General features: G+C 33.9%; 54 protein-coding genes and 1 other annotated feature (2 of these 55 running past the window's edge). Of the genes, 42 read left to right on the plus strand and 12 right to left on the minus strand.

Translation table 11 applies throughout. The features are described from left to right. The 14 genes from aspA to rpmA form a co-directional block, all read left to right on the plus strand. A protein-coding gene (aspA, locus tag BKP45_RS18135; protein ID WP_071389985.1) for an aspartate ammonia-lyase crosses the window boundary here: on the plus strand, positions 1 to 51 show its final stretch. 1365 nt of this gene lie to the left of the window's left edge; the window shows 51 of its 1416 coding nt (coding positions 1366-1416); its start codon lies off the left edge, out of view; it ends in the stop codon at positions 49 to 51. Between the two features lie 276 nt (positions 52 to 327). Then, the gene (locus tag BKP45_RS18140) at positions 328 to 885 is read left to right on the plus strand and encodes a Maf family protein (protein WP_071389986.1); all 558 of its coding nucleotides are present in this window, start codon (positions 328 to 330) and stop codon (positions 883 to 885) included. A 72-nt stretch (positions 886 to 957) separates the two neighbouring features. Next, the gene (radC, locus tag BKP45_RS18145; protein WP_071389987.1) at positions 958 to 1647 is read left to right on the plus strand and encodes a RadC family protein; all 690 of its coding nucleotides are present in this window, start codon (positions 958 to 960) and stop codon (positions 1645 to 1647) included. A 290-nt stretch (positions 1648 to 1937) separates the two neighbouring features. Then, entirely contained in the window at positions 1938 to 2975 is a 1038-nt protein-coding gene (locus BKP45_RS18150) for a rod shape-determining protein (RefSeq protein WP_071389988.1), read from the plus strand. Between the two features lie 13 nt (positions 2976 to 2988). Then, positions 2989 to 3867, plus strand: a complete 879-nt coding sequence (gene mreC, locus BKP45_RS18155; protein ID WP_071389989.1) for a rod shape-determining protein MreC — start codon at positions 2989 to 2991, stop codon at positions 3865 to 3867. A 1-nt stretch (position 3868) separates the two neighbouring features. Beyond that, on the plus strand, positions 3869 to 4429 hold the full coding sequence (gene mreD, locus BKP45_RS18160) for a rod shape-determining protein MreD (RefSeq protein ID WP_071389990.1): 561 nt from the start codon (positions 3869 to 3871) through the stop codon (positions 4427 to 4429). Between the two features lie 30 nt (positions 4430 to 4459). After that, positions 4460 to 5125 (plus strand): septum site-determining protein MinC, encoded by a 666-nt coding sequence (gene minC, locus BKP45_RS18165; RefSeq protein ID WP_071389991.1) that lies wholly within the window; start codon positions 4460 to 4462, stop codon positions 5123 to 5125. 115 nt (positions 5126 to 5240) lie between these two features. Further along, positions 5241 to 6038 (plus strand): septum site-determining protein MinD, encoded by a 798-nt coding sequence (minD, locus tag BKP45_RS18170; RefSeq protein WP_071389992.1) that lies wholly within the window; start codon positions 5241 to 5243, stop codon positions 6036 to 6038. 436 nt (positions 6039 to 6474) lie between these two features. Continuing rightward, positions 6475 to 7263 (plus strand): M23 family metallopeptidase, encoded by a 789-nt coding sequence (locus BKP45_RS18175; protein WP_071389993.1) that lies wholly within the window; start codon positions 6475 to 6477, stop codon positions 7261 to 7263. 1 nt (position 7264) lies between these two features. After that, on the plus strand, positions 7265 to 8122 hold the full coding sequence (locus tag BKP45_RS18180) for a M50 family metallopeptidase (protein WP_071390161.1): 858 nt from the start codon (positions 7265 to 7267) through the stop codon (positions 8120 to 8122). A gap of 98 nt (positions 8123 to 8220) precedes the next feature. Then, a complete protein-coding gene (locus BKP45_RS18185; RefSeq protein ID WP_071389994.1) occupies positions 8221 to 9705 on the plus strand; it encodes an Rne/Rng family ribonuclease in 1485 nt (494 codons plus the stop codon). A gap of 114 nt (positions 9706 to 9819) precedes the next feature. After that, positions 9820 to 9900 (plus strand) — a sequence feature (ribosomal protein L21 leader region). A 15-nt stretch (positions 9901 to 9915) separates the two neighbouring features. Next, complete coding sequence (gene rplU, locus BKP45_RS18190; protein WP_071311128.1) at positions 9916 to 10224, plus strand: 50S ribosomal protein L21; 309 nt, start codon at positions 9916 to 9918, stop codon at positions 10222 to 10224. A 9-nt stretch (positions 10225 to 10233) separates the two neighbouring features. Continuing rightward, positions 10234 to 10566, plus strand: coding sequence for a ribosomal-processing cysteine protease Prp (locus tag BKP45_RS18195; RefSeq protein WP_071311127.1), 333 nt, complete (start codon positions 10234 to 10236; stop codon positions 10564 to 10566). Positions 10567 to 10579: 13 nt separating this feature from the next. Then, positions 10580 to 10870, plus strand: a complete 291-nt coding sequence (gene rpmA, locus BKP45_RS18200; protein WP_071311126.1) for a 50S ribosomal protein L27 — start codon at positions 10580 to 10582, stop codon at positions 10868 to 10870. A gap of 273 nt (positions 10871 to 11143) precedes the next feature. On the opposite strand, the gene BKP45_RS18205 is transcribed toward rpmA, so the two are convergent. Genes BKP45_RS18205 through BKP45_RS18215 form a run of 3 tightly spaced genes read right to left on the minus strand, consistent with a single transcriptional unit; the run spans position 11144 to position 14083 of the window. After that, positions 11144 to 12031: a glycine betaine ABC transporter substrate-binding protein gene (locus BKP45_RS18205; protein ID WP_071389995.1), complete on the minus strand. Its 888-nt coding sequence runs from the start codon at positions 12029 to 12031 to the stop codon at positions 11144 to 11146. 22 nt (positions 12032 to 12053) lie between these two features. Continuing rightward, on the minus strand, positions 12054 to 12887 hold the full coding sequence (locus BKP45_RS18210) for an ABC transporter permease (RefSeq protein WP_071389996.1): 834 nt from the start codon (positions 12885 to 12887) through the stop codon (positions 12054 to 12056). Next, positions 12887 to 14083, minus strand: coding sequence for a quaternary amine ABC transporter ATP-binding protein (locus BKP45_RS18215; protein WP_071389997.1), 1197 nt, complete (start codon positions 14081 to 14083; stop codon positions 12887 to 12889). The genes BKP45_RS18210 and BKP45_RS18215 overlap by 1 nt, the downstream gene beginning before the upstream one ends. 139 nt (positions 14084 to 14222) lie before the next feature. Between BKP45_RS18215 and BKP45_RS18220 the strand changes: the two genes are divergently transcribed. The 11 genes from BKP45_RS18220 (at position 14223) to BKP45_RS18270 (ending at position 24914) form a co-directional block, all read left to right on the plus strand. Next, entirely contained in the window at positions 14223 to 14432 is a 210-nt protein-coding gene (locus BKP45_RS18220; RefSeq protein ID WP_071389998.1) for a hypothetical protein, read from the plus strand. A 145-nt stretch (positions 14433 to 14577) separates the two neighbouring features. Further along, positions 14578 to 15312 carry an MBL fold metallo-hydrolase gene (locus tag BKP45_RS18225; RefSeq protein WP_071389999.1) on the plus strand — a complete coding sequence of 245 codons (735 nt, stop codon included), beginning with the start codon at positions 14578 to 14580 and terminating at the stop codon, positions 15310 to 15312. A gap of 410 nt (positions 15313 to 15722) precedes the next feature. Then, positions 15723 to 16745 (plus strand): PstS family phosphate ABC transporter substrate-binding protein, encoded by a 1023-nt coding sequence (locus BKP45_RS18230; protein WP_245747460.1) that lies wholly within the window; start codon positions 15723 to 15725, stop codon positions 16743 to 16745. A 116-nt stretch (positions 16746 to 16861) separates the two neighbouring features. Continuing rightward, on the plus strand, positions 16862 to 17797 hold the full coding sequence (gene pstC / locus BKP45_RS18235) for a phosphate ABC transporter permease subunit PstC (RefSeq protein WP_071390001.1): 936 nt from the start codon (positions 16862 to 16864) through the stop codon (positions 17795 to 17797). A gap of 2 nt (positions 17798 to 17799) precedes the next feature. Further along, positions 17800 to 18684 (plus strand): phosphate ABC transporter permease PstA, encoded by an 885-nt coding sequence (gene pstA / locus BKP45_RS18240; RefSeq protein ID WP_071390002.1) that lies wholly within the window; start codon positions 17800 to 17802, stop codon positions 18682 to 18684. Positions 18685 to 18732: 48 nt separating this feature from the next. Beyond that, positions 18733 to 19551, plus strand: a complete 819-nt coding sequence (gene pstB, locus BKP45_RS18245) for a phosphate ABC transporter ATP-binding protein PstB (protein ID WP_071390162.1) — start codon at positions 18733 to 18735, stop codon at positions 19549 to 19551. Positions 19552 to 19567: 16 nt separating this feature from the next. Next, a complete protein-coding gene (gene phoU / locus BKP45_RS18250; protein ID WP_071390003.1) occupies positions 19568 to 20224 on the plus strand; it encodes a phosphate signaling complex protein PhoU in 657 nt (218 codons plus the stop codon). A 68-nt stretch (positions 20225 to 20292) separates the two neighbouring features. Further along, entirely contained in the window at positions 20293 to 21099 is an 807-nt protein-coding gene (locus BKP45_RS18255; RefSeq protein ID WP_071390004.1) for a response regulator transcription factor, read from the plus strand. 224 nt (positions 21100 to 21323) lie between these two features. Then, positions 21324 to 23063 (plus strand): methyl-accepting chemotaxis protein, encoded by a 1740-nt coding sequence (locus BKP45_RS18260; RefSeq protein ID WP_084787884.1) that lies wholly within the window; start codon positions 21324 to 21326, stop codon positions 23061 to 23063. Positions 23064 to 23129: 66 nt separating this feature from the next. Continuing rightward, positions 23130 to 23987 (plus strand): EAL domain-containing protein, encoded by an 858-nt coding sequence (locus BKP45_RS18265; RefSeq protein ID WP_071390005.1) that lies wholly within the window; start codon positions 23130 to 23132, stop codon positions 23985 to 23987. A gap of 105 nt (positions 23988 to 24092) precedes the next feature. Next, a complete protein-coding gene (locus tag BKP45_RS18270; protein ID WP_071390006.1) occupies positions 24093 to 24914 on the plus strand; it encodes an alpha/beta fold hydrolase in 822 nt (273 codons plus the stop codon). A gap of 22 nt (positions 24915 to 24936) precedes the next feature. On the opposite strand, the gene BKP45_RS18275 is transcribed toward BKP45_RS18270, so the two are convergent. Then, positions 24937 to 25482, minus strand: coding sequence for a phosphatase PAP2 family protein (locus tag BKP45_RS18275; protein WP_071390007.1), 546 nt, complete (start codon positions 25480 to 25482; stop codon positions 24937 to 24939). A gap of 202 nt (positions 25483 to 25684) precedes the next feature. Here BKP45_RS18275 and BKP45_RS18280 point away from each other — a divergent pair, with 202 nt between their 5' ends. The 5 genes from BKP45_RS18280 (at position 25685) to BKP45_RS18300 (ending at position 36392) form a co-directional block, all read left to right on the plus strand. Beyond that, complete coding sequence (locus tag BKP45_RS18280) at positions 25685 to 26845, plus strand: glycosyltransferase family 4 protein (protein WP_071390008.1); 1161 nt, start codon at positions 25685 to 25687, stop codon at positions 26843 to 26845. A gap of 758 nt (positions 26846 to 27603) precedes the next feature. Further along, on the plus strand, positions 27604 to 28398 hold the full coding sequence (locus BKP45_RS18285; RefSeq protein WP_071390009.1) for a Cof-type HAD-IIB family hydrolase: 795 nt from the start codon (positions 27604 to 27606) through the stop codon (positions 28396 to 28398). 70 nt (positions 28399 to 28468) lie between these two features. Beyond that, entirely contained in the window at positions 28469 to 29722 is a 1254-nt protein-coding gene (locus BKP45_RS18290; RefSeq protein ID WP_071390010.1) for an MFS transporter, read from the plus strand. A 272-nt stretch (positions 29723 to 29994) separates the two neighbouring features. Next, entirely contained in the window at positions 29995 to 32943 is a 2949-nt protein-coding gene (locus BKP45_RS18295; protein ID WP_071390011.1) for a PD-(D/E)XK nuclease family protein, read from the plus strand. Further along, positions 32940 to 36392, plus strand: a complete 3453-nt coding sequence (locus BKP45_RS18300; RefSeq protein ID WP_071390012.1) for a UvrD-helicase domain-containing protein — start codon at positions 32940 to 32942, stop codon at positions 36390 to 36392. The genes BKP45_RS18295 and BKP45_RS18300 overlap by 4 nt, the downstream gene beginning before the upstream one ends. 156 nt (positions 36393 to 36548) lie before the next feature. Here BKP45_RS18300 and ald read toward each other — a convergent pair whose 3' ends face one another. Together ald and BKP45_RS18310 are read right to left on the minus strand one after the other, a co-directional pair. After that, positions 36549 to 37673, minus strand: coding sequence for an alanine dehydrogenase (gene ald, locus BKP45_RS18305; RefSeq protein ID WP_071390013.1), 1125 nt, complete (start codon positions 37671 to 37673; stop codon positions 36549 to 36551). Positions 37674 to 37930: 257 nt separating this feature from the next. Then, positions 37931 to 38143, minus strand: a complete 213-nt coding sequence (locus BKP45_RS18310) for a KTSC domain-containing protein (RefSeq protein ID WP_071311107.1) — start codon at positions 38141 to 38143, stop codon at positions 37931 to 37933. Positions 38144 to 38440: 297 nt separating this feature from the next. Between BKP45_RS18310 and BKP45_RS18315 the strand changes: the two genes are divergently transcribed. From BKP45_RS18315 to BKP45_RS18345, 7 genes are all read left to right on the plus strand, one after another. Beyond that, positions 38441 to 40201 carry a globin-coupled sensor protein gene (locus tag BKP45_RS18315; RefSeq protein ID WP_071390014.1) on the plus strand — a complete coding sequence of 587 codons (1761 nt, stop codon included), beginning with the start codon at positions 38441 to 38443 and terminating at the stop codon, positions 40199 to 40201. 22 nt (positions 40202 to 40223) lie between these two features. Then, complete coding sequence (locus BKP45_RS18320; protein ID WP_071390015.1) at positions 40224 to 41996, plus strand: EAL domain-containing protein; 1773 nt, start codon at positions 40224 to 40226, stop codon at positions 41994 to 41996. Between the two features lie 120 nt (positions 41997 to 42116). Further along, the gene (locus BKP45_RS18325; RefSeq protein ID WP_071390016.1) at positions 42117 to 42404 is read left to right on the plus strand and encodes a hypothetical protein; all 288 of its coding nucleotides are present in this window, start codon (positions 42117 to 42119) and stop codon (positions 42402 to 42404) included. A 373-nt stretch (positions 42405 to 42777) separates the two neighbouring features. Continuing rightward, complete coding sequence (yidC, locus tag BKP45_RS18330; RefSeq protein WP_071390017.1) at positions 42778 to 43572, plus strand: membrane protein insertase YidC; 795 nt, start codon at positions 42778 to 42780, stop codon at positions 43570 to 43572. Positions 43573 to 43830: 258 nt separating this feature from the next. Then, positions 43831 to 44529, plus strand: coding sequence for a hypothetical protein (locus BKP45_RS18335; protein WP_071390018.1), 699 nt, complete (start codon positions 43831 to 43833; stop codon positions 44527 to 44529). A 301-nt stretch (positions 44530 to 44830) separates the two neighbouring features. Further along, positions 44831 to 45832 (plus strand): methyl-accepting chemotaxis protein, encoded by a 1002-nt coding sequence (locus BKP45_RS18340; RefSeq protein WP_071390019.1) that lies wholly within the window; start codon positions 44831 to 44833, stop codon positions 45830 to 45832. 198 nt (positions 45833 to 46030) lie between these two features. After that, positions 46031 to 46363 (plus strand): rhodanese-like domain-containing protein, encoded by a 333-nt coding sequence (locus BKP45_RS18345; protein ID WP_084787890.1) that lies wholly within the window; start codon positions 46031 to 46033, stop codon positions 46361 to 46363. 289 nt (positions 46364 to 46652) lie between these two features. On the opposite strand, the gene BKP45_RS18350 is transcribed toward BKP45_RS18345, so the two are convergent. After that, positions 46653 to 47357, minus strand: a complete 705-nt coding sequence (locus BKP45_RS18350; RefSeq protein ID WP_071390020.1) for a Crp/Fnr family transcriptional regulator — start codon at positions 47355 to 47357, stop codon at positions 46653 to 46655. Between the two features lie 323 nt (positions 47358 to 47680). On the opposite strand from BKP45_RS18350, the gene BKP45_RS18355 reads away from it, so the two are divergent. Continuing rightward, the gene (locus BKP45_RS18355; protein WP_071390021.1) at positions 47681 to 47986 is read left to right on the plus strand and encodes an IDEAL domain-containing protein; all 306 of its coding nucleotides are present in this window, start codon (positions 47681 to 47683) and stop codon (positions 47984 to 47986) included. Between the two features lie 401 nt (positions 47987 to 48387). On the opposite strand, the gene arsA is transcribed toward BKP45_RS18355, so the two are convergent. Together arsA and arsD are read right to left on the minus strand one after the other, a co-directional pair. Next, positions 48388 to 50154, minus strand: coding sequence for an arsenical pump-driving ATPase (gene arsA, locus BKP45_RS18360; RefSeq protein WP_407639599.1), 1767 nt, complete (start codon positions 50152 to 50154; stop codon positions 48388 to 48390). Between the two features lie 111 nt (positions 50155 to 50265). Continuing rightward, entirely contained in the window at positions 50266 to 50628 is a 363-nt protein-coding gene (gene arsD, locus BKP45_RS18365) for an arsenite efflux transporter metallochaperone ArsD (RefSeq protein WP_071390023.1), read from the minus strand. Positions 50629 to 50819: 191 nt separating this feature from the next. Here arsD and BKP45_RS18370 point away from each other — a divergent pair, with 191 nt between their 5' ends. The 3 genes from BKP45_RS18370 to arsC all read left to right on the plus strand — a co-directional run bounded on the left by BKP45_RS18370 (position 50820) and on the right by arsC (position 52843). Continuing rightward, positions 50820 to 51158: an ArsR/SmtB family transcription factor gene (locus BKP45_RS18370; protein ID WP_071390024.1), complete on the plus strand. Its 339-nt coding sequence runs from the start codon at positions 50820 to 50822 to the stop codon at positions 51156 to 51158. A gap of 25 nt (positions 51159 to 51183) precedes the next feature. Further along, positions 51184 to 52248: an ACR3 family arsenite efflux transporter gene (arsB, locus tag BKP45_RS18375; protein WP_071390025.1), complete on the plus strand. Its 1065-nt coding sequence runs from the start codon at positions 51184 to 51186 to the stop codon at positions 52246 to 52248. Between the two features lie 175 nt (positions 52249 to 52423). Further along, positions 52424 to 52843 (plus strand): arsenate reductase (thioredoxin), encoded by a 420-nt coding sequence (arsC, locus tag BKP45_RS18380; protein ID WP_071390026.1) that lies wholly within the window; start codon positions 52424 to 52426, stop codon positions 52841 to 52843. Between the two features lie 64 nt (positions 52844 to 52907). Here arsC and BKP45_RS23140 read toward each other — a convergent pair whose 3' ends face one another. Next, a complete protein-coding gene (locus BKP45_RS23140) occupies positions 52908 to 53363 on the minus strand; it encodes a PCYCGC motif-containing (lipo)protein (protein WP_281243163.1) in 456 nt (151 codons plus the stop codon). A gap of 658 nt (positions 53364 to 54021) precedes the next feature. Here BKP45_RS23140 and BKP45_RS18390 point away from each other — a divergent pair. Further along, the gene (locus BKP45_RS18390; RefSeq protein WP_071390028.1) at positions 54022 to 55278 is read left to right on the plus strand and encodes a M48 family metallopeptidase; all 1257 of its coding nucleotides are present in this window, start codon (positions 54022 to 54024) and stop codon (positions 55276 to 55278) included. A gap of 59 nt (positions 55279 to 55337) precedes the next feature. On the opposite strand, the gene BKP45_RS18395 is transcribed toward BKP45_RS18390, so the two are convergent. Together BKP45_RS18395 and BKP45_RS18400 are read right to left on the minus strand one after the other, a co-directional pair. Next, entirely contained in the window at positions 55338 to 56255 is a 918-nt protein-coding gene (locus tag BKP45_RS18395; protein ID WP_071390029.1) for a DMT family transporter, read from the minus strand. Positions 56256 to 56423: 168 nt separating this feature from the next. Continuing rightward, on the minus strand, positions 56424 to 57671 hold the 3' portion of the coding sequence (locus BKP45_RS18400; RefSeq protein WP_071390030.1) for a B12-binding domain-containing radical SAM protein. Its footprint extends 513 nt past the window's final position; the window shows 1248 of its 1761 coding nt (coding positions 514-1761); its start codon lies beyond the right edge, outside the window — the gene reads right to left on this strand; it ends in the stop codon at positions 56424 to 56426.

Consider the following 57671-nt stretch of genomic DNA (forward strand, 5'->3'; position numbering starts at 1 on the left):
AATGAAATGACTGTACCTGGAATTGCTGGGGCAGATCTACTTTTTGAATAAGTAAATGTCTTAGTTTACCAAAACCAACCGACATAAAACTATAGCTAGTTGGAGTGGTTCAACGATATAGTATCTTGGTGGAGAAAATAATTTAAAAATAAAAAAAATAATTGAAAATTTTGTACAATTTGGTATCCTAAGTATATCCTTTGTACAAAATTTTCTTTTTACATGAAGTTCAAAAAATAGGCACATATTTTGCTGCCCTACCTTTTGGTCCTCAAGGTAACGTTTTGAACAGCTATGAGAAAAATAATTAGACAAAGGAGAATCTTCGTGAAAAAACTCATATTAGCCTCTGGCTCACCTCGCCGAAAACAGCTTCTTGAACAAGGGAAGCTTGAATTTTCTATTTCCACAAGCACAGTTGATGAAAACGTAGATGAAACGACCCCAAATGAAGTAGTAGAAGAGCTTGCGATGAGAAAGGCAAAAGATGTCTTATTACGTCATGATGATAGTATTATTATCGGAGCTGATACAATTGTTTCTATAAATGGGCAAATTTTAGGAAAGCCTAATAATGAAACTGAAGCAACAGAAATGCTCCAACTCCTTTCAGGAAACGATCATGATGTATACACTGGTGTAGCAATACTCTCAAAAGAGAAAACTGTACTCTTTCACGAAAAAACAGTTGTATCTTTTTGGGAGCTAACAAACGAAGAAATTTTTCAATATATTGCAAGTGGTGAACCTTTTGATAAGGCTGGATCCTATGGTATACAAGGGTTAGGTGCTTTATTTGTCAAAAAAATTCACGGTGACTATTTTACTGTTGTCGGACTACCACTAGCGAGGACCATAAGAGAGTTAAAAACTTTCGAAGTTTAATCGGGAGTCGCTTAAGTTTTCGATACCATGTCTTGCATCAAAAGCTGCTCCCACGAAAAAGGAGGAGAATTTATGCAAGCAAAACCACTAATGATTCGTGATGTACCAAGTGGAGAAAGACCAAGGGAACGTCTGTTAAAAGAGGGGGCTCAAGCTCTATCTAACCACGAACTCATTGCAACAATTTTAGGTTCCGGGACAAGGCAGGAATCTGTCATTCAGTTATCTCAACGAATTTTACATCATTTTAACGGATTACGTCTTTTAAAAGAAGCAACGGTTGAGGAATTGAAAAGCATAAAAGGTATTGGTGATACAAAAGCAGTACAAATTCTTGCGGCGATAGAATTGGGGAGTAGAATTCATAAACTGCAGGCAGAAGATCGCTTTATTATTCGCTCACCAGAAGATGTTTCTCGCTATGTGATGGAAGACATGCGTTTTTTAACACAAGAACATTTTGTATGTTTATATCTCAACACAAAAAATCATGTTATTTTCAAAAAAACAATTTTTATTGGAAGTCTTAATGCTAGTATTGTACACCCAAGGGAGATATACAAAGAGGCATTTCGACATTCAGCTGCATCAATTATTTGTCTTCATAACCACCCCAGTGGGGACCCGGCCCCAAGTAGAGAAGATATTGAAGTCACTAAGCGTCTTGTTGAAAGTGGAAAAGTAATTGGAATCGAAGTTTTGGATCACATTATTATTGGTGAGAAGAAATTTGTAAGTTTGAAGGAGAAGGGGTATGTTTAAATTGGAAAAAAGTTCGTGAAAAAGAGGAATATTGAAAGTAGGCGCTTTGAAGCGCTTACTTTCAAATTTGTTTTTTTTAGCTTCGATATTCTCCATGAAATCACTATCCTTTTTTATTTTTTTTATATATAATCAAATTTATGGATTTATTTATGCATTAAAAAAGTGTAAGCTTATTGGTGGTAATAAAAAACAATTCTAAATAATTTGTTGATAAGCGCCAAGGAACCATATACAACTAGAATAACATTTTTAGCGGTAACGCTTTTCGATTGAAGGGAGATACATACATGTTTGGTGGTTTTTCAAAAGATTTAGGAATAGATTTAGGTACAGCTAATACCCTAGTTTACGTGAAGGGTAAAGGTGTTATCGTTCGTGAACCTTCTGTTGTTGCGATTAGAACAGATACAGGTACTATTGAAGCAGTTGGTAATGATGCAAAGAACATGATCGGTAGAACACCAGGAAATATTGTAGCAGTTAGACCAATGAAAGACGGTGTAATTGCAGACTTTGATACAACTGCAACTATGATGAAATATTTTATTAGGCAAGCACAAAAAAGTAGATCGATTTTCACCCGTAAACCAAATGTGATGGTGTGTGTACCATCAGGAATTACCGCAGTAGAAAAACGTGCGGTTGAAGATGCTACAAAACAGGCGGGAGCGCGTGAAGCTTATACGATTGAAGAGCCTTTTGCAGCAGCAATTGGTGCAGATCTTCCAGTTTGGGAGCCTACTGGTAGTATGGTTGTCGATATCGGTGGTGGTACGACTGAAGTTGCGATTATTTCATTAGGTGGTATTGTTACGAGCCAGTCAATTCGTGTAGCAGGCGATGAAATGGATGATGCAATTATCCAATATATTAAGAAAGCTTATAACTTAATGATTGGTGAGCGTACAGCTGAAGCTGTTAAGTTTGAAATAGGCTCTGCAGGTGTCCCAGAAGGTATTGATGATATGGATATCCGCGGTCGTGACCTTGTTACTGGTTTACCAAAAACAATCTCGATTACTGCAGTGGAAATAGCAGAGGCGCTTGCAGATACAGTTAACACTATTATTGAATCAGTGAAAAACACATTAGAAAAGTCTCCACCAGAATTGGCAGCAGATATTATGGATCGTGGTATTGTTCTAACTGGTGGTGGTGGTTTATTACGTAATTTAGATAGAGTATTAAGTGATGAGACACATATGCCAGTATTGGTGGCTGAAAATCCGTTAGATTGTGTTGCGCTTGGAACAGGGAGAGCTTTAGAAAATCTTCATTTGTTCCGCTCGAAGGCAGGTATTACAGTTCGTTCAAATCGTAAGTAAGTAGGTGTGTTAAATGCCCCAATTTTTTTCAAATAAAAGACTAATAGTGCTTCTCGTTAGTATTATTCTATTGGTGGCATTAGTAGGCTACTCCATGAATGATCGACGAAGCTTAACATGGCCCGAGCAGTTTGTCAAAGATTCAGTCGGTTGGGTCCAGACCGTTTTCCAACAACCCGCTCTTTATGTAGCGGGTTTCTTTGAGAACGTAAATAATATGAAAAATTTATATGAAGAAAACCAGATATTAAAAGCGCACCTAGATCATTATGCCGAAACTGCAGTAGAGGTTAATGTATTAAGAAGGCAAAATAAAAATTTAAAAGAAGCGTTAGACATTACAGAAAGCCTATTTGATCATAAGGTTAGGCCAGCCCTAGTTATTCATCGTTCTCCAGATCGTTGGAATGAATATATCGGTATAAATAAAGGTGAACAGCATGGTGTCAAGACAGATATGGCCGTTATTACATCAAAGGGCTTGGTTGGTAAGGTTAAACATGTTTCACAATTTACTTCTACTATTCAACTACTAACAGATCACGATCGTACGAATCGTATTTCTGCAATGGTGGATGCCGAAGATAAAGAAGTATTTGGTTTTATTGAGGGATATGATGAGATATCTGGAGCATTGATGCTCCGTAAAATAGAGGCAGATGCCGAAATCGAAGAAGGTCAAAAAGTCATTACTTCTGGATTAGGTGGAGTTTTCCCTCAAGGATTGTTAATTGGAGAAATAATTCGTGTTGAGGCAGATGAATATGGACTGACAAAAAATGCATACGTCCAACCATCAGCGAGCTTTCATAATCTAGATTATGTATTAATTATCGAACGTACTAGCCCGCAACTTGATGATGAGATAATTTCAAAACAGGAGGGAGGATAATATGGTTCGCTTTTTCCTTCCTTTTCTTATTTTCCTCCTTTTTATTATTGAGGGAACGATTATGCAAACTTTTTCTCCAGAACGGTTCGGATCTGAGTACTTTATCATTCCACGATTTGCTTTTCTTGTTGTTCTCGTTTTAAGTATTTTTTTTGGAAGAGCATTAGGTACTGTTTATGGTCTGATTTTAGGTTTGTTCCAAGATGTTGTTTATACTCATATTTTAGGTATATATATTTTTAGTATGGGTTTAATCGCTTATTTTTTAGGGTTTTCATATAAGATATTTCAAAAAAATCTGTTTTTATTAATTATTACAGCGGTTTTTGGTACGGTATTATTAGACTATCTAGTTTTCGGTTTACATACAATGATTGGAATAACTGAACTTGTCCATGAGCGCTTTTTTCGAGAAAGACTTTTGCCGAGTATCATTATCAATAGTGTATTCATGATCTTGTTTGCATATCCTTTAAGAAAATTTTTAGTTTTTTTACAAAAAAGTGATGATATTGAAGAAAAAATAAACAAAAGAAAAAAGGATTTTAGATGGCAACGTTGAATAAATGAAAGTTGAGGTGAACTTTGGAACATGCAAAAAACTAATAATATAACCATAAGAGGGACCAAAGAAGGCCTAATTTTATTTTTAGACGACGAATGTTCGTTTTTTGATCTAGTTAGTGAGCTTGAAGAAAAGCTTTCCTCAAAGTATCCTCAATCTTCAGAAGGACCTGCAGTGCAAGTTAAGGTATCTGTTGGAAATCGTTATTTAACAGAAGAACAGAAAATTGAGCTTAAGAAAATTATTAATGATAAGCAAAAGTTAATTATTAATGAAATCGAATCGAATGTTATGACGAAGGACGAGGCAGAAAATCTAATAAAAGAATCACAAATGACGACGATTGTAAAAGTAGTTCGCTCAGGTCAAGTTTTAGAAGTAAAAGGAGATCTACTTCTCATCGGTGATGTTAATCCTGGTGGAACTGTAGTTGCTACAGGTAATATTTATATTTTAGGTGTATTACGTGGAATTGCTCATGCAGGTAGTGAAGGGGATAAAGATGCTGTTATTTCCGCTTCAAGAATGGAGCCGTCACAATTGAGAATAGCAGAAATTGTAAGCCGTTCACCAGATTATGAAGAGAATGAGACACATGATATGGAATGCGCCTACATAGGTAACGATAGCAATATGGCTATTGAGCGCGTTCAACACTTGGGGAAAATACGTCCTAAAATAACAAATGTTTAGGTAGATGTAAAGTGTGTAAAAAATTGTGATAGAAAGCTTTAGTAGTAAAACTATCAAAATCTATCTACATGTTACATTGTTTATGTTACATTCGAATTAGAAAGGGGAATTTCGCATGGGAGAGGCGATTGTAATAACTTCTGGAAAAGGTGGAGTTGGAAAGACAACTACATCTGCAAATATTGGTACTGCCCTTGCGCTTTCAGGTAAAAGAGTTTGCTTAGTGGATACAGATATCGGTCTTCGTAACCTTGATGTTGTTATGGGGTTAGAAAATCGAATTATCTATGATATCGTTGATGTTGTTGAGGAACGTTGTCGTCTTCATCAAGCCTTAATAAAAGACAAGCGATTTGAATGTTTAATGCTTTTGCCCGCCGCTCAAACAAAGGATAAAGCAGCTGTAAATCCAGAGCAAATGAAATTGATGATTAACGAGTTAAAAGAAGATTACGATTACGTAATTATTGACTGTCCAGCAGGAATTGAACAAGGCTTTAAAAATGCTGTTGCAGGTGCTGATAAAGCAATAGTAGTTACGACACCTGAAACGTCTGCTGTTCGTGACGCAGATCGGATAATTGGACTTCTTGAGCAAATTGACATAGAACCGCCGAAATTAGTTGTTAATCGGATTCGTAGTCATATGATGAAAAATGGAGATATGCTTGATGTTGATGAAATTGTATCAATTTTAGCTATAGGACTTTTAGGAATTGTTGCTGATGACGATGATGTTATAAAAGCGTCAAATAAAGGTGAGCCAATTGCTTTTCAACCAAACAGTCGAGCTTCACTTGCCTATCGAAATATTGCTAGACGTATCTTAGGCGAATCTGTGCCTTTACTGTCTCTAGATGAAAATAAAGGTATGTTTTCAAAAGTGAAAAAGTTTTTTGGAATGCGAGCGTAAATTTATCCCACTCTTAAGGGGCAAGTAAGACCCCCACCTCAAAACTTAAGAAAATCGAGAAGTTTAGGTGGGGGATAAACTGCCCCTAAAGGTCCGATATAGAATAACTTTCATCAGTGGGGGATGAAGGAAAACCCCCACTGATTGAAGTTCAGCTTTATTAGGCATTTGCTTCTTTTTAGGGAAGTGAGACTCGTTGAATTATAAATATCTAATAGTAAACACGTGAAAGTTAGCAGGGAAATACTTGCTAGCTTTTTTGTTATATAAAGTGAGTTCTTCCATAAAAGAATATAGCATAACCTCTCGGGACAAGTCATATCTATAAGTAATAATCGTAGAATGTAAAATGTAAAATGAATGATCTTTTAAATAAAGATCTACCACACATCCATTTTACATTCTACATTTTATATATAAAAGGGGATGAGGGTAGATGGCGAATAGGGTAGACAAACTTCGTCGAGAAATTGAAGCTAGAAGGAAAAAGATTAATAGTTCGATTGGTAGGAAAGAACGCTCACAACCTCAGTATTATCCTAGTCATAGTGAGTCAAGAGATGATTCTGAATTCTACTTTGCTGGTGATTCCGATGAGAAGGGACAACCAGAAGAGAAGTTTTTTCGAAAAGAGATTTTTGTCTTACAAGTGCTTGTTGCTATTTGTTTATTTTTAGTTGTCGGAATATTATTTAAAACTCAATCTCCTCAATTCGAAGGAGCTAGACAATTTGTAAAAACCTCTTTTGAAGAAGAATTTCAATTTACTGTTGTGGCTGATTGGTATGAAAATCAATTTGGTAAACCTTTAGCTCTACTTCCAACAACAACGAATGTGGCATTAAATGATTTCGAGAGTGACGAATTACAAGTTGCATATGCTGTGCCAGCTGTTGGGAGAGTGGCACAAGGGTTTGAGCAAGATGGGAAAGGGGTCATAGTTGAGACGACCTCGAATTCTAATGTTGAAGCTGTTAAAAGTGGTATGGTAAGGTTTGTAGCAGAAGAAGAAACATTGGGTAAAACGATTATTATAGCTCACTATGATGGAGGTGAATCATGGTATGGAATGCTTGATCATGTAGAGGTAAACTTATACGATCATGTAGAGCCAGGTAGTAAGATTGGAACAGTATCTCTAAAAGACAATAATGGTTTTTACTACTTTGCGTTAAAAGAAGGAGAAACCTTCATTGATCCAATTGATGTGATTTCATTTGACTAATATGGGTTCCTTAGTTAAAAAAATTAAAATTAATCCACTTTTTTGGTTCGTAATCGGTATTGGTATTATTACAGGTTATTTTAGAGAAGTTATCATGGTTTTTAGCATTGTTTTTATTCATGAAATGGGTCATAGTGTGGCGGCTCATTACTTTAAGTGGAGAATTCGAAAAATTGAACTTCTGCCTTTTGGTGGAGTAGCTGAGGTTGAAGAATATGGTAATCGTCCTTTAAAAGAAGAATTTATTGTAATTATAGCTGGTCCATTACAACACATATGGTTAATTTCCATATCTTTTTTTCTCCTTCCGTTTGATTTTTGGACTAGTACCGACCACAAGTTGTTTTTAACTCACAACTTAATGATATTATTATTCAACTTACTACCTATTTGGCCACTTGATGGTGGTAAATTAATGTATTTACTCTTTTCCAAAAGACTTCCATTTCTTCAAAGCATTACTACAACTTTGAAAATCTCGTTGTTTTTATTATTTTTGTTTACAGTCATTAGTCTTTATTTTTTTCCGTTTCATTTAAATCTGTGGGTAGTTTTACTATTTCTTTTGTTTAGTCACTATTCTGAATGGAAACAAAGAAGTTATGCTTATATGCGCTTTTTAATGGAAAGACATAATCAGAAACAAAACCCTTTTATTCAAACGATACCGATTGTAGTTCCTGATAAATCAACTGTACAAGATGTCATAAAAAGGTTTCAACGTGGTGTTAAGCACAAAGTTATCGTCAAAAACCAATCTTATGAACCAATGAGAGTTATTTCAGAAAAAATAATTTTACAAGCTTTCTTTGAACAAAATAAGGCATCAGTACCTATTGGTCGAATTTTACCACCATAATTTTTGGTGTTTGTAATTAAAAGATGCTATACTTAAGTAGTAACCAGCCGTATAAAGGCTGGTTTTTTCACCTTACTAGACGTTAAAGAGGGATACCATTGAAATCATTTATTTTTAATATGTTAACAAATGAAAGAAGACTAGCGATTCTCGAAAATAAAAAAGTAGTAGAAATCTTAATCGAGCGTCCTCAAATTAATAAAATTGTAGGTAATGTGTACAAAGGTAAAGTAGTAAATGTACTTCCAGGAATGCAAGCAGCATTTGTGGATATTGGATTAGACAAGAATGGCTTTTTATATAGAGACGAGCTTTTGAGTTTTCAACAACTAGAAGAAAAAGATGAAGTGAAAAAAGAAAAATCAATCTCACAATTTGTAACAGTGGGGCAAGAGCTATTAGTACAAGTGACAAAAGAGGGATTCGGTAAAAAAGGACCAAGACTGACTGAAGTTGTTTCTTTTCCTGGTAAATACATTGTGTATATGCCAAATGGAGGTTATGTTGGTGTATCGAAACGGATGCAAACTGAAGATGTACGTGAGAAATGGCGTAAAATTGGGGAAGAACTTTGTGTTGGCAAAGAAGGTATGATTATACGTACAGCTTCTGAAAATTTAACAGAAGAGAATGTTGCTCAAGATTTATTTTTTCTACGGAAGCTTTGGGAAGACGTATGGAAAGACGGAAAAAACTTAAAACCACCTAGTTTAATTTACGAAGATAAATCAATTTTAGAAAAAGTGATGAGGGACTTTGACTTTGATGATCTAGACGAAATAGTTATCGATTCAATGGACGAATATCTACTAATTAAAAATATGTTTCAGCCTTATCCAAACCTTTTAGAAAAACTTCGCTTCTATCAACAAAGGGAAAACATATTTTCATTTTATCATATTGAATCAGAGCTTGAAAAAGCTTTGCGAAGACAAGTTTGGTTGAAAAGTGGTGCGTATTTAGTCATTGATCAAACCGAAGCTCTAACTGTTTTTGATGTAAATACCGGTAAATATACTGGAAAGTTAGATTTACAAGAAACGATCGTAAAAACAAACATTGATGCTGCTAAAGAAATTGCAAGACAGTTACGACTTCGAGATATTGGCGGTATTATTATTATAGACTTCATTGATATGAAAAGCGATAAAGATAAACAAACTGTTTTAAATGCGTTTAATCAAACTTTAAAAAATGATCGTACCAAAACAAATGTAGTAGGATTTACTGGACTAGGATTATTAGAAATGACCCGTAAGAAAGCCCGTCAAAATCTACAGGATAGTGTTTCGACTATTTGCCCGGCTTGTTTTGGTAAAGGGAAAGTATTTTCGGACGAAGCTGTTGCACATAAAGTAGAGAGAGCATTATGGGAATATAAAGGTATGGATAATGAAGCGTTACTCGTGGAAGTCCCAGCGAATGTTGTTCCGATTCTTAAAGGTCCTAAAGACAAAAATCTAATCCGACTACAAACCGTTCTTCATTATCAACTATTTATTAAAGAAAACGAAAAGCTCGCTCCAAACGACTTTGAGATCCGATTCATAGGTAGTATCGAGGAAGTCGAACAAAGGTTGTAGAAGTGTCTTTTGTTTTTCTTCACAAGCTGTTATTAAAATCTCGATTGGAAACATCGTTGACTCTAACTACTAAAAATGGTATTATATTTTTTGTTAGTTATTTGGATAACCTCCAAAGAGCTATAACCGCTCATAAAAGGGTTTTAAAGAATTTACTCGTGTAAATCACCCTCGATGGCGAGTCTGAGTATAATAAGGAGGTGCACGTTAATGTACGCAATTATTGAAACTGGTGGTAAGCAAATTAAAGTTCAAGAAGGTCAAGAGATCTACATTGAGAAGTTAGATGCTGAAGTTGGTGCAACAGTAAGCTTTGACAACGTATTAATGGTTGGTGGTGACTCTGTGAAAGTAGGAGCTCCATTCGTAGAAGGAGCAACTGTTACTGCTAAAGTTGAAAAAGTAGGTCGCGCTAAGAAAATCTTAGTTTATAAATACAAAGCTAAGAAAAACTATCGTCGTAAGCAAGGTCATCGTCAACCTTACACTAAAGTTGTTATCGAAAAGATCAACGCGTAAGGAAATGACATGATTACTGTTACAGTTGTTCGACATACTGATAACAACATTGTTTCCTTTGAAATGAGTGGTCATGCAGATAGCGGGCCATATGGACAAGATATTGTTTGTGCTGGGGCTTCAGCCGTTTCATTTGGAACTGTAAATGCTATCGATAAATTATGTGATGTTCAATTAGAAGTGGAAATGGATGATGATGGTGGCTTTCTCCGCTGCACTGTCCCAAAAGGTTTGGACGTGTCAACTTATGAGAAAGTTCAGCTTCTTTTGGAAGCAATGGTTGTTTCACTCACTTCAATTAGTGAACAGTACGGTAAACATATCAAAATTAGTGAAACCTAGGAGGTGAACTCATATGTTAAAAATGAACCTTCAATTTTTCGCATCGAAAAAAGGGGTAGGTAGTACAAAGAACGGTCGTGACTCAATCTCGAAGCGTCTTGGTACAAAGCGTGCTGACGGTCAAACAGTAACTGGCGGATCTATTTTAGTTCGTCAACGTGGAACACGTATTTACCCTGGTGTAAACGTAGGTAGAGGTGGAGATGACACTTTATTCGCTAAAGTTGACGGCGTAGTTAAGTTTGAACGCGTAGGACGTGACAGAAAGCAAGTAAGTGTATACCCAGTAGCTCAAGAAGCTTAAGAACTCTAAAACGATAAGTCCTAGCCATTTGGTTAGGGCTTTTTCTAATCATCTAAAATGTAAAGTAGTGTGTTTATATGTTTTGTATGGATGAATTTTATCCCACTCTTAAGGGGCATTAAGGCCCCCACCTCAAAACGTAAGAAAATCGAGAATTTTAGGTGGGAGATGAAGGAAAACTCCCACTGATTGAAGTTCAGCTATATTATACATTTTAGTTAGAAAAAAATAGGGTGTTCAAAAGCTATGCTTTTGAACACCCTATTTTTGATTTTATTTGCTTTCACCTTTCATTTCTGCTACTTTTTCTTGATTATTATCAATCCATTCACGAGCTACGTCTTCGGCAGAGCGCCCATTATCAATTTCTACAATCATTTGTTCAATATCACCAACATCAATACTCCAGTTGCTTAAAAATTCGTATGCTTCAGGAATACGATCTTTGAAATCATTATTCGTTAAAACATGAACCTCTGATGTAGCAAAAAATTCATCTTGTCCTTCTAGTACTTTTAAATCATAGTCGACAAACATTGGATGCGGTCTCCATCCAAGGAATACTACCGGTCTTTCTGCACCAATTTGTCTTGCAACTTGGGCGAGCATGCCACCTTCACTAGATGCAACATATTGTAAATCTAAGTCAAACTCTTCAATCATCTCTCTTGAAGTAATAGTCATTCCAGCGCCTTCTTCAATACCATAGATTTCTCCATCAAAAATATCTTCATTTCCTTTAATGTCTTCAATTGAGTTAATTTCCTCTACGTATGTTGGGGTAACCCACCCTAACTCACCGTCTGGATAGCTTATAGCAGTGCTATCTATGTTATCTCCAAATTGCTCCATATAGCTTGCGTGCATATCAGGTAACCAAGCATCCATGAAAACATCAATGTCACCTCGTGATAGGCCTGTATAGACACCACCAGCATCAGCTTCAATCTGGTTTACTTCATAACCCATATCCTCTAAAAGTAACATTGCAATCGTAGTTGGTGGAATGGTACTCGTCCAAGGAGTCATTCCAAATGTAATTGATTGGTCTTGAGCAGGTTGATCACCTGCTTGTGGGTCTTCTGCTGTATCTGCAGGACCGCACCCTATAATTAATGCAAAAATCGTAAACGTAAATACAAGTAATTTAAAATGTTTCACTATTTGTACCTCCTAGTTTTTATTACTTAGTTTTTTCACCAATACCTTGAGTAATCCTATCTAAAATGATGGCAAGAACAACAATTCCTAGTCCACCAGTTAACCCTAAACCAACATTAACCCTTGATATACCTGCTAAGACGACTGAACCTAGTCCTGGAGCACCAATCATTGAGGCGATAACAGCCATAGATAAAGCTAACATAATAGTTTGGTTGATCCCCGCCATGATCGTCGGTATTGCCATTGGTAATTGCACCTTTGTTAGCATTTGCCAATAGGTTGAACCAAATGCCCTGGCAGCTTCAACAACATCAGTAGGTACTTGTTTTATCCCTAAGGTAGTCATTCTTACCGCAGGTGGAGTAGCAAAGACAAAAGTTGAGATAACTGCTGGTACTCCCCCTAAGCCAAATAAGAGAATGGCAGGAATTAAATAAACGAAACTTGGTAAAGTTTGCATAAAGTCTAAAATGGGTCTAACTATCCTATTAACAACTGGAGATTTTGCGCTCCAAATACCAATCGGTATACCAATTACTATAGAAAAAATTGTCGCAACAATGACAATCGCTAACGTTTGCATTGCAGCATACCATAAATCTACTGACCCTAAGTAAAGGGAACCTATTAATGTGAAAATAGCTACCCCAACCCCAGCAAAACGCCAAGCTAAGATAATTAATAGTAGCGCCATTAATTCAGCTGGTAAAAAATTCAATAAATCAGTAACTAATGAAATAAAAGTAGCAACGATTGAACTGATTGAGTCAAAGAAGCCACCTAATACTGGTATTAACCAATTATTAACAAAGCGATTTGTCCATTCCTCTAAAGGTAGATGGAAGTAATTCATTATTCACTCACCTCCTCTCGTTGTTTTCCGAGAGTAAGTCCTGAAAGGATTGAAACCCTTACAATTATCCCCATTAATTTTTTATTTTCAACAACTGCGATTGGATATTTTGTTTCAGTTGCAATTTGAATTAAATCACTTAAAGGTGTATCTGGTTTTGTGGTATGGAAATCTTGAATGAGTACATCTTCAACCCATTTATTACTTTTATAAGCTTTAATGGCTTCGTCAATTGTTAAAAGCCCTTTTAAATTTTTCTCTTTATCAACAACGAAAATGCTTGATAAACCGGCCTCTTCCATTTTCCTAATGGCAGCTCTTGCTCCTTCTTTCCATGTGGTAATCACATCAGGCTTTTTCATTATATTGGAGGCAACAAGTACTTTTGTACGGTCAACATCTTCTACAAAATTTGAAACGTATTCATTAGCAGGATTTTCTAATATTTCTTCTGGTGTTCCAATTTGAACGATAATACCATTTTTCATAATGGCGATACGATCGCCTAATTTAAGTGCTTCATCTAAATCATGGGTAATAAATAATATAGTTTTTCCTAATTTACTTTGTAACATTAATAATTCGTCTTGCATTTCTTTTCTAATCAGAGGGTCTAGAGCGCTAAAGGCTTCATCCATTAGTAAAATGTCCGTATCATTTGCTAATGCTCTAGCTAGTCCAACCCGCTGTTGCATACCACCACTTAGTTCATCAGGGTAACTGTTTTCGTATCCTTTAAGTCCAACATCTTCTATTGATTTTAAGGCTTTATTAACTCGTTCACTTTTAGGAACATCCTGTATTTCTAACCCGTATTCAACATTTGTAGCTACAGTTCTATGCGGAAAAAGTGCAAATTTTTGAAAAACCATTCCAAGTTTTTTTCTTCTTGTATTCATTAAGTCTTGTTTATTCATAGTGGTAATGTTTTCACCATCTATTAGAATTTCTCCTGAAGTAGGTTCAATTAAGCGGTTTATTAGGCGAATTAATGTTGATTTTCCACTCCCTGATAATCCCATAATAACGAAGAACTCCCCTTCGTTAATTTTAAAACTTGCTTGGTTAACACCGACTGTAAGTCCAGTTTCATTTAAAATTTTTTCCTTACTTTGGCCTTCCTTTAAACGTTTTATTCCTTCTTTAGGATTATGACCGAAGATTTTTGTTAAATTATTGACCTCGATTTTATGCATAATCAATTTCTCCTTTGAGCTAGCTGTCTATTGATTATCGTTTGCTACTTCTCCACTAATATTCTTTTTTTGCAAAAGTGTATAAGAATAATAAAAAAAAGTGACTATATAAAAAAGGAATTGAGGAGGGAATCTGTTTATGAAGAAGAATTATAAAAACCTACTTAAAAAACAGTTAAGATCGATTATGAAGGAAACAGACAACCCAGCGATCATTCAAGATGTTACAGATACTGAGTTCGGGGTAATTCCGGGAGATTTTGAAAAACAGGTTTTTCGTCAAAGAAATAAAGATAACAATGTTACTAGAAATAGTACTGATGGCAAAACATGGAATGATATTGAATAGTTTAAAGATGTTATACAGTATGATTGCAATGAAAGTCCTAGTTAAATTAGCTAGGGCTTTTATTGTCCATTTGTTAAAATGTTAAATGAATCTAAAAAAGGTATGCTACATAGTGTTTACGTTATGTATAACAAAGGGGGATAAAATGAAATTAACCATTGTAGGACACTGGGGGGCATTTCCAGAAGTAGGAGAGGCTACTTCTTGTTATTTATTAGAGCAGGATGGGTTTAAATTACTTGTCGATTGTGGTAGTGGAGCCCTATCTCAACTACAACACTACTGTTCATTAGCTGATCTAGATGCAGTCATCCTTTCTCATTATCACCATGATCATATAGCCGATATTGGCCCGCTTCAGTATAGTCGTCTAGTTGATCAGCAGTTAAATAGGACAAATCAACCACTTTCAATTTATGGACATCCTTATGATCAAAAAGAGTTTCAAAAGTTAGCAAAGCCACCCCATGTACTATCATTTATTTATAATGAAAAAGCAGAATCTAAGATTGGTCCTTTTCGAGTTTCATATTTAGAGACTAATCATAAAGCAAAATGTTTTGCGATGCGTTTTGAAGTTGGAGGAAAATCAATCGTATATTCGGCTGATAGCAGTTACAAGGAAGAATTCATTTCCTTTACAAAAGATGCTCATATATTTATTTGTGAAACAAGCTTCTATGCCGATCAAAATGGAGAACCATACGGTCATATGAATAGTATTGATGCTGCGTCAATTGCTAAGGAGGCAATGGCAAAAAAACTTATTCTCACTCATCTACCTCACTTTGGTGAGCATCAGCAACTATTAGTAGAAGCGCAGTCAATTTTTAAAGGAGAAGTTTTTTTAGCAAAGAAGGGTTTAACCATACAACTTTAACGAAAAACCTCGTTTTACGAGGTTTTTTTCACATAATCAGAATTTATAAATTTCTAACTTGGAAACTGTCTAGCGCAAGCAGCCTACGAGCTCGGTCACATCAGTCAAGCAACTAACTTCAATTACCTCTTGAAATTCTTCGTTGATTAGCTTCATGCAGCTTTGCTCTTGAGCAAACGGAGTGGCACAGGAGCAGCTGCTCGTGACCAAGGCGCTTGCGCTTTTCTTCTGCTTATTTTCCTCATGAAATACAAAAGGAAAAGCAAATTTACAAATCATTTACATTCCATTACAAATCATTTACATCTAATTTATCCCCTCTTAACATTCCGCTACTATACTAGCAATTGTGATAGAGAAAAAACAAACTCTATCAAATTATGAAGCTAAACATAGGGAGGAAATTAGTAGTGAATTTCAAAAAGATTTTTTTATTATTAGCTTTAGTAACATTCATGGTAATGGTTGCAGCATGTGGCAACAACGACACAGCAAGTGAGAAAAATGAGGAGTCTACTAATCAAACAGAAGTAAATCAAGATGAAAATAAAGAAGAACAAAAAGAAGAAGAGCTTTCAGGCTCAGTAGTTATCGATGGATCAGGTACTGTATATCCATTAATGGCTCGTATTGCTGAAGAGTTTATGATAGAAGTACAACCAAATATTAGTGTTGAAGTTAGCCGAGCTGGTACAAGTGCAGGAATGAAAAAATATGTAGTTGGTGAAACAGACTTTTCGAATGCTTCACGAGAAATTAAAGAAGAAGAAATTGCTGAATTATCAGCAAATAATATTGATTCAAAAGAATTTAAAATTGCTCTTGATGGTATGACATTAGTTATTAACCCTGAAAACGATTGGGCAACTGAGATGACTGAAGAAGAAATTACAACAATGTTCGTAACTGGAGCGATTAAAGATAATGATGAAGTTTTATGGTCAGATATTCGACCGGAATGGCCAGCTGAAAAAATTAACTTTTATGGTCCAAACGAGAACCATGGAACGTATGAATTTTTCGTTGAAGTACTACTTCAAAAGCAAGATTTAGTAAATGGAATTAACTTACAACAAGAATATTCTACATTAGTAAATTTAGTTTCTGAAGACAAAAATGGAATTGCATTTTTTGGATATGGTTACTATGCAAATAACTCAGATAAAATTACTGCTGTTAAAGTAGATTTTGGAAATGGTCCTGTAGGTCCTTCATTAGACACAATAGCAGAAGACGGTGAGTATGGTCCATTTACTCGTCCAGTATTTACAAACTTAAGTATTGACTCAGCTAAGGAAAAGGCACAAGTTAAAGCATTCGCTGAGTACGTATTTGGAGAAGGTGCTGGTAAATTTGCAGGGGAGACTGGATTTGCTCCTCTTCCTGAAGAGGAATTAAAAGAAAGTTTAGAGTTTGTAAAATCAATCAATTAAATGATAGATCATAGTTTGAAGATGGGCTGTACGCAAGTACACCTCGTCTTCATACTATTTTCATGTTTTATAGTTTTTAACTTAAAGAGAATGAGTAAGGGAAGGGGCAGTTCATCATGGCGAAGATAGAGAGCGTCAAAGATTTAATTTATAAAAAGAAACAGTTAACTAGTGCTACAACTATCATAGAAAAAATTGTTCCTGTTGTTCTTTTTCTTACAGCACTTATTTCTATCTTGACTACTGTAGGAATTGTAATGACATTAGTTTTTGAAACAGTATTATTTTTTAAAGAAGTATCTTTTATACAATTTTTCACCAGTACAGAATTAAGACCATTAAGTCCTGTTGAGCCTAAATTCAGTATCTTACCATTAGTGATGGGGACGTTACTGACATCTGTTATTGCCATGTTTGTTGCTATTCCAATAGGTTTAACAACAGCCGTTTTTTTAAGTGAGTACGCAACAGAAAATACAAGAAAAATATTAAAACCAATCATTGAAGTTCTAGCTGGAATACCAACAATAGTTTATGGATTCTTTGCTTTTACATTCGTAACACCAATATTAAGAGAATTTATCCCAGCCTTACAAGCCACAAATGCATTGAGTCCAGGTATTGTTATGGGAATTATGATTATTCCATTAGTAGCATCACTTTCTGAAGATGCCATGAATTCAGTTCCTAATTCGATGAGAGAAGGTGCTATGGCTTTAGGTGCAACGAAATTTGAAGTGACGATACGTGTTGTTATCCCTGCTGCAATTTCAGGAATTATCGCTTCCTTTGTATTAGGTATTTCAAGAGCGATAGGAGAAACAATGATTGTAACAATTGCAAGTGGTAGCTCAAAAAACTTTACATTTGATATTACTCAATCAATGCAAACAATGACAGCTTATATTGTTGAAGTAACAAGTGGAGATGCTGCAGCCGGGACAACTGCTTATTATAGTTTATACGCTGTTGCGATGACATTATTTGTATTTACATTATTAATGAATTTACTAGCAAGATATATTTCCCGAAAATATAGGGAGGTTTACTAAAAATGAAATATATTGATCTCAATGTCGTTCAAAAGAGGATGAATACGAGACTTTTTATAAATCAGCTTGTAAAAAATCTATTTTTACTATCTACATTATTTGGTTTAGTTATTCTTGTCATCTTACTTTCTCGAGTTTATGTAGATAGTATCGGTTGGCTTAATTTCGAGTTTTTAATGAATAAATTATCGACAAGACCTGAACGGGCAGGAATTCAGGGTGCTATTGTTGGGACATTATGGCTAATGGTTATTGTTGGACCGGTAACAATGTTTCTAGGGGTAGGAACAGCCATTTATTTAGAAGAATATGCGAAGAAAGGGAAGTTACATTCGTTTATTCAAACAAATATAACGAATTTGGCTGGAGTTCCATCTATTGTTTTTGGTTTATTAGGATTAACAGTTTTCGTACGTCTATTTGGCCTAGGTTCAATTGTTTTAGCAGGTGGGCTAACGATGTCTCTTCTCGTTTTACCAATTGTAGTGGTTGCTAGTCAAGAAGCCATACGCTCTGTCCCACAATTTTTGAGAGAAGCTTCTTACGGAATGGGGGCAACAAAATGGCAAACTATTAAAAATGTCATACTTCCAGCAGCTATACCAGGAATTTTAACAGGTGTTATTTTGGCATTATCGAGAGCAATAGGAGAAACGGCACCACTAGTTGTTATTGGGATACCTGCATTGTTAATTCCTATTCCAAGTGGAATATTTGATCGATTTACAGTAATGCCAATGCAAATTTACTATTGGACTATAGATTCTGTGTTAGTTGATGAATATGCAAATCTCGCTGCTGCAACTATTCTTGTTTTACTAATTGTGTTGTTTGTTATGAATTCAATTGCCATTGTCATTAGAAACAAATTTCAAAACAGATTTTAAATTTAATATATGGGGGAATGTTAGATGGCAACTTTAACTGTAAAGGATATGGTTAAGGAAGTAAATGAAGCACATCGTAATATAGCATCAAATGCAGTTCTCGCAGATAAGAAAAAAATTGTCTATAACACGAAAAGTCTAAACCTTTGGTATGGAAAAGATCATGCCTTGAAAAATATTGATCTTCCAATTTATGAAAATGAAGTTACAGCTATTATAGGACCTTCTGGTTGTGGAAAATCAACATATATTAAGACATTAAATAGAATGGTAGAGCTAGTTCCGATTGTTCGCATTACAGGTGAAATTTTATACCGAGAGCGAAATATATTTGAAAAGTCATACAAAGTAGAAGAGCTTCGTACTCGCGTTGGAATGGTGTTTCAAAAACCAAATCCATTTCCAAAATCAATTTTTGAAAATGTAGCGTATGGACCTAAAATTCATGGTATTAGAGATAAAAAATTATTAAAAGAAATAGTTGAAAAAAGTTTACGAGGAGCAGCAATTTGGGATGAAGTGAAAGACAGACTTCATGAGAATGCATATGGATTATCGGGTGGACAACAACAACGTTTATGTATCGCTCGTTGCTTAGCCATTGAACCAGATGTGATTCTTATGGATGAACCAACATCGGCACTAGATCCGATCTCGACTTTAAAAGTTGAAGAACTCGTACAAGAACTTAAGAAAGAGTATAGTATCGTGATTGTTACTCACAATATGCAGCAAGCAGCTCGAATTTCAGATAAAACAGCATTTTTCTTAAATGGCGAAGTAGTAGAGTACGATGATACAAATGTCATTTTCTCCAATCCGCAAGACAAACGAACAGAAGACTATATTACCGGCAGATTCGGTTAAGGGGCGAGAAAAGTTCATGCACACTAGAGAAACGTTTCATTCAGGGTTAAGTGGTTTAAAAGAAAGTATTGTCAAATTGGGTGAACAGGTTGATCAAGCTTTTCATCATGCAATGGACGCCTTTGTTAATAATGATTTTGAAAAAATTCAGAATATTAAAGAAAACGATCTGAAAATCAACCAGCAAGAATTAGTTGTTAATGAAAAAGCAACGTTACTAATAGCAAGACAACAACCTGTTGCCTCAGACCTCAGAAAAATTATCGTTGCCTTTAAGATCTCTAGTGACCTAGAGCGTGTAGGTGATTTAGCGGTTGATATTTGTAAAGCCGCAGAAAGAATTCCTAAAACAGAAATGGAAATTGATACAACAATATTAGTAGAAATGGCTATCATTGCTAGTGGAATGGTTACAAATGCATTAAGAGCCTATGAATCAGGAAATGTTTTAGAAGCTCAGCAAATTGCCCACCTTGATGATCAGGTTGATGATATGTATGCACGATTTGTAAAGCAACTTTTTAATATTGTTATCTCAGATCAATTAGAAATTGAACAAGTAACTCAGTTAGCTTTTATTTCACGCTATATTGAAAGAATTGCTGATTATGCGACAAATATTGCTGAGTTAATTATTTACGAAGTAAATGGTCAATATTTTGACTTAAACTAATGATAAGCTGACAAAGAGAGTGGGATTATACCTACTCTTTTTGTTAAAGTTAGTTTCTGGAGGTAAGGATGAGCCAACTAATACTCAAGATAAATCCAGACCCGATTATCACAACAAAAATCAGAGAGGATTTTAACGCTGCAGGCTTTGGACTAATTCATACAAATGATATAGAAGAAGCTCTAGAAATAGTAGATAGATTTGAACCTACTATAATCCTTCTTGATTTAGACTTTATCAGATTCCAAGCATTTGACTTTTGTAGGACGTTACGGCTGCAAAAAGATAATTGGACACCCTTGATTCTAATGTCGGAGAAAGACGAAGAATTTGATTTAGTACTTGGATTAGAACTAGGAGCAGATGATTATATTCGAAAACCAGTTAGATCTAAGGAATTGGTGGCGCGAGTTAAATCAATTTTGAGACGTCAAAGCATTTCATGGCCAAAAAACAAGGAGAAATTTTCTAATGGTACTAATAACCATGACATAATTATAATTGGAAAACTTACAATTTGTCCCTCAAATTATACCATTAGGATAAATGATAAGATCATTGATTTTACAAGAAAAGAGTTCGAAATCATTTTATATTTATCTCAAAACAAAGGAACAGCTATATCACGAGAACAACTTCTATCGGTACTAAACGAGGAAGAATTTTTAGCAGATGTACGTGTTATTGATGTTTTTATAAGCAGAATTAGGGAAAAAATTGAGCCATGTCGTAGTAAACCCTCGTATATAAAAACAGTTAGAGGCGTTGGATATATGATGCTCCATCAAAATTTACCTTACATAAAGAAAAGCGCAAGATCCCTTAATCATCCATGTACTTATCATGATAATGAATATCCCTTAAAAAGTTTTTAAATTCGCCGCTAATGGAGAAAAGCCTATTCGTCATAGGCTTTTTCTGTTGCTTCTAATTTATTGTTGACCCATTAGCTTACTCCAGTTCGCTTTTCAATATCATATATTCAACTCATAGACAGAATTAATATTTTTTAATAATAACTTTTACATTTGATTAATATTTCCTTAACAAATTATTGGTATATTTGTCATATCGTGTAGAAACTAGGGGGTTGCTTTTCGTGAAATATATATATTTTAGTAAAAAAAATTCAAAGAAAGAAAGTAAAAAGAATTATTTGAATACTTTTCATACTGTATTATCAAAGATAAGTTTGCGAAACCGATTGTTATTTCTGTTTATTACTTTATTAATTATAGCTACTAACGCCGTTGGAATAACATCCTATATAAAAGCAAAAGAAACAGTTATCCAAACAATTGAAAATCGTCTTCAACGAGAAGCTGAAATGATGTCATACATTGCAACAAATTTAAAATTTTTATATGTAAGTGATATGGATTATTTTATGCAACAACTAGAAGTAAATGTCCGTTCACAACAAGGACAGTTAAATGAGGATGGTATTGAAGCTTACTTTTATTACATAAATAATAACGAAATTACACCTTTTCAAATAAATCAGGACATAGATATCTTGCTTTATCCATCTCTATTCGAAACAATTCAAAAAAATGAAACAAGAGTGTTCCATACAAGTATTGAAGGAGAAGATTATACAATATCAACGCACGAATTAAAGGAAATTGATGCTATGTATTTGATCGTTGTACCAACAAAATCTTATATAGACCCAATAAATGAGATTGCTAAATTTACAATAATGGTGATTATTGTTAGCCTAATTATTTCAGTTATTATTATTTTATTATTTGTACAAACATTAACGAACCCATTAAACGTTTTACAAAATACGATGAGGGAAGTTCGTGAAGGAAATTTAAGTAGTGCAATTTCCATTAAAACAACATTACCTGAAATTATTTCTCTAAATAAGAGTTATAATGCGATGGTTGGGCAAATGCGACAAATGTTAAATGAAATTACAGATACGACAGTCAAGTTAGAAAATACTGGTAGTGAATTGAAGAGATCCTCTGAAGGAGCGCTAGAGTATAGTCGTCAGCTGATTGAAGCTATTAGTGTTGTGAAAGAAGGGGCTGACCAAACGGCGGCGAATTCAGAAAGTAGTGTAAATAGTTTCAAAGATATAAAGCAAAAAGTTGAAGAAATGATGGGTAACATTAACTTAGTTTATAAAAGTTCAATTGGTATGAACACATCTGCTCAATGTGGAGAGAAAAATATTACTCAATTAATAAAAACCATTCATTCTTTTGAAGAAGATTTTGATCATATGACAAAAACAATCCAACAAGTAAAAAATCATTCAAGCTCTATTGCTAATTTAGTTGGGTTAATCAATGGAATAGCAGAACAAACAAAATTATTAGCCCTAAATGCGACCATTGAAGCTGCTAGAGCTGGCGAATCTGGTAGAGGCTTTGCTGTAGTAGCTAACGAAGTACGGAAATTAGCAGAACAATCAACAATTGCAACCGAAGAAATCACTCAATCTATTGGGACCATGGAACAAGTTAGTATCGTAGCTACAAACGAGTTCGATCATGTTTTGACAAAAATAAAGGCAAACTTATCAGCAGCAAATGAATCAAAGGATTCTTTTGATAATCTTATGGAAGAAATCAATTCGGTAAGTAATAAAATATTAAGTACACAAGAACAACTAGGAGACTTACAGTTGATATTACCAAGTATTGAGCAATCAACCATTAGCTTTGCTTCGGTTTCCCAGGAAACTTTGGCTAGTGCTGAGGAAATGTTTGCAACAAGTGATGAGCAAATACAGCAAATGGAAAAAACGAATGAAATTGGGTCAAAGTTAACACAAACATCTAATTCATTATTAAACCTCACAAAACAATTTAAGCTAAATTAAAAAGAGATATGAAATTGAAGAAATAAGTTCATGTGAAGTAGCGATATGAAGGATTGGGGATTATACATGGTAATAAAAGTACTCCAAAATAAAAGTTTCTTTCAAAGATGGAAATTTAATCGAAGTTTAGCTAGGCATATGGAGTTAAAAAAATTAAAGTATAGTGAAATATTACAAGTATTAAAATATAAAAATATTAATACATTGTTTCAACCTATTGTAGGTGTTGTGAACAGTTCATTAATCGGTTATGAAGCATTAAATCGTCCAATTAAACCAAGAAACTTTTCATCGACCGAAGATTTTTATCGGTTTTTAGGGGATACAGATCAAATATTTCAATTTGAACAGTTAACACGTCAACATTCAATTGAGAAATACGTTGAACTAAGTTGGAAAAACAAAAGTACAAATAAAGAGTTTATCTTTTTAAATGTTCATCCTAAAGTATTAAATGATGCAAATTACCGAAGCGGAGAAACACTTTTTTTCGTAGAGAAATACGGGCTTGACCCGAGGCAAATTGTTTTTGAAATAACAGAAAAGCAAGCGGTACATGATTATACTCAATTTGAAAGAGTATTAGCTAATTATCGTTATCAAGGCTTTAAAATTGCTATTGATGACGTTGGTGCAGGGTATAATAGTTTGAAAACGATGATGTGTATAAAGCCGGATTTCATTAAATTGGATCGATCATTTATTCAAAAGATAGATAAAAATCATTCACAACAAGAGCTAGTCAATCTATTTGTTCAATATGCCTCTCAAGCAAACTCTAAAGTTATAGCAGAAGGGGTCGAAAGGTTTGAAGAGCTACAAATATTAATAAAGTTAAAGGTCGATTATGCCCAAGGGTATTATATCGGTAGACCTTCTGTAAGTCTTATTGAAAGTGATCTTGACTATAAATTTTCAATTTAATACTTTTCAATATGAAATTCCTATAAGTATAACTCCACATTATTCATTCGATTTTTGTACATAATACATTTGAAAAATAATGTGATAATGTGGAGTTGGTATTTTATGGACAGAAATCAAATTAAAAGCGAGTTTATTACAATTTCTAATGTTAAAATTTTTTGTGAACATGTTATAAATGGAAAACCTCCAATGCTCTTCATTCACGGCTTCGCATCCTCTACATATACTTTTAACCGTCTTTTTCCACTAATAGAAAAACATTTCTCTATAATTGCTATTGATCTTCCAGGGTTTGGGAGGAGTGAAAAGTCTACAACATTTGTCTATTCATTTAAGAATTATGCCGAATTAATTGAGCAGTGTATCGATTATTTTAAGCTTACAAATGTAACGATTGTTGGTCACTCTATGGGTGGGCAAATTGCATTATATACCGCTAAAGCTGTGCCAGAAAAAATCAATAAATTGATTCTATTAGGATGCTCAGGTTATTTAAAACGCGCAAAAAAGTTCCTAATATATGCATCCTACTTACCGTTCTTTAACTATATTATCTACTTCTACATTCATAAAAAAGAAGTGAAAGATTACTTGAAAAATGTATTTTATAATCACTCATTAATCAACGATGAAATGATTAGTGAATTTCGTAAACCGTTATTAGAAAAGAAGTTTTATCAGTCACTTACTCGTTTACTTAGATACCGTGAAGGCGACCTACTATCTCATCAACTAAAGGCTATTTACACGCCTACATTGTTGATATGGGGGGAGGAAGACAATGTTGTTTCAGTAAATATAGGGAAGAGGTTAGTTTATGATTTACCAAATGCAAAACTAATCACATATAAAGAAACTGGTCACCTCATAACTGAAGAAAGACCGGTCGAAGTTTTTGAAGACATATTATCATATACATCTTAAAGTGAAACTCATTCAATTATTACTATTGTCCAGTAAAGAAAACGAATGAGCAAAACACAACAATGATTGACGATACAGTCCCTAGAACTGCACCTATAATACAGTCAGTTGGATAATGTAGACCGAGATACATACGTGAAATTCCAACTAAAATGGCGATTGGTAAAAAGAAAATGCTCAACATTGGCATGTGAAGAGAAAAAACGATAGCTATAGAAAAAGCAGCCGTTGTATGACCGGAGGGGAATGAGTAATCTGTAAGTGGGTTTGAGCATAATGTAACGTTAGCTAATTTGTTATAAGGTCGCTCTCGGCAATACATTTTTTTAATAATGTGAACGATGATATGACTTAAGGATAGGGAAATAAGGGCTTCAATAGCCCATGTCTGAACAACTTTTTCTGAAAAGATCATCACGATAAGCAATGTAAGTATTGTAAATGTAGCTCCCCCTATATGGGTGATTTTAGGTAGGATATAGTCAAAAGCTCTACATCTTAATTTTGAATTTACGAAATGAAAAAGCTGAGTATCATTTACAGAAATCCAATTTACAAATCGGTCCAACGAATTTCCCTCCCAGTACAATTATTGTAGGTTTAAAGGTATTCACTACGCTTCCTTCTACTTCCTATCATAATACATAATTGTAAAGATCACGTTAGTGTCCTGTTGAGATTTTTGTTAAATCTTAATATGAGCTAAATATTATTTTCATAATTATTTGTTAAGTTATAATTGAAACTACTAATTATGGGAGTGAGTGAAAATGCGTATAGCTATATTTTCTGATACCTACGCCCCCGAAATTAATGGGGTTGCAAAAACTTTAAAGCGATACACGGACTATTTAGAAAAAAAGGGTATTGAATATAAGTTATTTGTTCCGGAAAGTAGTACAGCAGTTCCAACAGTCCCTCAAGTTCAACGTTTTACAAGTATTCCTTTCTTATTGTACCCTGAATGCCGAATAGCCCTTCCTAATCCAGTGCACATTAAGCAAACATTAGAAGAATTCAAGCCAACTCTTATTCATATCGCTACGCCATTTAACCTTGGCCTTTTTGGTCTTCATTATGGAAAAAAACACAATATTCCAATGGTAGCATCCTATCATACGCATTTTGATGATTACCTAGAGTATTACCATTTAACCTTTTTGCAAAAATGGATTTGGAAATACATGGCATGGTTTCATGATTCTTTTGAAAAAGTTTATGTACCTTCACAAAGTACGAAAGAAAAGCTGCTTAACCAAAAAATTCACAATAATATCGATATTTGGGGAAGAGGTGTAAATCATGATTTTTTTACACCGCTTAAACGAGCATCTGACATAAGAAAAAAATATAATATTAACGAGAAGAATGTTCTTCTCTATGTTGGGAGGATTGCTCCAGAAAAAGATGTTCATACTGTTTTAGAGACATTTCATGCATTACCAGAAAGGGTAAAAAAAGATACCCATCTGCTTATTGTTGGGGATGGTCCACTATTTAAGCAGTTATCTGAACAAAAATATCCGAATATTACATGGACAGGATTTAAAAAAGGTGAGGAATTGGCAGAGATTTATGCTTCTAGTGATGTCTTTATCTTTCCTTCATCTACAGAAACATTTGGAAATGTTGTATTAGAAGCACTTGCCTCTGGAATACCTGTTATTGGAGCGAACGAGGGAGGTATTCAACATCTTATTTCTCATGGAGAAACTGGCTTTTTATGCGGTAAGAAAAATGTAGAAGAATTTGTTTATCAAACTACAATTCTATTAGAGCAAGAATATTTACGTAATGAGTTTGCAGAAAATGCACGACGTTTTGCATTAACTCTTTCGTGGGATGAAATCTTTGACCAATTGATTAATAGCTATCAAGATATCATATATAAATCATGGCTTGCAAACAGCCGGAATAGACATTATGCATAGATAATTATTTGGATTAGACCATAACATATCGTACTATGCCAACATATTTTAGTAGATTGTTAATCGAATATTAATCATAAAGTGATTTGCTCTAACCTTTAGAGTAAATCACTTTTTTACCCACTCTTAAAGGGCATTAAGACCCGCTATGATTGAAGTTCGCTTTATAGTACGAAAAAGTAAGGTTAATAGAGTATTATATGTAGCTCCATTTAGGTAATTATGAGTCACTCAAATGTTAAAAATATTAATATAAATTCAGTTTACTTAATCAATTTTACGATTACGAAAATATAATTATCAAACAATAACATTTACTTAATACTACCTCAAAGTTAATTGACTATTATTGTTTCAGGAGGAAAAAGGTGTTTACGAGAAGGTAAGGACGCGTTTGTGTGTTGTATTTATACTATCCCGTGTAGCGTTAGTTGTGGTTGGTGGTGAAGATTAAGAAAAAAGTTAGGAAGCCCTCACCAAGTATTACTAGACTTCGAATGCATCAACTGATGTAAAAGAAGATTCACGTTCTGCTTGACTTTAAACTTACATATGCAATTTTTCCTACTGAGGATCAAGATGTTGAAAAAAACAGTCTATGAAATGGATCGGCGTTAGCTACCGCTTTTCTATTTTAAAGAATTTTACAATTAGATATTATGCCTGAGCGAATGTTGAATCCATTCAAACGCTATTAACACTACTTTGTTAAATTATGAATGGTAAGCTTTGTGAAAACAAAATAGGAGGGGTTAGTATTGTTAAACGTTAAAGCGATTGTTCTAGACTTGGATGGTACTCTTTTAAAAAAGGATGATACGATATCTAGTAGAAATAAAGAGTTTTTAATGGAACAGAAAAAACAAGGAATAAAGATTATCTTAGCTACGGGGCGTCCGATAAATATGACATTGAAATATCATGAGGAGTTACAACTAGATACGCCATTAATTTGTTTGAACGGCGCAGTCATTTTTGATCGACTGAAAGAAAATATTCTAGAGCAATCCGTTATTAGCCCGGTTGAAGCAACAATGGTTTTTGATACAGTTTCTGACCACTATGCTAAAGTTATGATTAGTCATACTTCAAAAGCTAACTATGAAATGATCAATCTAATCGGAGATAAAATAACAAATCATGGTCCAATAGAACCAAAAGGAATTTACCCTAATAAGTATGAACCATTATTAAAATTATCTGTTCATTTTCAAAATGTGGCTTCAGCTTCTTATGCGTATACAAAACTTCTTTCTCACTTTGAAATCGCCAATTGGGGTGATAGTTTTGAAATTACGAAAAAGTCGATAACCAAATGGCATGCTCTGCAAAATGTCTTAAGCTCTTTTCAAATATTACCTCAAGAGGTAGTTGCTTTTGGTGATGGTCCAAATGATATTGAGATGTTAAAAAATGTTGGTTGCGGGGTTGCTATGGAGAATGGACGGTTTATGGTAAAGAAAGTAGCTAAATATGTAACTTTGGACCACGAAAACGACGGAATTACCGAATTTTTTTGTAGGCAACTAACAAAATCAACTCTAATAATTTAAAAAACTTTGAAAAAGGCGATCTGACAATATCTGTTATCGTCTTTTTTTCATTTAAAAGGAGTTCGTTTAATTGAGTAAATACATCGGGAAAAATAGCAGTGACCAATCTATCATTGCTGTTTCATTAGTAACTGCACTATGTTTAATAGGAGATTCTATGCTTTATATTGCTTTACCAATCTATTATAAAGAAGTTGGTTTACAATCACTTTGGGAAGTTGGATTAATATTATCATTAAATCGTCTTATAAGGATTCCAGTTAACCCTTTTATTGGCTTAGCATATCGCAAGATCACTTTAAAGTTTGGATTAATGATTGCTGTATTTTTAGCTGTAGTGACAACGATAGGGTACGGAGTTGGTTATGGACTGATAATTTGGATTATCCTACGGTGTTTATGGGGAGTTTCTTGGGCATTTTTAAGGTTAGGAGGCTTATTCGCTGTTGCAGAATGCTCCACAAATTCAAATCGTGGAAGATTGATGGGACTTTATAATGGTCTTTACAGACTTGGAAGTTTATTTGGTATGTTAGTTGGAGGTATTTTAGTAAGCTATTTAGGTTTAAAAGTAGTGGGTATTGCCTTCGGTGCACTGATGATTTTGGGTTTTCCACTAATCGCTTGGTTAGTTCCTAGGAAACATGTAGAAAGAGAGAGAAAAGTATCAACCAATACGTCTATTACTAGACTGTTTAATAAATCAGTAATCTTAGTTGTTATTAGTGGTTTATTACTTGCTTTCATTATTCAAGGATTGTTTGTCTCTACATTAAGTCTTGTTATGCTAAAGCATTATAGTCATCAAGTTCAAATCATTGGAATGACAATAGGGGTAACGTCATTAGCAGGGATTGTTCAAGGAATTCGTTGGGCATGGGAGCCATTTGTAGCATTGAAGTTTGGTCAACTTTCAGATGGAAAAGATGGTAGGTTACCATTATTTATCATGTTCTTAACTTCAGCAGCTATTTGTTTAGCCCTAATTCCTATATCGATGCCTCTTTATATTTGGATCATCATAACTATTTTCTTCATGTTATCAACGACAATCATCACAACACTTGTTGATGCTTTAGCTACTGATGTTGGAAAAACATCTGATATTAACATAGTGATGACGTATTACACTGTTTTTTTAGATGTAGGTGCTGCTTTAGGGCCAATCATCGCATATTTAATCATTAGCTTTGGGAATGGGCTGAATTTTTCATATTATATAGGGGCTCTCATCTTTTTAATCGTAGCAGCCATATGGTTAAGAGAGTACAAAGCAATAGTTAAAGAGCAGCGAAGACAACCGAACTCTTCTGTTATTCATTAAACATACAGTATCCGACAGTCACTTACGCTTCTTTATACGGAGCCCACCATTTTGGTCTGTGTTATACAAAGGGGGAAGTGCCTTTGAACTGGTAGGTGCAGACGCTAGACAACTTTCTAACTTCAGAAAAAATATATTTTCTTATCTCTAAAAAGAAACGTACGTTCTTTAATTTTGGTATAATTAAGTATAGGAGAAATAGAAATATAATTTTAAACATTTGGAAATTATTAGTATAATGAGTTTGGACATGAATGAAAAGGAGTGAGAAAATGCTAGTAGTTAAATATTCAGATTTAAAAGATGTAGCTAAAACAGATCGACTTACGAAAAGTTTTCAAAGACAAAAAGAAGTAGGGAAACCTATTTATTACATACTACCTTCTAATAAATGGCTTCAGGCTGCACGTAAACGCAAGGCTGGCATGGCCTTTAAAACGTTTGATGATCTCGCTGATTTATTATTAAAAAAAGCCAATATTAAGTATTTTCCTGTGTCAGAAAGTGAACGAACGATTTTTTTTCAAGAATTGATGTCAAATGATAAAAACCGTTTTTTAAATAATCCTCAAGAATTACGACATAAGGCCAAAGCCATCGCCGAGACATATGGTCAGTTAAAACGTATTGGGTTAACTTTAGAAAATCTACCTACTCAATTTAGACAAATGGAACCGATTTTTAGAGAATATGAGACAGAATGGGTGAAGAAGAAACGTCTATTAGACCCTGAGCATCGTATTCATGAAGCGGTTTCATTACCAATGAATCAAGAATTAAACCTAGGTGGAATTGTCATTGATGGTTATCTTGATTTTAGTACACTGCAATATATGGTGATTGCTTATTTTGTCTCATTGGGTATAGACATTACAGTGTATCTTCCTAGAATACAAGGAGCAGAAATTGTTGAAGGTACTGAAAAACAGCTTAAAAAACTAGGCTTTACTGTAGATAAAGAAGAAATTAGGCAAATTATGATAACTAAGTCAAATGTAGAGGTGAAATCAGCCACAACTATGGAAGAAGAAATTTACGGTGTATTACATGAAATTTCTGAAAAAAGCCAGGTAACACCACTTACTGATATAGGGATTGTACTCGCCGACGAAAGCGGTTATCAAGAAAAGCTGATTAAAGCAGCTGAAAAAAAGCAGATCCCGTTAAAGGTACCAGTTAAGAAAAAGGTTAAAGATACACAGTTTATTCAGTTTATTTACAAATCTTTATTAAAGCACAATGGAAGATTTATAAACCGATGGGATACCCTTGATCTAGTAGATACGATGCTTAGACTTCATTTCTATAAAAGTATAAATTATATGAACAAAAAGAAAAATTATATCGAAATTGGATTTTTACCAGAAGATGAAAAAAAACAAGTAGAAGCATTTATAAATTTTCGAAAAACAATTCCTAAAAAAACTAGTGTTATAACGTACTTATCTTCATTAAAGGAATTATTGGTTAATAGTGACTTTACATGTTCTTGGAAAAAACAAATCCTTGAAGAAAAAAACACAGAGAAACTTCTGCAAATTCGCCTTGAGTGGAAGGCGTATGATTATCTTGTCATGCTAGTGACTAGAAAAATCGAAATGTTAAAACAACAAGGTCTCGAAGATTTACAAGTTCATTATCATATTTTTGTTGATTGGCTTTATGAAGGGATTCAAGGTGGAAGTATTTTCGTAGAAAGAACTCCAGTTACTGGAATTCAACTTTATTCATTTAGAGATGTAGGGTTATTCGAAGGAAAAAGTCTATATGTTTTAGGAATGAATGAAGGTACATTTCCAAAAGGCCACAAACTGTCGGGTTATTTTCAAGAAAGCGATTTAAAAAATCTCCCTGTTCCGTATGCTAGCCCAACAAAAAAGTTATTTCGACAAAAGGATGACACCTTTTTCAAACAGTTATTTGAGTTAGCTGATGAACTATCTTTTTCATATGTTGTAGGAGTTGATCCACATAACCCGATATTACCTTCGGGGTACCTTGAAGCGTGGAAGGATCAAATTCAGGATCGAAAATATAGTGCCGCAAATCGTTATACTGAGAAGGTGAGTGACTCTCAAAATGATTATGAGGAAAAAATGGCCTACCATGTTGGGGTAGGAAAATTAGTCCACCATCTTCCAGAATCATTAGAACGAATGGTTGCAAAATTAAGTGAGCTTGAGGGTGGGATAGAAAAAGTGTCCCCTTATTGGGAAGAAAGATTAAAACGAGACAAGCTTTCTGTTACAATGCTTGAAAGCTATGCCATGTGTCCTTTTAAATATGCTCTTGAGAGAATATTAAAAATTAAGGAGCCTGTGGAAAAACAAACGATACTTGATTTTCGTGATGTAGGTTCAATGTTACATGACATTATTGAAAAATTTTATAAGCAATTAAACTTAATTGGAAAACCATTTTCTGCTTTTACTGAGGAGATGAAGGAAACAGCTGAGACGTTTTTACTAGATATATTTGAAGAAGAGTGGTCTATTGTCGAAGCAAATCATCTAGACTTCTCGAAGCTTCAGCTTTCAATTGAAAAAGAAGAATGGTTGAAAAAATTAAAAAAATGGTGGCTTGCTGAAAGACACCACTTTTGGGAAAATAAGCAACTTCAATCGATGCACTTATTTCGTTTAGAAGAAGCAGTTGAACTAGATATAAAGCTAGACGATGACACAACCATTACAATGTCAGGAAAAGTCGATCGGGTCGATATTGATGATCATGGTTTTGTTATTTATGACTATAAATCAGGTTTTGCTTCTTTAAACTTTATGAAAGAAGTGCGTCCAGGGTTAAAACTGCAATTACCTCTTTATTTAGTTGCAATGGAAAAGCGCCTTGCAAATGGTCATTATCAAATTGATTTAACGGAATGTTTTGAAAGCCTACCAGAAAATTTAACTGCTCATGGTGCATCTTACATTTCCCTTAGAGAACCATTAAAGCGTGCTGGAAATAGTGTTTGGCGCGAGGAACATTTTCGCAAGAATAGTCCGTTTTCCGTTAATTCTTATGCGACTAAGGAAGAAACGTTGGAAGCAGAAGCTCTACTTGCTAAATATGAGTTGAAACAACGAATAAAAGAACTTTGGCAAGGAAGTAGTCATGACTTCTCAGTAAGGCCTTTAAAATGCATTAGCAGTTGTGCTTATCGACCGGTTTGTCGTGTTACTCAAGATCAAATTGAAGAAGGGGAGGGGGAATTTAAATGAATTTTAACGAAGAGCAAAAAGCCGCTATATATAGTGAAAAACCACTAGTCGTTATTTCTGCTGGGGCTGGTTCTGGTAAAACACGTGTATTGACGGAACGATTTGTATATATATGTGAAGAAAAATTAAAGGAACGTCTTGGTAAGAAAAATAAATCACCGATAGGAGCTACGGTTGAGGAAATTGTAGCCATTACATTTACTGAAAAAGCAGCACGTGAAATGAAGGACCGTATTCGTGGACGTATAGAGGAGATACGCCAAAATGTACATGAACGTTATGATGCGAGTGAACATGAGTTTGCAAGAAATTTCTGGCAGGAACAAAAGGATGCGTTAGATGGCGCCCTTATAACTACATTTCATAGTTTTTGTCACAAACTTCTTGGAGAATATGCGTTTCTTGCAGATGTCCCTCCTAAGTTTACTGTGTTAGATGATGTTGGGGCTAAGTTGATTCAAATTGACATATTTGATGAAATGTTTGATTCGCCAGAGTATCATCGTAAATGGCGACCGCTGTACAACTTTTATACTCGTGGACAACTGAAAGAAGCTATTAAAGCAGTGTATAGTCAGATGAAGGAAATCATTACTTCAGTAGAGTCTATCGAATCATTTTTCGATTCCGAAACCATTGTAAAGCTTCAGTTACAATCGATAGAAAGTGATCGTAAATTTGTATTAACGAATTTTTATAAAGAAGCACGCCCGCATGTGATGGAACTTGATGACAGTGATAAGGCCTCAAAGAAAATTACGGAACACTTTTCTGAAGTAACCGATCTTTCGTTTGAAAATCCAGCTGTTCTATATGAGGCATTAGAAGAAGCACTTCCGAAAAAAGTAAATAAAAAATGGCAAGAAACAAATCCACCATTATATGATTTGTTTGAGTATTTATATAAACCTTTAAAAGAGACGTGGAAAAAATTAAAAGGACCATCAAGTGTTGACATTAAAGAGATTAAAGAAATTATTAACCTTTTTGTCCAAGTGCTTCAAGTGTTCCACGAAAAGTATGATGAGGCGAAACGAGAACGAGCAGCAATGGATTTTTCTGATCTACAGCAAAAGGCAATTACTCTTTTAGAAAAGAAAGAAGTTCAGGATGATTGCCGAAAGAAGTATCGTCATATGATGATTGATGAAGCCCAAGACACGAACCAACTGCAAATGAATATGTTAACGTTTATCCAACCGAAATATAGATTTATAGTTGGTGATGGAAAGCAGTCTATTTACCGATTTCGTGGAGCAGATGTTAGCTTGATGAATGAACTTGTAGATTTCTCAAAGAAAGATCTTAATAGCGATTTTATAAATATGAGTACGAACTATCGTACATGTGAGAGTATTATTGACTTTGTAAACATTGCGTTTAATGAAATAATGGGGGCAGAAAAGTCAGAATTGGACCCGTTGTATAAAATTCATTACACGAATATTAATAGTCATCGCAACGGGATAGAAGAACAAAAATGTCGTGTTGAACTTATAACAATCCCTAAAAAAGATGAACCAAAAGAAGGCATAGAAGGTCAAGCAGAGCAACCGGATGATGAACAATCAGAATTTGAAGTTATTGCGAACCGTATGCTTGAAATAATGGAAGAAGGCCAATCAATTGTCTCTGACAAAGACGCTTGGCGAACGCCTTCTTGGAGCGATTTCGCTATCTTAATACAAACAAGAACAAAGTTATCAAAATTAGAGCGTTCGTTAAAGCAAAAGGGAATTCCATATGTAGTTTATGGTGGGATCGGCTTTTATGAAAAACAAGAAATTCGAGATATGCTTACCCTTCTCAATTGGTTAAATAGACCGTGGGAATCGCTTTATATATTATCGTTACTAAGAAGCCCGCTTTTTGGTGTTTCGGTTGAAGACTTCTTATCGATTGATGAGTGTTTAGAGGAAGATATTCCTTTGGCGACCTTTATATACGAAGGGTTATTTGATAACGATGTAAATATCGGTGAAGAGCTTAAGAGCACATTAACTAAGCTTAAACAGTTTTATGAAGATTGGGTTCCTTATCGTCCTCAAGTTTCAACCCGCGAATATTTTGAAGATCTTTTCTTGAAATCGGGCTTAAAAAAAATGTTATTATTACAAAAAAATAATTTGCAACAAATTAAAAATGTTGAAAAACTGATCGATGTTTTAGCTCAGTTTCAAACAGCTTCTTTAGATGAATTGTTAAAACAAGTGAAACAATTAGCAGACTTATCGGATAAAGAAGGTGAAGCAGAAGTAGAGTTAGCAGAAGGAAATATGGTCCATATTATGACTGTACATGCTTCTAAAGGGTTAGAATTTCCAATTGTCTTTTTACCAGATTTAGCTAAAGGTCCAAGAGGAGATTCAGGAAATATCCGTTTTGATAAAGATGTAAGGATCGTTTTACAGTATGAGAAGGAAAAAGAAAATGAACCATTAAAAAAACCTGATAAAAAATATTCTCCATCATTTGAAAGAATTAAAGAAAAGACAAAGGATCAAGCGATTGAAGAATCAAAGCGATTATTTTATGTTGCTACTACTAGGGCAAAAGATTATCTAGTATTGTCTACAGTGGATAAACCGACTAAAGACTCATGGTATGACATGCTACTTAAGGCGATGGAACAAAACACGAGTTTAGAAAATCGTATAAAGCAAACTTCTAATGTACCTGACTATGAAGAGTGGCAAGAAAAAGGGCAAGAATATGAACCACCGCTAATTCAAAACAGAAATAAGGTACTACCTAGTTTTTCAGTTTCAGAAATCATGACATATATGAATGACCCGATAAAATATTATTATAAATACATTGTGAAAATTGAAGATGAGTGGTTAGTTGAACAGGAGGAATTACCGAAGTTTGTAGAAGAAAAAGAATTTGTCTCAGGTGCAAAACTTGGTACGATTGTTCACCGCGCATGTGAACTTTTAGATAACGGATACTCTCTTGAAGAAGCACAGGAAGAAGCGCTAGCTTTACTCGAAGAAGAACAAGAGCTAGGTGATTACGAACAAGCAGTAAGTGACCTAGTAACCAAATATCAGGCACTTAATGAGTTAAGTCTAGGAAGTAACTATGCTAATGAATGGGCGTTTATTGTTGAGATAGAAGGTGCACAAATTATAGGGGAAATAGATAAGATTGTTGAAAAAAACGGAAAATTTCACCTTATTGACTTAAAAACGAATAAAAGTAATAACGTTGAAAAGTTGGTTTCATATTATTCACCTCAGCTATATTTGTATAAGATGGCATTTGAAAAACTAACTCGTCTAAACGTTAGTGAGTTGTCATTATTTTTTATGCGTGAAGGATTAGAAGGTTTTTCAAGTATTGAAATTGACAAAACAATGGAAGAGCGTATTAGGGAGATAATTAAAGAAATGTCTCATTTAAAAATGACCCTTGCTGCAAAAGATAGTTATGAAAGAATCGGGTGACAAAGCATTTGTAGGTCGCCGAAAACGAACTGTTAAATTAGTAAGAGAAATTTACAAAAGGTTTTGCCAATATGATGGCAAAACCTTCATTTTTTCGTAAAGTGACTAGAGAGTATGAAGTTTTGAAGGGAGAGCTTTCTAGCTTAAGCCTTAATACTATATTCTATAATGTAAGGCTTCTGAAACGGGTACATAATCGTAACCTAAGTCTTTAGCAACAGCTTCATAAGTAATGGAACCATTTGCAACGGTCACACCTAATTCTAATGCTTTATTTTGGACTACTGCAGCAAACACCCCATTATTTGCAATTTGAAGAGCGTACCCTATCGTTACATTTGTTAAAGCGATTGTTGAAGTGCGAGGTACTGCACCTGGCATATTTGCAACAGCATAATGAACAATACCATGTTTCTCATAAGTAGGATCGCTATGTGTAGTAATACGATCAACAGTTTCGAAAATTCCACCTTGGTCAATCGCAACATCAACAATAACTGAGCCTGGTGACATTGTTTTAACCATTTCTTCAGTCACCAACTTAGGTGCTTTAGCACCCGTTATTAAAACGGCTCCGATCACTAGGTCACTTTCACGAACGGTATCAGCAATGTTTAATGGATTTGACATTAATGTATTAATACTAGATCCAAAAATATCATCTAAATAGCGTAAACGTTCTGGACTTAAATCAATAATAGTTACATCTGCTCCTAAGCCGACTGCAAGTTTAGCGGCATTTGTACCTACAACACCACCACCAATAATGGTAACTTTTGCCCGCTTTACACCTGGAACACCAGCTAGTAAGATGCCTTTTCCTCCTTTAGGTTTTTCTAAAAATTGAGCACCAATTTGCGAAGCCATCCGCCCTGCTACTTCACTCATCGGAGTTAGTAATGGCAAAGTCTTGTTTACTTCAACTGTTTCATAAGCTATCGCAATAACACCTTTACTAGTTAATGCTTTGGCAAGAGCAGGTTCAGCTGCTAAATGTAAATAGGTAAATAAAATGAGACCTTCACGAAAATATTCGTATTCACTGGCTAAAGGTTCTTTAACTTTCATAATCATTTCAGCTTTTGACCAAACGTCAGCTGCATTATCAAGAATTGTTGCACCTGCATCGATATATGCTTCATTTGTAAAGCCACTTCCAACCCCTGCATTTGTTTCAATTAGTATCTTATGACCAGAATTCACTAGGGTAATTACGCCGCCTGGGGTAATAGCAACACGATTTTCATTGTTTTTTTTCTCTTTTGGTATACCAATTATCATTGTTAATCCCTCTTTTTCCTCTTATTTGAGTGAATTTCATATCCAGTTAATCATATAGAAGTGTATTATGAAATTTATTAAAATATATAAGTATAGTATAATTTGTATCTATTTATCGAAACAATGAATATTCATTATGACGGAAGAAAATCTAACAGAAAAAAACTGAGCTTGAATGCGACATCAAGTTCAGTTTTTACTAAATACTATAATTTTTTTGAAATACCTTTTGGTAAATTCAAAGGGCTGCTTTTCTTTTAATGTAGTTTCCTTTTATCATATTTTATAGTAAGGCGATCTCTAACATATTTACTATGATCACTTGTAGATAAGAACCCTACATAATCAATTGGAATAACGTCATAATATACATAGTAATCACCATTAGTAAACCGAATGTACAATTGATGTGTAACATCATCATATGATGCAGACTTAATATCCTCTGAATTGATATTTGTTGTTTCCATACTCCAAACTCCCTCCAAATATTAGTGTATTTATATTAAAGTATTCCCAATGAAACAATAAGGAAACACTTTTTCATACATTTAAGTGACAAGAAATATTAGGAGAAAACACCTACTTTCAAAAAAGCTATTTAAAGAAAGCTTGAAGTCTTGCTTTCTAGGGAAATAACCTTGTAAACAATTGAAGTTTTAAAAAATTTCATGATAAATTAACGAACTATTCACTTGAAACTTTCATATATAAGGCTACAATGATAGTGGAAGTAATCTTAGATTTAAGTAGTAGGGGGGATTTCGATGTTTTTTACGAAAAGAATAAATGTGGAGAAAAAGGTTCAACCCTTAAATGATACAGATATTCAATCAACAGATCGAATGCAAAATAAGTTGTCATATTTACAGCTAAATAATAAAGACTTAGAAATTATTAAAAAGCTTGATTACTTATTTGATAAATACTGTGAAGATATAACGGAAAGACATTATGAAATGGTGGGGAGATTTGCAAATTTACAAAATATCATCGATCAACATAGTACAAGGGAGAGATTGTCAAATACCTTTATTAAATATTTACAGTCCATTCCAAGGTCAGAAATTAATGAAGAATATATTTCAGGGCGAGTAAAAATTGGAGATATACATAGTAAGATTCGGTTAACACCAGAGTTTTACACTGGCTCTTACATACGTGTATATGAGTATCTTATACCCTCTATTATTTCTGAATTTGGAAACTCTCCTGAACAATTATCTGAACTATTATTAAGCCTAATAAAGTTTATTACGTTAGATTCACAAATAGTACTTGAATCTTACCAAGAAGGAAATGATTATAAAGTTGTTTCTAATATAAGTTCTGTCATGGAATTAATAACAAAAATTAATAAAATGAAGGATCTATTAGCTGTTGTTGATAGTACAATTGCAGAAGCAGAAGCAGTAGCGGCTGCAGCCGAGGAGCTTTCCTCTTCGGTAGAGGAAGTCGCCAATAATGCAATAAATGTATCGGAAAATGCTGAAGAAACAATTCTTCAAGCTAATAACGGTCAAAAAGTAATTGAAGAGTCATTAAAAGGTTTCCTTTCTATGACAGAAGATTTTAGTGAAACAAAGGAGAAAATTAATAATCTCCTTAAAGAAATTCAAAATGTTACTACTGTCGTTTCATTTATACGTGATGTATCGGAACAGACGAATTTATTAGCTTTAAATGCCTCTATAGAAGCAGCTAGAGCCGGGGAACATGGAAAAGGGTTTGCAGTTGTAGCAAATGAAGTTCGTAAACTTTCTGAGCAAACGAATACGTCGGTTCAAAAAATTACATCTACGATAGAAAAGATTCAAGCTGAGGCAAATGAAGTAGATCAAAATTCTGATCGAATGTCTACGCAACTTGGTGTGCGAGTTAACAAAACAAGAGATGCTATTGATGTTCTAGATCAAATTATCACAAGAATAGAAGATGTAGGTGGAGCAACTTCAAATATCGCTGCAATTGCAGAGGAACAGTCTGCTGCTACTCAGGATATTACTTCAAGAATAAACGAAGTGTTACAGCATGTTGATGAAATAAGGACAGCTACAAAAGAAACGGGTAGTACGATTTACGATGCAAGCTATAAAGTTAATGAATTACGAAAAGAAGTATTAAAATCAATTCCACGACTTAGTGGTGAAAATTTATTACGAGTAATGAAAACTGAATATGAAACGTGGAAATGGTGGATATATAATACGATGATCGAATTCCATGATTTAAGTGAGGGAGACATCGCTCGTAGACAAGAGAGTCGTTTATCAACTTGGTTTACTACCATAAAAAATGATCCACTGATTCAATCTCAATCCGTTTTCACAACGGCAGAAAAATTGCACAATGATATATTTACTTTAGCTAATGATGCGTTAGGAGCTATGAAACGAGGTCATTTTTCTGAAATTAGTCAAATACTAGAACAACTAGACACAAAAACTGAAGCTATTAAAGAGTGTTTAGACGAACTAAGTCTAGGTGTAGCTGAAAGAAAAACAGGTAAGAGGCATCAACATAGCTAGATGCTAACTATTTGGAGGCCGTATGAACATAAGTAGTCAATATAATCATGAAATTGAACGTGAAAAGGATAAGCCTTCTAATGTAAGGTATAAATTAATTGAAATTTTCCGGGAGTTTGAATTGGAGGAAGGACTAGAAGGGGCTATTAAACTAAGACAAATTATTGATAGCCTCTGCTTTGTCCTAGGGCAAACTGTTACTATTTTTATTACCAACCGAAATGGAAAGATTTTATATTCCAATGATCATCTTCGGTTCTCAACCAAATTAAGAGAGGTTGGTATTATTGAAAATGATGTGATTAATATAGAACAAAAAGTTTTAGGTAGGAATTTGAATGTAGAAGATTTAATTTCTGAAGAAACCATGCATCAAATTTCTGACGAACTTATGTATATACATTCGCATATTTCACCAGTGAGAAGAGATGATGAGGTAAGCCACTTCATCATCGCTTTTCATGATGTAACTCAACTAAGGCGTGCAGAATCACAATTAAATATTATGTATTCAATAGATCCTTTAACTCAATTGCCCAATAGACATTGTTTCGAAGAAGATTTATTAAAAAAACTACAATTAGAAAAGAAAAGTCAAAATCCTTTTGCCCTATTTTTTCTTGATTTAGACCGTTTTAAATTTTTTAATGATACGTTAGGACATCAAGTTGGCGATGAGTTAATTATGGATATTGCAAATAAACTACGAGATATTGAAAATAAGTATATTACTTTGTACCGCTTTGGTGGCGATGAATTTATTTTTCTGATTAAAAAAGTTGATACAGAAGAGCAAATTGATGAGTTAGCTGAGAAAATATTACAAATATTTAAGTCAGCCTTTATTATTCAAGGAAATAGTCTTATGTTAACTTGTAGTATTGGCATCAGTATTTATCCAGATTCAAGTACTAGCCTAAAAAAACTAGTAGAATGTGCGGATACTGCCATGCATTATGCTAAGGAACGAGGGAAAGATACATATCAAATTTTTTCTGAAAATATGAACACTGCTTATTCAGAGAGGTTGAAAATGGAAGCTCAACTTCGCATCGCATTAGAGAAAAATCAATTTTTCCTACATTATCAACCCCAAATTGATATGAAAACGAATAAGATCATTGGAGTAGAAGCATTAGTTCGTTGGAATAATCCTGAATTAGGCATTGTCGCTCCTAATGAATTTATTCCACTCGCTGAAGAAATAGGTCTTATTGATCCGATAGGAGACTGGGTTTTGAAGACAGCATGTCAACAAGTGAAAAATTGGCAGAAGGAATTAGGTTTATATATTAGAGTGGGAATTAATATTTCACCGAAACAATTTCAACGCCCTGATTTTGTTAGCAAAGTAGAAAGAGTATTACAGGAAACTGGATTAGCGCCTAACTATGTTGATTTGGAAATTACTGAAAATGGATTAATGCAAAATAGCGCAGATTGTTTGCAAACATTATATCGTTTAAAAAGCCACGGTGTAAAAATATCAATCGATGACTTTGGGACAGGTTATTCTTCCTTAAGTTACTTAAAGCGGTTTCCAATTGATACTTTGAAAATAGATCAATCGTTCGTTAGAGATTTAATCGAAGATACAAATGATCAAGCAATTGTTACTTCAATAATTAGTTTAGCGCACAATATGAAACTGAATGTAATTGCAGAAGGTGTAGAAACTGTCGAAATTGTTAATTTCTTAAATCGTCATAAATGTGATGAAATGCAAGGCTACTTATATAGTAAACCTCTAAATCCACATGATTTTGAAAGCTTTCTAAAAAAAATGAAGCAATAAGTAATCAGACTACTAAAAATCCGAAAAATGCACTTAGGAATGTAAGGTACACCTGTATGGAATTTGATTTACTGGAAAAAATAAACTAAGTAGTAAATGAGGATAAAGGTGGGAACAAAAGTGAAACGTTTTTCATTAAGTATTGCAGCATTTTTATTCATTGCATGGATTGCAGCTCTCTTATTAAACATTGATATTTATCGGAAGGCAAATATAGAATTAAATATATTTGGACCGATTTTAGACGCGGTCTTACTCATGCTCATTGGGTTAGTTATTTTTGTTTTAGTAGCCATTTCTAGTGAGAATGTAGAAACCCCTAAAAAATGGGTAAACACTAGTTTGTTTTTATTAGGTTTAGGTGCAATATTTTTCATTTCATTTTTTTACATCGTAACGTTTTATTAATAGTCAATACTGTAGTGTAAGTGGTACAATGTACTCGTTCCTTTTATTATTTTTTAGCTAACAGGAGGTGAGAATTGGTGGAATTTCCTTTTGATTTATCTATAATTTGGCTTTCTATATTGCTTTCTATTATTTTTGTTGTAGCTTTCGTCTTTCGTTGTAACTGTTATCCGCCTTTAAAGAAGCAACAATCTTTTGGAAAAGTAAATAAACATATATTTAAAACAAATACATCTGATACCTTTTTATTTGAAAGACTTCATATTGTTTATCGAAAGATCCCTACTAAAGAAACTAGTAGTAATTCAATAGATGAAGAGCATTGTTTTCCTTGTCTTAAATTATATTTCAATTACAGAGGAGGACATAAAAGATGGGGAAAAATCTCCAATTGCTCACATCTAAATATAGAAAAGGTAGTTTATTTCTCGTATTAATTATAACATTGGTTTCACTTACAGGTTGTGGTATGAATGCTGGTCCAATAACAGTGGATAGCCCTGGTGTTTTTAATCATTATCTTGTTTATCCATTTTCTTGGTTACTTTTGAAAACTGCAGTGGTTTTTGGTAATAGTTTTGGCTTTTCAATTATTGCTGTAACGATACTAATCAGATTTATGTTATTACCGTTAATGATTAAGCAATCAAAGAATATGAAGGCTATGCGTTTAATTCAACCAAAACTAAATGAATTAAAAGAAAAGTATTCAGGTAAAGATGAAAAAAACCAAAGAAAGCTTCAAGAAGAAACAATGATGCTTTTTAAAGCTGAAGGTGTTAATCCAATCGGAAGTGGTTGTTTACCACTACTAATTCAAATGCCAATTATGCTTGCCTTCTATTATGCGATTATGCGTACAGAAGAGCTGGCTCGCCATTCATTTCTTTGGTTTGATTTGGGAGCACCTGATCCACTATATATTTTACCTATGCTTGCGGCGATAACAACATTTATCCAATTAAAAGTGACCGCTGCTCAAAATCCTGTTAATACTCAAATGGCTATAGTAAATAATATTATGCCAGCTATGATTTTAGTTTTTGCGATAAGTCTTCCATCTGCTCTTTCGTTATATTGGGTTATTGGTGGAATTTTTGGTATTGCTCAAGCCTATTTCTTAAATATTGATAGATCACAAATCAAACAAGAAACAGCAAATAGTTAATGAAACTATAGCGTTGACTGGGGTGGTTGGTTAAGATGTGACTTACGTTACATTTTAGCTAATCGCCCCTTCATTTTTACATTATGTTATTTTTCTACTTTTACATAGTAAGGTCCCACAGAAAAACTTAAGAGAGTTAGAGAAGATTTGGTGAAAGATAAAAACTTCTTTTGATGGAAAGGTGGGTGTATGGTTTAATTTGTGTAAAAAAGGGTTAGAAAAGTAAGGAAGCAAAAATATGGGGGGTATTACAAGGGTATGAAACAACTAATAATTCATTTGTTAATAATAACTCTTTTTTTTACTGTTGGCTGTCAGCAAATTGTACAAGAAGATACTTTAGAAACTGAAATAATTGAGAAAGAAAATGATACTGAAAAAATTTCCGAAGATCAAGGGTTAGTAGGAGATAAAGAAGTAGATGAAAACTCAGCTAAAACGATTCTTTTCGAATACCTTCCACTACAAGTGGGATATAAGTATGATGTTGTTCATGCCATGGATGGGTTAGGAGAGGGCATAGAAGTTTTATATAAAGATAATGATCGCTTTTTTGTTCGTGGTCATTATGGTTCAGCTCTCGGCTTTTATCGAGTATATGAGGTTAGAGAAGATGATATCGCAATTGTATTTGAAGTTACTGAAGAAGACCTTGACCTTTATGAAGAAATGGCTACAGTTTCAGAGGCAAGTGACCTTTATGATCTCCCGATTTATAATGAGAAAATTGTATTATCATTACCTATAAAAGAGAAAACGACCTGGAGTGGTGGAGAGATTATTGAAACGGATGCAGAAGTGACTATTAACGATGTTACCTATGAAACGATTATTGTTGATTACGAAGAGGATATAGCTCAAGGATATTATTATGCAAAAGGAAAAGGATTAGTTCAAATTGTATATGTAATCCCGGAACTCTCAGAAGAGCCACTTATTGCACAAATGATAGAATAGTTAATAATGGCTAGCAAAATGCTAGTCATTTTTTTCGCTTTTAAGGTAGTAAAGCATTAACTCAACTCCAAAGCTAAAGGGTTGTAGAAAATGGTTTATAGATACTCTCAATGAGAGAACTTCTTGTAAAGGGACGGTGTATACAAATAAAAAAGGGTTTTATAAGTATGGACTTCCTGGAGTTTATTAAAGTATACTAAGAACAAATGTTAAAAATCTGTGAACTTCAGAAGATTATTTAACAGAAACTTAATGAATTGTTATAATATTAATAATATTATAACTTAGGGAGTTTTAAACAATGAGCAAAACAACCACTGAAATAAATGCATCCACATTACTCAACGAACTAAAAGAAGCCAATCAACAAATGGAAAAAGTCGTAAAAACGATTAATCAAGTGGCATCACAAGCAAATTTATTGGCACTAAATTCAGCAATTGAAGCAGCTAGAGCCGGGGAGGCCGGAAGAGGGTTTTCCGTTGTAGCTAATGAAATTAAGCGATTTGCAGACTTAAGTTTAACGACGAATAAAGAAAGTTATAAACTAATTGAAAATATTCAAAAGAAAGCAAATGAAGTAATTGCAGTAAGAACAGCAGATGTTGCTTTTGATACAATTGATAAAATTGACCGGAATTTATTTGAAAGAAATTGTGATGTACAAGCATGGGCCACATTTAATGCGATAAAAGATTGCCTGTTAAACGTAGATCAAAAAAACCAAAAACGTGCTACAAACTTAATGAAAAATATAGTTGATATTTATGAAGTTTATTACGACCTTTTTGTAATGGATACTACTGGTAAAATTGTAGCTTCAGGAGTTAATCAAAATATTATTGGTAAAAACATGTCAGAACGATCATGGTTTAAAGAAGTATTAAAAACAAATGATGTCCATGTTACAGATATGTATTATTCAGAAGTAATGAACGGTCATACAATGGGATATTCTTGTCCAGTGCGTGATGACAATGGTCAAGTAATAGGTGTTTTTACAACACGATTTAATTGGAATTTCATTTATGAAATCATTGACTCTGTAAAAATTAGTAAAGATAGTGAGCTATATTTAATAAATGAAGACGGAATTGTTATTGCAAGTCATAACCATCAAGGCATACTAACAAAAGATCTTAACCAATTACAAGCAGTAAAACAACTGAAAATTGGTGAGAAATATGGTTATACCAAAGAAAAAATAGGTGGTCAAGAAAAGATCTATGCGTTTTGTAAGACCAAAGGTTATAATGCATATCGAGGTAAAGGTTGGTCAGTAATTGTAAGCGAAAATTTATAAAGGACAATATTTACAAACTGTAGTCTTTACTTCTAAAGTGGATGGTATGGATGAATATAAGTGCTTGAAGGAAAAAATATATTAATTTTTTCTTCAAGCACTTTTTTGGAGATAAAAAGACAATTGTCTTGGCTAAAGGTTACGAGTTCAATATAATAGAAAATATGTTATAAAAGTGAAGGAACTCTGGGGGAGAGTATGTACATTATCATAATTGTTATTTTCTTACTTCTGTTTGTTTATTTATATCAAATGTATTTTCCTGTTTTATACGTCCCAAATATGGATGAAGATCAAAAAATAGTAAATAACAATACAGTATTTTTAGATGTGAGAGATTATCGAGATTCTCTCCATAAACCAGTTCAAGGAGCTGTTAATCTTCCGTATGCTTATTTAAAGCGGCATCATCAACAAATCTCGAGTAATCAAGTTGTTGTAGTAGCCTCTGATTATGTTTCAAAAAATTTAACGGTACGCTTTTTAAAAGGGCAAGGGTTTAAAGTGATTGGCTATCAGTTAATAAAATAAAAATTTATCCCACTCTTAAGGGGCAAGTAAGACCCCCACCTCAAAACGTAAGAAAATCGAGAAGTTTAGGTGGGGGATAAACTGCCCCTAAAGGTCCGATATAGAATAACTTTCATCAGTGAAGCTGATGATTAGTTATTCTTATGCCCGTGGTATAAGTTGAACTAACAATCAGTGGGGGATGAAGGAAAACCCCCACTGATTGAAGTTCAGCTTTATAACGAAATGTTTCATTGCGTCTATATTTCACGTCTATACCACTTCTTCTACTTTTACGTAACCTATTGAATTATATTGTGCATTCAACATACGGACAAGATTCACAGCGAAGATGCTCTTGTAAGTACTCGATATTTTTAATTGTAATATACTTTGAATTTATAGAGATAATCTCTTCATTAGTTAAATTCTTTAATATTCTACTAATGCTCTCTCTAGTTGCTCCGATATAGTTAGCTAACTCTTGACTTGTTAATTTTTTGTTTATTAAAATACCATTTTCACAAGGAGTACCGTGAGCATTGCTAAGTCGGATTAATATTGAAAATAGTGCACCTTTTTTTCCACAAAAAATGAGATCACGAAATTGTGCAAGAAGTGAGTTACTATGGATTGAAATTCGTCTCATAAATGCTAAAGCAATTGCACCATTTACACGACAAATATCTTCTATTACTTCCCTTTCAAATCTAACCAATATAGAGTCTTTAATAACATCAGCATTAGAGGTAAGTTTTAAGTTATTATATAAACTTAGCTCTCCAATAAAATCATTATCCTGTTTCAGCTGAAAAAATAAAACTTTACCTTCAACACTTGTTTTACTTAAGCGAACTCTACCGGATTTTATGAAGTAGATATGTTTAGGACGATCCCCTTCGAAAAATAAAGAATTACCTTTTTGGACAGAAATCTCAGTTCCTTGTGACAAAAGGTACTGCTTCTCTTCTTCGCTTAACTCGTCAAAAAATGTCTCTTTTGTAATTTTGACCATTAGTAGTCCTCCTAGAAAAAACAAAAACATAATTTGTAAATATAAGGTAAAGAAATCGTCGATAAGTTAACAATCTTACTATATTTTACAACATTAATAGAATTAAATCGATTTTCTTTATTTAAAAATAACATATTTTGAGATTAAACGCTGTGAAAAAAAAGAGAATATTGGTGGAGTATGATGATATATATAGAAAAAAGCTAAAACTTTACGCTTTAAATTAACTGAAGTAAAAACCTTGTGAGATAACTTGACTAAAAACTCAGAAAGTTGAAAATAATCAAAAAATTTATTATAATTAAAAAAAGGAGGTTTTAAATATGGAAAAGTTTATGATAAATAAAAAAATGTTGAGGAAATTGTCATTAATGAATAACCATAGGGAGCCTTCTGTAGAGATACTTGACTCCTTATATGCTCAGATGTTTTTAGAAGTATCCATTTACCGCTTTCAAACATCGAAACTTCAAAAGGAAATCGATCATGCTCTAAAAAATGGTAATAAGGAAGAATTCGCAAAGCTTGCAGAAAAATACAATGAAATTTTATTTAAGTATAAAGACGGCATTAAATTTTCAAAAAAGGGGTTTGAATTAACGATTGACCTAGAAGAATATGTTCTATAGGCGAATGATAAGAAAATACACAACAAAGTGAAAGTGATGTGAAAAGTGGAGAAAATATGAGTATCATTTTGACGATTTCAATTGTATGGGGAAAAAACCAAAGTACCGACAAAAAAGGCGTTTAGAATTAGTAAAATAATTCAAACGCCATTTTTATTCCACTCTTAAGGGCAGTAAAACCCTCACCTCAAAACTTAAGAAAATCGAGAAGTTTAGGTGGGGGATAAACTGCCCCTAAAGGTCCGATATAGAATAACTTTCATCAGTGAAGCTGATGATTAGTTATTCTTATGCCCGTGGTATAAGTTGAACTAATAACAATCAGTGGAGGATGAAGGAAAACCCCCACTGATTGAAGTTCAGCTTTATACACTCAATACTGCCTATTATTGAAGTTCACCTTATAACAACTTTTTTAGACTTTCGCTTCCAATCATGTCATCAGCTTGCCAAGGCACAATTACGCATTGTTTCGACAGTTCATCTTTTACTTTTTTAATCCACTGTTCTTCAGCGAGAGCCCGTCCTTGAAGGATAGGGTCAGTAGTGCTGGAGGCCTGAAAGCTTTGGTTTATCACCCACCATTTTGGTGAGATTTGTGCACGACGTAAGTCTTCTTGGAGTCGGCTAGCTTCAAAAACAGGTGTTGCTTCTGGAAGTGTTACCAACACTACGTTTGTATTTTTTTCATCACGAAGTCGAGGCAATAGGTTTTTTACTGCTTCTGGGATGTTCCCACTAGAACGAGTAACCTCACGATGATAGGAATGAGCTGCATCTAGTAAAAGTAATGTATGCCCAGTAGGTGCAGTATCAATCACAACAAATGTTTCTTTTGACTTGTCCACGATATTGGCAAATGCCTGAAAAACTGCGATTTCCTCAGTACAAGGAGAACGTAAGTCTTCTTCAATGTATTTTAAACTTTCCTCATCTAATGTTTCTCTTACTTTATTTAAAACTTGGTCACGATAATTCTCAACCTCTTTTTTAGGATCAATACGACTAATCGAAATTTTATTTGTTACTTTCGTATCTTTTAAGACGGTAGTTAAATGTGCTGCTGGGTCAGTAGTTGTAAGATGAACGTGATGTCCTTTTTCTGCTAGTCCAATGGCAATAGCTGCTGCAATTGTTGTTTTACCAACTCCTCCTTTCCCCATAGTCATAATTACTCCACTTTTATTTTTTGAAAAGGCATCAATCATAGTTTTCAGTGGTGGTATCGTATTTGCTGTCAGTTTATTAGTAATAATTCTATTTGTAACTTCAACAGGTACAAACAGTTTCTTCAGTGCTTCTATTCCGGTTAAATTAAACGGAACTAAAGGGAGTTGAAATGTAGTAAGAGATTTCAAATAATCTGACATTTGCTCTAAAGCTGTAAGTTGTTTTCTTTCAAATTGATTTGCTACATGATCGTTTCTGTCCAAAACGTGAAAAACACCATTAATAATCAGTGCTTGATTTTTAATTCCAAGTTCACTTAACTCAGTAGCTGCACGTTCGGCTTCACTTAGTGATGAATACTCTGGTCTTGATACAAGTATAAGTGTTGTTTCTTCCCTATTAGAAAGTGCTGTTACCGTACGTGCGTAAAGGTCTTTTTTTGATGCAAGGCCAGATAAAGGACCTAAACAAGAGGTACCAGTTGTATTTTCTTCTAAAAAATCAGACCATGCAGTTGGCAATTGTAATAAACGTAACGTATGTCCAGTAGGAGCCGTATCGAAAATAACATGATCAAATTGCTTTGTTAAATCATCATTTGATAATAAGTTCGTAAATTCATCAAAAGCAGCTATTTCAACTGTACAAGCACCAGAAAGCTGCTCTTCCATATTATCGAGGGCTGCTTTAGGGAGCTTACCACGATAAGGACCAATGACACTTTCCCGATATTGTTTGGCGGCTTCTTCTGGGTCTAAATTTGAAGCAAATAAATTAGGCACTTCACTGATTGCTTTTGGAGTATTTGATAACGTTTCATCAAATACATCCTCAAGGTTAGATGCGGGGTCAGTGCTTACAATTAATACTTTTCTACCGGCTTGTGCTAAAGCAACCGCAGTAGCACAAGCGGTTGATGTTTTACCGACTCCTCCTTTACCAGTAAAAAAGAAATGTCGAGTTTCAGGTAATTTCATTGGGTGAAATAATTCCATGATGATACCAACCTTTCAAGTATATTTAAAACAATCTGCTCTTAATTAGCCCACCACGGAACTTTATTAAAAATGTATGTGGTGGGCATCTTTTTCGCTAATCAGATTAATTATTTATATTGACTTGAGATCAATATTTAATGGCGAGTTCTTGACTTCTAATTCAGTAACATCAATATTTAGCCATGTAGCTAGTTCTGTTTTCGAAGGGTACTTATGTGTTTTTACTATTTTGCCATTCACAACGGTAGCGGGTAAACCGTCTACTCCTTCAGCCTCCATAAGCATACTAATATCCTTATTTAATACATAAGGTTCAGCATTTTGAGCTAGATTATATCTAATAACGTCATGACCTTTATTAACGAGAGTTGCTACGTCTCTTGCAATACGAGTTAATTCTGGGTCAACATCAGGTCCACAAACACCAGTTGGACAGCAAAGGGCAGGGTCAAAAATTTCAATTTTTGTCTTCATGTTAAATCTCTCCTTAAGTTATAGATTTTAGGTTGAACATTGTATCAATGCTACACGGATCGTATTAAGGTTATTTTCTCCGTGCTAAGTAAGATATAATTCTTTTTTATTTTATCATATTTCTCATTGACATATAAGTATATACTTATATAATAATACATGTAATGAAATTAATTAAGGGAGTTGAATTCATGGATAAAATCCCTATAGAAAAAATGGTTGTTGTATTAAAGTTATTAGGAGATAAAACAAGGCTAACGATAGTTAGTCTATTGAAAGAAAGGGATTGTTGTGTATGTGAATTTGTTGAACTTTTAGAAATGAGCCAACCGTCTATTAGTCAACATATTCGTAAATTAAAAGATGCAAACTTAGTAACAGAGAAAAGAAAAGGACAATGGATTTTTTATTCACTAAATAAAGAAAATGATGCTTATTCGGTTATTCTCTCGATATTAGACCATATCCCTGATCAAGATGAAAAATTACTGCAGTTAGAGAGAATTAGTAAAAACGTTTGTTGTGATTAATAGAAGTTTGAGGAGAGTGAGAGAATTGAGTAATGAAACGGAAGTGAAAGGAATTGGGTTTTTTGAACGCTATTTAACGATATGGGTTGCGTTATGTATTATCGTTGGAGTTGCTATTGGCCAGTGGCTTCCTTTTATCCCAGAGACGTTAAGCAGATTTGAATATGCCCAAGTATCAATTCCTGTCGCTATTCTAATTTGGCTAATGATTTATCCGATGATGTTGAAAATTGATTTTTCTAGTATCGTAGGGGCATTAAAAATGCCAAAGGGGTTAATTGTGACTTGTACGACAAACTGGTTAATTAAGCCGTTTACAATGTTTTTATTTGCATGGCTGTTTTTTAAAATAATTTTTGGGGGGCTTATTCCAGCAGACCTAGCTACTGAATATATTGCAGGTGCCGTATTATTAGGGGCAGCCCCTTGTACTGCGATGGTATTTGTTTGGAGTCATTTAACGAAAGGGAATCCTTCCTATACACTTGTTCAAGTTGCTGTAAATGATTTGATTTTATTAATTGCATTTGCTCCAATTGTCATGATTTTATTAGGTGTAAGTAATGTATTAGTGCCATATGACACATTACTCTTATCTGTTGTGTTATTTATCGTTATTCCATTAGTAGGTGGATATTTATCAAGAACTTACATTGTTAAGAATAAAGGAAAAGAGTATTTTGAAAATGTCTTTATAAAGAAATTTGATAATGTTACGATTACTGGCTTATTGTTAACGTTAATCATCCTTTTCTCTTTCCAAGGTGATGTTATATTAAACAATCCAATCCATATTGTGTTAATTGCCATTCCTTTAATCATTCAAACGTTCCTTATATTTGCCATAGCATACGGATGGGCAAAAGCCTGGAAATTGCCACATGAAATTGCCTCACCTGCTGGAATGATCGGTGCTAGTAACTTTTTTGAATTGGCAGTAGCGGTAGCCATCGCATTATTTGGTCTTCAATCTGGTGCAGCACTCGTAACGGTTGTTGGGGTTCTCGTTGAAGTTCCTCTGATGTTAGCGTTAGTTCGTATATCAAACAATACACGACACTGGTTTCCTGATTCAAAGTTAGCCCAATAGTGTCGTTATTGATAGAAAGTATTATTTCAATCGGTTTAGATTTACTAATTTAAACTGATTGCTAAACTTATGTCTCACTGAAAAGACTAAGATTTACTTTGTTTTGAAGTGCAGGTCTTATAGCTCATTATGAGTGAAAAGAGATATTATTTTATTAAAGGAGACTTACTTACACATGTCAAAAAAAACAATCTACTTTTTATGTACAGGAAATTCATGCCGTAGCCAAATGGCAGAAGGGTTTGGTCATCATTATTTAGGAGATGAGTGGAATGTTTATTCTGCTGGAATAGAAGCTCATGGTGTAAATCCTAATGCTGTTAAAGCAATGAAAGAAATTGGTATTGATATTTCCAATCAAACCTCAGACACTATTGATCCTGAAATTTTAGCAAATGCCGATTTAGTCGTAACATTATGTGGCCATGCTAACGATGTATGCCCAGCAACACCCAAAAATAAGGATCGCGTTCATTGGGGATTTGACGATCCGGCAAAAGCAGAAGGAACAGATGAAGAAAAGTGGGCATTCTTCCAAAGAGTTCGTGATGAGATTGGCTCTCGAATTAAAACATTTAAAGAAACAGGAAAATAATAGAAAAAAGCCATTATAGCGAACTTTTCACTATAATGGCTTTTCTTCTTATTAAATAAACTATTTAATTTGCTGGTGGATAAGGTGTAGGGGTAGGTGGAGCATATTTTGAATATTCACCATCAATAAAGTCACGAATTTCTTGAAGGGGTACACCTTGTTCATGTAATTTTTGCACATCCAGTGCAATTTCTATACAAATCCCTCAGCCAGCGCCGTGATCATCATAAACAAGCAAATCATTGGTACTGTGTTCACTTGAAATAAAACATTCCTTAACATTCTTATGATTAAATGGTTCAACAAAACAGTTGCAATAGCATGGAATATATTCAAGGATTCCTTCCTCAGCTTCAACGGCATATTCATAAGCAGCCATTGCACCAGGATAAGTTGCATTTAATACATATTCAGGAAAGTTGTTAGGATTAGCTTCTTCATTTGTAGCATTACATGCTACTAAAATTAGTAGGAGAAAAGTTGCTAGAAAGTAAAAACGTTTAGTAAATGATTTTCCCATGTATTTCACTCTCTTTTCTGTGAAAAATTATACAGTTTATTATACAATTAATTATTATGATAAAATGTATAAAAGCTCACATATTTACGATATTTTCATAGAGATAAAAAAGTATGTATTTCAAATCTGTTTCTGAATTAGAATAATGTACATAATACATTGGTAATATTATCCTCTTTTTAAAAAGTAAAAAGTATCATTCGCATCATTGTTTTTATAATAATACGCTTTTAGAGTTCTAAATTCAATTCTATCGCCTAAACTAATATAGGAGTCTTTGTCCTCATTTTTAAAAAATACATTTTAAAATTTAAGACAAACTATTGAAATCGCACATAGAATTTAAATTTTTATCCCACTCTTAATGGGCAGTAAGACCCCCACCTCAAAACTTAAGAAAATCGAGAAGTTTAGGTGGGGGATTAACTGCCCCTAAAGGTCCGATATAGAATAACTTTCATCAGTGAAGCTGATGATTAGTTATTCTTATGCCCGTGGTATAAGTTGAACTAACAATCAGTGGGGGATGAAGGAAAACCCCCACTGATTGAAGTTCAGCTTTATACGTTTCAAAAGCAGATTCGAAGAAGGTCACCGTAGTAAATATATAATCTTAAGTATTACTAAACGTAGGCTACTAAGAAGGGGAGGATAAAAAGTGAGAAAGCTTTTTTGGGGAATCTTCATTATTTATTTGCTATATGCTGTATCCATATCTACATATTTATTTACAGTAAATACGCCTTTACCTGAACATTATGTAGGAACAGAAGCAGATCCACTTACTTTCATGGATGAAGAACAATATCAATTATCATCACAGTTTTCAAAATGGAGAAATGTTATCTATTTTATCAACTTACCATTTGAATGGCTCATTTATTTATTTGTTTTATTGTTTGGTCTGTCCCAGTTTTTTGCTCGATGGTCAGAGCGGGTAATTAGGTATCGTTTTTTACAAACGACACTATATGTGATTCTTTTATCTACCTTTAGTTGGATTGTTACGTTTCCGATTAACTATTTTTCATATACTTTAAGCAAGAAGTATGGAATTTCCATTCAAGCTTTTCAGAGCTGGATGAAAGATCAATTAATTACCTTTTGGGTAGAAGCTGTTATCTTAACAATTGTTGCTTATGTCATTATGCATATTATTTCAAAGTGGCCTAAAAAGTGGTGGTTATATACTTGGCTCTTATCTATTCCATTTACGTTGTTCTTAATGTTTATTCAACCTGTAGTTATTGATCCGTTATATCACGAGTTTTATCAAATAAAAGATAAGGAGCTTGAACAAGAAATATTATTATTAGCAAAGGAAGCTGATATTCCTGCTGATAGAGTGTATGAAGTGAATATGGCTGATAAAACGAATGCCCTTAATGCCTATGTAACAGGGATTGGTAGTAATCTACGAATCGTATTGTGGGACACGACATTAGAGCGATTAAATAAAGAAGAAGTATTGTTTGTGATGGCACATGAAATGGGGCATTATGATCTAAATCACTTGCCATTGCTATTAATAGGAATGATTGCAGCTAGCTTTGTTGGCCTTTATGTAACAAGCAAGTTTTATTCATTAATAATTAACAATTTTGGAAAGCGACTTAAAATTAAACCCGATAACATAGCAGCTTTACCAATTATCCTTTTAATCCTATCATTACTAAGTTTTGTTGTAAGTCCAGTAAGTAATGCTATTTCGAGGGTTTATGAATACCAATCAGATCGTTATGCAATAGATTTAACGAACGATCCAGATGCAGCTGTTGCGACATTTCATAAATTATCAGTGGAAGGTCTATCAGACGTAAATCCACCAACTATAGTGAAGATTTTTCGTTATACGCATCCACCAATGGTTGAGAGGATTACACATATAAGGGAATATAGTAAAACTATAGAATAAGAAAACGGAGTATCTATGTTTAAACGTATATAGATACTCCGTTTTCTTATAGTAAAATTTTAGGCAGTTGTTTGCCCTTGTTGAAAAGTTTTTTTGTGTTTTTGATCTTTGGTAGAATCTGAAACGACTATAACTCCAAGTAAAACAGAGGAAATTCCTATCAATTGCCACATAGTTAATAGATCGCCGAACATAAATATTCCAATACATGCAGCAACAACAGGTTCGATGGTGGCTGTGATTGAGGCTTTACTTGTTTCAACTTTATTAAGTCCTTTCGTATAAAGTAAATAAGCTAAAACAGTAGGGAAAAATCCTAAACTAATACCGTTACTCCAGAAAGAAGTAGTATGAAATATATTTTCTATATTCCACAATCCGCTAAACGGTAGCAAAGCGATTGCTGCAAATATAAACGTGTAAGCAGTGACGGTTTGAGAGTTGTACTTTTTTAATGCATATCTACAAAATATGCTATATAAAGCATAGGTTAACCCAGATCCAAGCCCAACAATTACTCCATATAAACTAACTTTGGAATTTTCAAGTGGAAATAAACCTATTACAAAAATACAGCCAACAAGTGTAAGTAAAAGAGAGAAAAGTTTTCTTGTTGTAAGCCATTCATTAAACAAAATTCTTGATAAAATAGTTACGAAAGCAGGACCTGTATAAAGTAATATAGCTGCTACGGATAGAGAAGTTTCCTGGATCGCAGTAAAAAAGCACCAATTAAAAAATACGATAGAAAATATACCTGTTCCAACAAAGTACTTATAATCTTGTTTATGGATTTTTAATAAAGTAGGGTTTGTTATAAGTAGATATAGAATTAAAATAATGGCTGCACAAGATACACGAACTGTTACTACTTGAAGTGGTGTGAGTCCCAAAGTATATAAACCTTGTACAAAAATACCAATTGTTCCCCATAAAGAAGCCCCGATAATGATTAATAAATAATTCCACTTTTCCATTAAAACACCTCTGACTAAAAAGTGTATCACTAAGTGTGAGTAATACCAATATATTTTTGCACTGAGAAAAGTACAAGCGACGAAGCTAGACAGCTATTAAAATAAGTGGTCTATAAGTATATAAATATAAAAGAACAGATCATTTAGCATGATCTGTTCTAGCTTATCTTATTTTTTTAGGATAGCACCTATTTCCGGTAAAATAAACGGGTAGGCTTTTTGCATTTTAGGATCAAAATAAGTAATGAGAAGAGTCTTACTTATTATAACTTCTTTTGATTTGAAATAATGTTTTATGTTAAAAGGAAGAACTTCGATCATCGTGTGCTTATGCAAATCCTTCACAGAAAGTTGTAGGTCACTAAATGAAGCAGAGACTTGTTGACTATTTTCTGCAACGTATTCTAGAAGATTTGCTTGTTCCCCTTTTGTTAATGTGAAATCCCACCATGTTTTTCGGGGTTTATGTTTATGATTTAAGAAAAAGTCATAAATCATTATTCCTTTAATTATTTCGAAGTTATTTGTTGCTCTTTGTTGTAAAAACTGCTGAATTCGTAAAAATAAATCTTCGAGTTGATGTCCAATTTTTGACCAACCTTGTTTGTCCCAATAGTCTCCAAATTCTTGGAAAAAATCAAAAGCAGTTGGGAATTCATGTTCTACTAAGAATTCAATGGTATGATCCATCCGGTGAGCATTCCAATATTTTTCTAAAATATCTTCAACTCGTTTGATGCGAATTATTTCAGAGAAAGATAACACATCATTCTGCAAAATTTCATATGGTGAATGATCCATAAAAACATAGCCATACTGTGTTGCCTGTTTTCTTAAACCAGTTCCCCGAAGCATCTTTAAAAAGCCTAATTGCAGCTCTTCAGGCCGCATAGCAAATACATCGTTGAAAGTTTTTTTGAATGAAATATAATCCTCTTCTGGAAGTCCCGCAATCAAATCTAGGTGTTGATCAATTTTATTACCTTCTTTGACCATATTTACGGTTCTTGAAAGTTTCTCGAAGTTTTGTCTACGGTTTACTAGTTCGTTTGTTGCATCGTTTGTCGATTGTATACCAATTTCAAAACGAAAAACTCCAGATGGGGCGTGAGTATTTAGAAATTCCAGCACTTCAGGTCGCATGATATCAGCTGTTATTTCAAATTGAAAAACACAGCCTTGGTGATTATCAATCAAAAATTGAAAAATTTCTAATGCGTAGTCTCGCTTAATGTTAAAGGTCCGATCGATAAATTTAATAATTTTGGCACCGTTGTTAATTAAATATAATAAATCTTCTTTTACTCTCTCGATATCAAAGTAACGGACTCCTACTTCTATTGATGATAAACAAAAGGAACAACTAAAAGGGCAACCTCGGCTTGTTTCAAAATAAATAATTCGTTTCTTTATATC

The sequence above is a fragment of the Anaerobacillus alkalidiazotrophicus genome, assembly GCF_001866055.1.

Bases quoted from the DNA above. Each gene is read 5' to 3' on its own strand.
- pstB (WP_071390162.1), top strand. From the start codon at position 18,733: ATGGTTAAGGAAGTAAATGAAGCACATCGTAATATAGCATCAAATGCA.
- rplU (WP_071311128.1), top strand. From the start codon at position 9,916: ATGTACGCAATTATTGAAACTGGTGGTAAGCAAATTAAAGTTCAAGAA.
- BKP45_RS18215 (WP_071389997.1), bottom strand. From the start codon at position 14,083: ATGCATAAAATCGAGGTCAATAATTTAACAAAAATCTTCGGTCATAAT.
- BKP45_RS18270 (WP_071390006.1), top strand. From the start codon at position 24,093: ATGGACAGAAATCAAATTAAAAGCGAGTTTATTACAATTTCTAATGTT.
- BKP45_RS18315 (WP_071390014.1), top strand. From the start codon at position 38,441: ATGTTTTTTACGAAAAGAATAAATGTGGAGAAAAAGGTTCAACCCTTA.
- minC (WP_071389991.1), top strand. From the start codon at position 4,460: ATGCAAAAAACTAATAATATAACCATAAGAGGGACCAAAGAAGGCCTA.
- BKP45_RS18255 (WP_071390004.1), top strand. From the start codon at position 20,293: ATGAGCCAACTAATACTCAAGATAAATCCAGACCCGATTATCACAACA.
- BKP45_RS18195 (WP_071311127.1), top strand. From the start codon at position 10,234: ATGATTACTGTTACAGTTGTTCGACATACTGATAACAACATTGTTTCC.
- BKP45_RS18310 (WP_071311107.1), bottom strand. From the start codon at position 38,143: ATGGAAACAACAAATATCAATTCAGAGGATATTAAGTCTGCATCATAT.
- BKP45_RS18350 (WP_071390020.1), bottom strand. From the start codon at position 47,357: ATGGTCAAAATTACAAAAGAGACATTTTTTGACGAGTTAAGCGAAGAA.
- pstA (WP_071390002.1), top strand. From the start codon at position 17,800: ATGAAATATATTGATCTCAATGTCGTTCAAAAGAGGATGAATACGAGA.
- phoU (WP_071390003.1), top strand. From the start codon at position 19,568: ATGCACACTAGAGAAACGTTTCATTCAGGGTTAAGTGGTTTAAAAGAA.
- BKP45_RS18175 (WP_071389993.1), top strand. From the start codon at position 6,475: ATGGCGAATAGGGTAGACAAACTTCGTCGAGAAATTGAAGCTAGAAGG.
- yidC (WP_071390017.1), top strand. From the start codon at position 42,778: ATGGGGAAAAATCTCCAATTGCTCACATCTAAATATAGAAAAGGTAGT.
- arsD (WP_071390023.1), bottom strand. From the start codon at position 50,628: ATGAAGACAAAAATTGAAATTTTTGACCCTGCCCTTTGCTGTCCAACT.
- mreD (WP_071389990.1), top strand. From the start codon at position 3,869: ATGGTTCGCTTTTTCCTTCCTTTTCTTATTTTCCTCCTTTTTATTATT.
- BKP45_RS18345 (WP_084787890.1), top strand. From the start codon at position 46,031: ATGTACATTATCATAATTGTTATTTTCTTACTTCTGTTTGTTTATTTA.
- BKP45_RS18150 (WP_071389988.1), top strand. From the start codon at position 1,938: ATGTTTGGTGGTTTTTCAAAAGATTTAGGAATAGATTTAGGTACAGCT.
- BKP45_RS18355 (WP_071390021.1), top strand. From the start codon at position 47,681: ATGGAAAAGTTTATGATAAATAAAAAAATGTTGAGGAAATTGTCATTA.
- BKP45_RS18265 (WP_071390005.1), top strand. From the start codon at position 23,130: ATGGTAATAAAAGTACTCCAAAATAAAAGTTTCTTTCAAAGATGGAAA.
- pstC (WP_071390001.1), top strand. From the start codon at position 16,862: ATGGCGAAGATAGAGAGCGTCAAAGATTTAATTTATAAAAAGAAACAG.
- rpmA (WP_071311126.1), top strand. From the start codon at position 10,580: ATGTTAAAAATGAACCTTCAATTTTTCGCATCGAAAAAAGGGGTAGGT.
- BKP45_RS18210 (WP_071389996.1), bottom strand. From the start codon at position 12,887: ATGAATTACTTCCATCTACCTTTAGAGGAATGGACAAATCGCTTTGTT.
- BKP45_RS18295 (WP_071390011.1), top strand. From the start codon at position 29,995: ATGCTAGTAGTTAAATATTCAGATTTAAAAGATGTAGCTAAAACAGAT.
- BKP45_RS18320 (WP_071390015.1), top strand. From the start codon at position 40,224: ATGAACATAAGTAGTCAATATAATCATGAAATTGAACGTGAAAAGGAT.
- BKP45_RS18370 (WP_071390024.1), top strand. From the start codon at position 50,820: ATGGATAAAATCCCTATAGAAAAAATGGTTGTTGTATTAAAGTTATTA.
- BKP45_RS18225 (WP_071389999.1), top strand. From the start codon at position 14,578: ATGAAATTAACCATTGTAGGACACTGGGGGGCATTTCCAGAAGTAGGA.
- BKP45_RS18300 (WP_071390012.1), top strand. From the start codon at position 32,940: ATGAATTTTAACGAAGAGCAAAAAGCCGCTATATATAGTGAAAAACCA.
- BKP45_RS18340 (WP_071390019.1), top strand. From the start codon at position 44,831: ATGAGCAAAACAACCACTGAAATAAATGCATCCACATTACTCAACGAA.
- arsC (WP_071390026.1), top strand. From the start codon at position 52,424: ATGTCAAAAAAAACAATCTACTTTTTATGTACAGGAAATTCATGCCGT.
- BKP45_RS18180 (WP_071390161.1), top strand. From the start codon at position 7,265: ATGGGTTCCTTAGTTAAAAAAATTAAAATTAATCCACTTTTTTGGTTC.
- minD (WP_071389992.1), top strand. From the start codon at position 5,241: ATGGGAGAGGCGATTGTAATAACTTCTGGAAAAGGTGGAGTTGGAAAG.
- ald (WP_071390013.1), bottom strand. From the start codon at position 37,673: ATGATAATTGGTATACCAAAAGAGAAAAAAAACAATGAAAATCGTGTT.
- BKP45_RS18395 (WP_071390029.1), bottom strand. From the start codon at position 56,255: ATGGAAAAGTGGAATTATTTATTAATCATTATCGGGGCTTCTTTATGG.
- BKP45_RS18335 (WP_071390018.1), top strand. From the start codon at position 43,831: ATGAAACAACTAATAATTCATTTGTTAATAATAACTCTTTTTTTTACT.
- radC (WP_071389987.1), top strand. From the start codon at position 958: ATGCAAGCAAAACCACTAATGATTCGTGATGTACCAAGTGGAGAAAGA.
- mreC (WP_071389989.1), top strand. From the start codon at position 2,989: ATGCCCCAATTTTTTTCAAATAAAAGACTAATAGTGCTTCTCGTTAGT.
- BKP45_RS18220 (WP_071389998.1), top strand. From the start codon at position 14,223: ATGAAGAAGAATTATAAAAACCTACTTAAAAAACAGTTAAGATCGATT.
- BKP45_RS18280 (WP_071390008.1), top strand. From the start codon at position 25,685: ATGCGTATAGCTATATTTTCTGATACCTACGCCCCCGAAATTAATGGG.